Origin of the sequence: Corynebacterium sp. Marseille-P4611 (genome assembly GCF_916618765.1) — a bacterium.
Classification (GTDB): domain Bacteria; phylum Actinomycetota; class Actinomycetes; order Mycobacteriales; family Mycobacteriaceae; genus Corynebacterium; species Corynebacterium marquesiae.
On record NZ_CAKAKD010000001.1, the window covers coordinates 567,592 to 623,269 of the forward strand.

Annotated in this window: 57 protein-coding genes, 2 tRNA genes and 1 pseudogene (2 of these 60 running past the window's edge); 23 read left to right on the forward strand and 37 right to left on the reverse strand. The window is 59.3% G+C overall.

The genetic code is table 11. The features are described 5' to 3' along the window. The 5 genes from LG376_RS02845 to LG376_RS02865 form a co-directional block, all read right to left on the reverse strand. Nucleotides 1-518 carry the 5' portion of a GTP-binding protein gene (locus LG376_RS02845; RefSeq protein WP_225746110.1) on the reverse strand. 556 nt of this gene lie to the left of the window's left edge, so the window shows 518 of its 1,074 coding nt (coding positions 1-518); its start codon is at nt 516-518; its stop codon lies beyond the left edge, outside the window. Between the two features lie 42 nt (nt 519-560). After that, nucleotides 561-2,135, reverse strand: coding sequence for a DASS family sodium-coupled anion symporter (locus tag LG376_RS02850; RefSeq protein WP_049377342.1), 1,575 nt, complete (start codon nt 2,133-2,135; stop codon nt 561-563). Between the two features lie 260 nt (nt 2,136-2,395). After that, nucleotides 2,396-3,760 (reverse strand): magnesium transporter, encoded by a 1,365-nt coding sequence (gene mgtE / locus LG376_RS02855; protein ID WP_225746111.1) that lies wholly within the window; start codon nt 3,758-3,760, stop codon nt 2,396-2,398. 138 nt (nt 3,761-3,898) lie between these two features. Further along, nucleotides 3,899-4,207 carry a DUF202 domain-containing protein gene (locus LG376_RS02860; RefSeq protein ID WP_049377340.1) on the reverse strand — a complete coding sequence of 103 codons (309 nt, stop codon included), beginning with the start codon at nt 4,205-4,207 and terminating at the stop codon, nt 3,899-3,901. Beyond that, entirely contained in the window at nt 4,200-4,562 is a 363-nt protein-coding gene (locus LG376_RS02865; RefSeq protein WP_049377345.1) for a YidH family protein, read from the reverse strand. Before LG376_RS02865 ends, LG376_RS02860 begins: the two co-directional genes overlap by 8 nt. Nucleotides 4,563-4,872: 310 nt before the next feature. Between LG376_RS02865 and LG376_RS02870 the strand changes: the two genes are divergently transcribed. The 3 genes from LG376_RS02870 to LG376_RS02880 all read left to right on the forward strand — a co-directional run bounded on the left by LG376_RS02870 (nt 4,873) and on the right by LG376_RS02880 (nt 6,153). After that, on the forward strand, nt 4,873-5,439 hold the full coding sequence (locus tag LG376_RS02870; protein ID WP_225746112.1) for a hypothetical protein: 567 nt from the start codon (nt 4,873-4,875) through the stop codon (nt 5,437-5,439). A gap of 27 nt (nt 5,440-5,466) precedes the next feature. Then, nucleotides 5,467-5,850, forward strand: a complete 384-nt coding sequence (locus LG376_RS02875; RefSeq protein WP_225746113.1) for an NUDIX domain-containing protein — start codon at nt 5,467-5,469, stop codon at nt 5,848-5,850. Nucleotides 5,851-5,928: 78 nt separating this feature from the next. Further along, entirely contained in the window at nt 5,929-6,153 is a 225-nt protein-coding gene (locus LG376_RS02880) for a hypothetical protein (RefSeq protein ID WP_049377337.1), read from the forward strand. A gap of 79 nt (nt 6,154-6,232) precedes the next feature. On the opposite strand, the gene LG376_RS02885 is transcribed toward LG376_RS02880, so the two are convergent. Then, a tRNA-Ser gene (locus LG376_RS02885) sits at nt 6,233-6,321 on the reverse strand. Between the two features lie 108 nt (nt 6,322-6,429). Between LG376_RS02885 and hisC the strand changes: the two genes are divergently transcribed. Both hisC and LG376_RS02895 read left to right on the forward strand, forming a co-directional pair. Further along, nucleotides 6,430-7,482 carry a histidinol-phosphate transaminase gene (hisC, locus tag LG376_RS02890; protein WP_225746114.1) on the forward strand — a complete coding sequence of 351 codons (1,053 nt, stop codon included), beginning with the start codon at nt 6,430-6,432 and terminating at the stop codon, nt 7,480-7,482. Continuing rightward, a complete protein-coding gene (locus LG376_RS02895) occupies nt 7,483-7,875 on the forward strand; it encodes a phage holin family protein (protein WP_198492366.1) in 393 nt (130 codons plus the stop codon). Here LG376_RS02895 and LG376_RS02900 read toward each other — a convergent pair. After that, the gene (locus LG376_RS02900) at nt 7,872-8,132 is read right to left on the reverse strand and encodes a MoaD/ThiS family protein (protein ID WP_198492365.1); all 261 of its coding nucleotides are present in this window, start codon (nt 8,130-8,132) and stop codon (nt 7,872-7,874) included. The genes LG376_RS02895 and LG376_RS02900 overlap by 4 nt on opposite strands. A 59-nt stretch (nt 8,133-8,191) precedes the next feature. On the opposite strand from LG376_RS02900, the gene LG376_RS02905 reads away from it, so the two are divergent. From LG376_RS02905 to LG376_RS02920, 4 genes are read left to right on the forward strand one after another with little or no spacing between them, the layout of a single operon-like run. Continuing rightward, entirely contained in the window at nt 8,192-9,328 is a 1,137-nt protein-coding gene (locus tag LG376_RS02905; protein WP_225746115.1) for a molybdopterin molybdotransferase MoeA, read from the forward strand. Next, nucleotides 9,325-9,804: a MogA/MoaB family molybdenum cofactor biosynthesis protein gene (locus LG376_RS02910; RefSeq protein ID WP_198492363.1), complete on the forward strand. Its 480-nt coding sequence runs from the start codon at nt 9,325-9,327 to the stop codon at nt 9,802-9,804. The genes LG376_RS02905 and LG376_RS02910 overlap by 4 nt, the downstream gene beginning before the upstream one ends. Beyond that, nucleotides 9,794-10,255 (forward strand): molybdenum cofactor biosynthesis protein MoaE, encoded by a 462-nt coding sequence (locus LG376_RS02915; protein WP_198492362.1) that lies wholly within the window; start codon nt 9,794-9,796, stop codon nt 10,253-10,255. The genes LG376_RS02910 and LG376_RS02915 overlap by 11 nt, the downstream gene beginning before the upstream one ends. Then, entirely contained in the window at nt 10,252-11,250 is a 999-nt protein-coding gene (locus LG376_RS02920; RefSeq protein WP_198492361.1) for a ThiF family adenylyltransferase, read from the forward strand. Before LG376_RS02915 ends, LG376_RS02920 begins: the two co-directional genes overlap by 4 nt. 382 nt (nt 11,251-11,632) lie before the next feature. Here LG376_RS02920 and LG376_RS02925 read toward each other — a convergent pair whose 3' ends face one another. Genes LG376_RS02925 through LG376_RS02945 form a run of 5 tightly spaced genes read right to left on the reverse strand, consistent with a single transcriptional unit; the run spans nt 11,633 to nt 16,465 of the window. Beyond that, nucleotides 11,633-12,484 carry an alkaline phosphatase family protein gene (locus LG376_RS02925; protein ID WP_198492360.1) on the reverse strand — a complete coding sequence of 284 codons (852 nt, stop codon included), beginning with the start codon at nt 12,482-12,484 and terminating at the stop codon, nt 11,633-11,635. Then, on the reverse strand, nt 12,477-13,580 hold the full coding sequence (locus tag LG376_RS02930; protein WP_198492359.1) for an ABC transporter ATP-binding protein: 1,104 nt from the start codon (nt 13,578-13,580) through the stop codon (nt 12,477-12,479). Before LG376_RS02930 ends, LG376_RS02925 begins: the two co-directional genes overlap by 8 nt. Nucleotide 13,581: 1 nt before the next feature. After that, nucleotides 13,582-14,424 (reverse strand): ABC transporter permease, encoded by an 843-nt coding sequence (locus LG376_RS02935; RefSeq protein ID WP_198492358.1) that lies wholly within the window; start codon nt 14,422-14,424, stop codon nt 13,582-13,584. After that, nucleotides 14,409-15,326 carry an ABC transporter permease subunit gene (locus LG376_RS02940; protein WP_198492357.1) on the reverse strand — a complete coding sequence of 306 codons (918 nt, stop codon included), beginning with the start codon at nt 15,324-15,326 and terminating at the stop codon, nt 14,409-14,411. The genes LG376_RS02935 and LG376_RS02940 overlap by 16 nt, the downstream gene beginning before the upstream one ends. Beyond that, the gene (locus LG376_RS02945) at nt 15,326-16,465 is read right to left on the reverse strand and encodes an ABC transporter substrate-binding protein (RefSeq protein WP_225746116.1); all 1,140 of its coding nucleotides are present in this window, start codon (nt 16,463-16,465) and stop codon (nt 15,326-15,328) included. Before LG376_RS02945 ends, LG376_RS02940 begins: the two co-directional genes overlap by 1 nt. 206 nt (nt 16,466-16,671) lie before the next feature. On the opposite strand from LG376_RS02945, the gene LG376_RS02950 reads away from it, so the two are divergent. Continuing rightward, a complete protein-coding gene (locus LG376_RS02950; protein ID WP_198492355.1) occupies nt 16,672-17,337 on the forward strand; it encodes an HAD family phosphatase in 666 nt (221 codons plus the stop codon). On the opposite strand, the gene LG376_RS02955 is transcribed toward LG376_RS02950, so the two are convergent. Both LG376_RS02955 and LG376_RS02960 read right to left on the reverse strand, forming a co-directional pair. Then, entirely contained in the window at nt 17,323-18,063 is a 741-nt protein-coding gene (locus tag LG376_RS02955) for a GntR family transcriptional regulator (protein WP_198492354.1), read from the reverse strand. The two genes, LG376_RS02950 and LG376_RS02955, sit on opposite strands and share 15 nt — an antisense overlap. Nucleotides 18,064-18,304: 241 nt before the next feature. After that, nucleotides 18,305-19,654, reverse strand: coding sequence for an IS256 family transposase (locus LG376_RS02960; RefSeq protein WP_198491812.1), 1,350 nt, complete (start codon nt 19,652-19,654; stop codon nt 18,305-18,307). Nucleotides 19,655-19,985: 331 nt separating this feature from the next. Here LG376_RS02960 and LG376_RS02965 point away from each other — a divergent pair, with 331 nt between their 5' ends. Beyond that, nucleotides 19,986-21,215, forward strand: a complete 1,230-nt coding sequence (locus LG376_RS02965) for an IS110 family transposase (protein ID WP_225746117.1) — start codon at nt 19,986-19,988, stop codon at nt 21,213-21,215. Between the two features lie 935 nt (nt 21,216-22,150). Here the strand turns inward: LG376_RS02965 and LG376_RS02970 are convergent. Continuing rightward, a tRNA-Ser gene (locus LG376_RS02970) sits at nt 22,151-22,234 on the reverse strand. Nucleotides 22,235-22,412: 178 nt separating this feature from the next. Between LG376_RS02970 and LG376_RS02975 the strand changes: the two genes are divergently transcribed. Continuing rightward, nucleotides 22,413-23,369 carry an NAD(P)H-quinone oxidoreductase gene (locus tag LG376_RS02975; RefSeq protein WP_225747352.1) on the forward strand — a complete coding sequence of 319 codons (957 nt, stop codon included), beginning with the start codon at nt 22,413-22,415 and terminating at the stop codon, nt 23,367-23,369. On the opposite strand, the gene LG376_RS02980 is transcribed toward LG376_RS02975, so the two are convergent. Continuing rightward, the gene (locus LG376_RS02980; protein WP_225746118.1) at nt 23,366-24,622 is read right to left on the reverse strand and encodes an aminotransferase class V-fold PLP-dependent enzyme; all 1,257 of its coding nucleotides are present in this window, start codon (nt 24,620-24,622) and stop codon (nt 23,366-23,368) included. The two genes, LG376_RS02975 and LG376_RS02980, sit on opposite strands and share 4 nt — an antisense overlap. Nucleotides 24,623-24,835: 213 nt before the next feature. Here LG376_RS02980 and LG376_RS02985 point away from each other — a divergent pair, with 213 nt between their 5' ends. From LG376_RS02985 to LG376_RS02995, 3 genes are all read left to right on the forward strand, one after another. After that, nucleotides 24,836-25,687 carry an ABC transporter permease gene (locus LG376_RS02985; protein WP_049377093.1) on the forward strand — a complete coding sequence of 284 codons (852 nt, stop codon included), beginning with the start codon at nt 24,836-24,838 and terminating at the stop codon, nt 25,685-25,687. 46 nt (nt 25,688-25,733) lie between these two features. Continuing rightward, nucleotides 25,734-26,537 carry an ABC transporter ATP-binding protein gene (locus LG376_RS02990; RefSeq protein ID WP_049377066.1) on the forward strand — a complete coding sequence of 268 codons (804 nt, stop codon included), beginning with the start codon at nt 25,734-25,736 and terminating at the stop codon, nt 26,535-26,537. 74 nt (nt 26,538-26,611) lie between these two features. Beyond that, nucleotides 26,612-27,535: a glycosyltransferase family 2 protein gene (locus LG376_RS02995; protein ID WP_225746119.1), complete on the forward strand. Its 924-nt coding sequence runs from the start codon at nt 26,612-26,614 to the stop codon at nt 27,533-27,535. Here LG376_RS02995 and LG376_RS03000 read toward each other — a convergent pair. Genes LG376_RS03000 through LG376_RS03015 form a run of 4 tightly spaced genes read right to left on the reverse strand, consistent with a single transcriptional unit; the run spans nt 27,532 to nt 29,861 of the window. Next, complete coding sequence (locus LG376_RS03000) at nt 27,532-28,026, reverse strand: GtrA family protein (protein ID WP_225746120.1); 495 nt, start codon at nt 28,024-28,026, stop codon at nt 27,532-27,534. The two genes, LG376_RS02995 and LG376_RS03000, sit on opposite strands and share 4 nt — an antisense overlap. Continuing rightward, nucleotides 28,027-28,467: a GtrA family protein gene (locus tag LG376_RS03005; protein WP_005323207.1), complete on the reverse strand. Its 441-nt coding sequence runs from the start codon at nt 28,465-28,467 to the stop codon at nt 28,027-28,029. Between the two features lie 11 nt (nt 28,468-28,478). Next, nucleotides 28,479-29,387, reverse strand: a complete 909-nt coding sequence (locus LG376_RS03010) for a hypothetical protein (RefSeq protein WP_080970351.1) — start codon at nt 29,385-29,387, stop codon at nt 28,479-28,481. 9 nt (nt 29,388-29,396) lie between these two features. Then, nucleotides 29,397-29,861 carry a hypothetical protein gene (locus LG376_RS03015; protein WP_049377070.1) on the reverse strand — a complete coding sequence of 155 codons (465 nt, stop codon included), beginning with the start codon at nt 29,859-29,861 and terminating at the stop codon, nt 29,397-29,399. Nucleotides 29,862-29,895: 34 nt separating this feature from the next. On the opposite strand from LG376_RS03015, the gene LG376_RS03020 reads away from it, so the two are divergent. From LG376_RS03020 to LG376_RS03040, 5 genes are all read left to right on the forward strand, one after another. Then, nucleotides 29,896-30,171 carry a hypothetical protein gene (locus LG376_RS03020; protein ID WP_049377094.1) on the forward strand — a complete coding sequence of 92 codons (276 nt, stop codon included), beginning with the start codon at nt 29,896-29,898 and terminating at the stop codon, nt 30,169-30,171. 126 nt (nt 30,172-30,297) lie between these two features. Beyond that, nucleotides 30,298-31,713 (forward strand): FAD-binding oxidoreductase, encoded by a 1,416-nt coding sequence (locus LG376_RS03025; protein WP_225746121.1) that lies wholly within the window; start codon nt 30,298-30,300, stop codon nt 31,711-31,713. Between the two features lie 37 nt (nt 31,714-31,750). After that, nucleotides 31,751-32,509 (forward strand): decaprenylphospho-beta-D-erythro-pentofuranosid-2-ulose 2-reductase, encoded by a 759-nt coding sequence (locus LG376_RS03030; protein ID WP_049377072.1) that lies wholly within the window; start codon nt 31,751-31,753, stop codon nt 32,507-32,509. Between the two features lie 177 nt (nt 32,510-32,686). Further along, complete coding sequence (locus LG376_RS03035; protein ID WP_225746122.1) at nt 32,687-34,663, forward strand: galactan 5-O-arabinofuranosyltransferase; 1,977 nt, start codon at nt 32,687-32,689, stop codon at nt 34,661-34,663. A 74-nt stretch (nt 34,664-34,737) separates the two neighbouring features. Next, nucleotides 34,738-38,205, forward strand: a complete 3,468-nt coding sequence (locus tag LG376_RS03040) for an arabinosyltransferase domain-containing protein (protein ID WP_225746123.1) — start codon at nt 34,738-34,740, stop codon at nt 38,203-38,205. On the opposite strand, the gene LG376_RS03045 is transcribed toward LG376_RS03040, so the two are convergent. The 3 genes from LG376_RS03045 to LG376_RS03055 all read right to left on the reverse strand — a co-directional run bounded on the left by LG376_RS03045 (nt 38,144) and on the right by LG376_RS03055 (nt 42,451). Then, the gene (locus LG376_RS03045) at nt 38,144-39,520 is read right to left on the reverse strand and encodes a PepSY domain-containing protein (protein WP_225746124.1); all 1,377 of its coding nucleotides are present in this window, start codon (nt 39,518-39,520) and stop codon (nt 38,144-38,146) included. The genes LG376_RS03040 and LG376_RS03045 overlap by 62 nt on opposite strands. A gap of 63 nt (nt 39,521-39,583) precedes the next feature. After that, nucleotides 39,584-40,477, reverse strand: a complete 894-nt coding sequence (locus LG376_RS03050) for an alpha/beta hydrolase (protein ID WP_225746125.1) — start codon at nt 40,475-40,477, stop codon at nt 39,584-39,586. Between the two features lie 39 nt (nt 40,478-40,516). Further along, the gene (locus LG376_RS03055) at nt 40,517-42,451 is read right to left on the reverse strand and encodes a M13 family metallopeptidase (RefSeq protein WP_225746126.1); all 1,935 of its coding nucleotides are present in this window, start codon (nt 42,449-42,451) and stop codon (nt 40,517-40,519) included. A 42-nt stretch (nt 42,452-42,493) separates the two neighbouring features. On the opposite strand from LG376_RS03055, the gene LG376_RS03060 reads away from it, so the two are divergent. Beyond that, complete coding sequence (locus tag LG376_RS03060; protein ID WP_225746127.1) at nt 42,494-43,075, forward strand: hypothetical protein; 582 nt, start codon at nt 42,494-42,496, stop codon at nt 43,073-43,075. Next, entirely contained in the window at nt 43,076-43,927 is an 852-nt protein-coding gene (locus LG376_RS03065) for a PrsW family intramembrane metalloprotease (RefSeq protein WP_225746128.1), read from the forward strand. 82 nt (nt 43,928-44,009) lie between these two features. Here LG376_RS03065 and LG376_RS03070 read toward each other — a convergent pair whose 3' ends face one another. From LG376_RS03070 to betA, 14 genes and pseudogenes are all read right to left on the reverse strand, one after another. Beyond that, complete coding sequence (locus LG376_RS03070; RefSeq protein WP_225746129.1) at nt 44,010-44,327, reverse strand: multidrug efflux SMR transporter; 318 nt, start codon at nt 44,325-44,327, stop codon at nt 44,010-44,012. Further along, nucleotides 44,324-44,683, reverse strand: a complete 360-nt coding sequence (locus LG376_RS03075; RefSeq protein WP_225746130.1) for a multidrug efflux SMR transporter — start codon at nt 44,681-44,683, stop codon at nt 44,324-44,326. The genes LG376_RS03070 and LG376_RS03075 overlap by 4 nt, the downstream gene beginning before the upstream one ends. Beyond that, a complete protein-coding gene (locus LG376_RS03080) occupies nt 44,680-44,985 on the reverse strand; it encodes an MGMT family protein (protein WP_225746131.1) in 306 nt (101 codons plus the stop codon). The genes LG376_RS03075 and LG376_RS03080 overlap by 4 nt, the downstream gene beginning before the upstream one ends. 5 nt (nt 44,986-44,990) lie before the next feature. Further along, entirely contained in the window at nt 44,991-45,818 is an 828-nt protein-coding gene (locus LG376_RS03085; protein WP_225746132.1) for a VOC family protein, read from the reverse strand. Then, complete coding sequence (locus LG376_RS03090; protein ID WP_005323225.1) at nt 45,819-46,103, reverse strand: RNA-binding S4 domain-containing protein; 285 nt, start codon at nt 46,101-46,103, stop codon at nt 45,819-45,821. Between the two features lie 35 nt (nt 46,104-46,138). After that, entirely contained in the window at nt 46,139-47,074 is a 936-nt protein-coding gene (locus LG376_RS03095; protein WP_225746133.1) for a PHB depolymerase family esterase, read from the reverse strand. After that, on the reverse strand, nt 47,067-47,396 hold the full coding sequence (locus tag LG376_RS03100) for a YbjQ family protein (protein WP_005323228.1): 330 nt from the start codon (nt 47,394-47,396) through the stop codon (nt 47,067-47,069). Before LG376_RS03100 ends, LG376_RS03095 begins: the two co-directional genes overlap by 8 nt. Before the next feature lie 9 nt (nt 47,397-47,405). Next, entirely contained in the window at nt 47,406-48,080 is a 675-nt protein-coding gene (locus tag LG376_RS03105; RefSeq protein WP_225746134.1) for a LysE family translocator, read from the reverse strand. Between the two features lie 136 nt (nt 48,081-48,216). After that, nucleotides 48,217-48,420 carry a hypothetical protein gene (locus LG376_RS03110; RefSeq protein WP_198492332.1) on the reverse strand — a complete coding sequence of 68 codons (204 nt, stop codon included), beginning with the start codon at nt 48,418-48,420 and terminating at the stop codon, nt 48,217-48,219. A gap of 497 nt (nt 48,421-48,917) precedes the next feature. Continuing rightward, the gene (locus tag LG376_RS03115; protein WP_225746135.1) at nt 48,918-50,810 is read right to left on the reverse strand and encodes a cation-translocating P-type ATPase; all 1,893 of its coding nucleotides are present in this window, start codon (nt 50,808-50,810) and stop codon (nt 48,918-48,920) included. Beyond that, entirely contained in the window at nt 50,807-51,166 is a 360-nt protein-coding gene (locus tag LG376_RS03120) for a helix-turn-helix transcriptional regulator (RefSeq protein WP_225746136.1), read from the reverse strand. The genes LG376_RS03115 and LG376_RS03120 overlap by 4 nt, the downstream gene beginning before the upstream one ends. Nucleotides 51,167-51,248: 82 nt before the next feature. After that, nucleotides 51,249-51,443 (reverse strand): annotated as a pseudogene (locus tag LG376_RS03125) (alkane 1-monooxygenase); the annotation flags it as partial. 302 nt (nt 51,444-51,745) lie between these two features. Then, nucleotides 51,746-51,874, reverse strand: coding sequence for a hypothetical protein (locus LG376_RS03130; RefSeq protein WP_049358964.1), 129 nt, complete (start codon nt 51,872-51,874; stop codon nt 51,746-51,748). 180 nt (nt 51,875-52,054) lie between these two features. Further along, complete coding sequence (gene betA, locus LG376_RS03135; protein ID WP_225746137.1) at nt 52,055-53,830, reverse strand: choline dehydrogenase; 1,776 nt, start codon at nt 53,828-53,830, stop codon at nt 52,055-52,057. Between the two features lie 333 nt (nt 53,831-54,163). Between betA and betT the strand changes: the two genes are divergently transcribed. Beyond that, nucleotides 54,164-55,678, forward strand: the 5' portion of a protein-coding gene (betT, locus tag LG376_RS03140; protein WP_225746138.1) for a choline BCCT transporter BetT. It continues 735 nt past the right edge of the window; the window shows 1,515 of its 2,250 coding nt (coding positions 1-1,515); it begins with the start codon at nt 54,164-54,166; its stop codon lies off the right edge, out of view.

Sequence of the window (55,678 nt, forward strand, 5' to 3'; positions counted from 1 at the left end):
TCGACTTGGTCCACTAGGAGGTCGGCCACGGTGCGATCATCGCTGGGTGTGGCCTCAATATTCTCAGACGCGAGGCTCTTGCCGCGACGCAGGCAATCAAGAAAAGCGGAAGCATCCACGAGAGAGACCATGGTGTCAATAGGGGCGACGTCGGCAAGCGTGGTGCCGTCCGCAAACTCCCACTCAAAGGTGGCGGCAACGGGCATGGGTTCAGAGATGCCCGTCGACTCAATGACAATCTGGTCGAAGCGGCCGGAGCGGGCGAGCTTGCCCACGGAATCGGTGAGATCCTCGCGCAGGGTGCAGCAGATGCAGCCATTGGATAGCTCGACAAAGCGATCCTCGCCACGCTCGAGGTGACCTTCGCCGGCAACGAGGGCAGCATCAATATTGACCTCAGAGAAGTCGTTGACAATGACCGCAAGCTTGCGCCCTTCGCGGTTGGCAAGCAGGTGGTTCAAGAGCGTGGTTTTTCCGCTGCCTAAAAATCCGGACAGCACGGTAACGGGAGTAGCCATTCCCTAATGATAATGTTTTTCATTAGGGAATGGCTACGTCACCTAGATTGAAAGGCCGAAGATAGGCACTGCCAGCAAGTACACCGTCAGGGTGATGAGGAAGATGCCGATGATATTGAGGCCAAGGCCACCCTTGATCATCTCGCCGATCTTGACGTAGCCAGAGCCATAAGCAATGGCGTTCGGCGGGGTGGCAACTGGGAGCATGAATGCGCAGGTTGCCGCGAGGGCCACCGGAATGGTCAGGAGAAGGACGTTGATATCGCCATCGGCAGTAAGCCCCACGCCCACGGCGACGCCACCCATAATCGGAATGAACGTAGCCGCCGTAGCCGTATTGGAGGTGATCTCCGTCAGGAAGAGCACCAGCGCAGCCACGGCAGAGACGATGAGGACAACGGGCAGGACGCTAAGACCCTTGGCCATCTCACCAATCCACAGGGACAGGCCGGAGGAATTAAAGACCGAGGACAGCGACAGGCCGCCGCCGAAGAGCAGGAGGACGTCCCACGGCATTTCATTGGCCGTCTTCCAGTCCAGCAAACGGATGCGGCGCTGGTTATCCGCGGGCAGGATAAAGAGCAAGATGCCAGCGGCAATGCCCACGATGGCATCGTCATAGTTCTCAAATTCTTTGAGGACCAACGGCAGGGTAACCCAGGCTGCGGCGGCGAGGACGAAGATGATGCCGGTCATGATCTGGGGGCTGGTCCAGGGGCCGAGGGCTTCAATTTCGTCGTTAATAAGCTCGCGGCCGCCTGGAATATCCTTCATCTCCGGCTTGAAAACGGTGATGAGCAGTGCCCAGGCAATCAGCAAGAAGATTGCTGCAAGCGGCACACCAACTGCCATCCACCGGCCGAAACCAAGGGTAACGCCCCAGGTATCGGCCATATATGCGTTAAGGAAGGCATTCGGCGGGGTGCCGATGAGCGTACCCAGCGAACCGATGGAGGCGGAATATGCGATGCCCAGCATCAGTGCCGTGGCAAACTTCTTCTGTTTATCCCAGCCGCCTACGGTTTCCGCGGTCAGTGCCAGCACCGAGGTGCCGATCGGGAGCATCACCACGGCCGTGGCGGTATTAGATACCCACATGGACAAAAAGCCGGTGGCCAGCATGAATCCCAAGATCAGGCGCTTGGGCGAGGTGCCGATGATCTTCACCACGTACAGCGCTAGGCGGCGATGCAAGTTCCAGCGCTGCAGAGCAAGCGCGATAAGGAAGCCACCCATGAACAAGAAAATGGTGGCGGACGCGTATGGGGCACCCACCTCTTTAATCGTTCCCACACCGGCGAGCGGGAAGATGACCAGCGGAAGCAGCGCGGTGGCGGCGAGCGGAATGGCCTCGGTCATCCACCACACGCCCATCAAGATGGTTACGGCAGCGACGGTGCGGATGGCGCTGAGCGTGTACTCGGCTTCCGGATCTGCACCTGCGGAGCCCTGTACGGTCTCGATCGCATTCGAGGGGAAGAAAAAGAAGACCAGTACGGCCAAACCCAAGCCGATGAAAAGGCCGATGAACTGGCGGCGCCACTCGCTACGCGGCGCTCCGGGGGCTTCGTCACCTTCGGTGTGGGCAGTAGATTCGTGAGTATGCGGGGTGGTCATACCGCGCGCTCCTTCACTTAGAGAGGATTGTGCTGTGGGATATGCTCCGTATTTCCCAGTTTATTAGCTAGGCCGAGGCAGCAGACCGAAAGTTATCCAGTTCACTGCGAAGCATGCACTGACCATACAAAACATGTGACGCAGAAACCATATCCCGCCACATAGAACTACCCCCGCACCCCCACAGAGCACACACTGCACCTGCCCGAAACCAGAAATGAGTCCACCACTTCCTTACCCCCGAGCTAAGGAACGGCGAGTTAGATTCCCAGTACGGTCTTGGCAATCAGGAAGTAGATAATCAGGCCCGTGGCATCGCAGAAGGTAGAGATAAACGGGTTGGAGAATACTGCTGGATCGGCGCCGATGGTCTTAGCCACGATGGGCATAAGCCCGCCGACGGTCGCGGATATGGAACAGATCAAAAACAGCGTCGAGCCGATGACGAGGCCGATGCTTAGGCCATAGACCAAGGTGGCCAGTCCCAAGCCAGCTAGTCCCAGCACCGCGCCGAGCAGCATGCCGACGCGCAGCTCGCGCCACATGACGGCGAGGAGATCGCGCGTGCGGACGTCGCCCAGCGCCAAGGCACGCGTCACCGTGGTCGCTGCCTGGTTGCCGGTATTGCCGCCGGTGCCGGTCAGCAGCGGGATAAAGAGCGAGAGGACTACGGCCTTGGCCAATGTGTCTTCAAAAGAATCGAGCACCTGCACCGTCAGTAGCGCAGAGACGGCCAATACGAGCAGCCATACGATGCGCGAGCGCACCAACTTGAGCAAAGGCGTGGATAGGTACGGTTGCTGAAGTGCCTCGGTGCCGCCAGCACGAGCGGAGTCCTCACTATCTTCTTCTTCCACGATGTCCGTAGCATCGTCCCACGTCAGCAGGCCAACTAAGCGGTGAGAATCATCCACAATGGGCAACGCAAGGATATCCAATGGGAGGAACCAACGCGCGGTTTCTTCCGCGTCAGCACTAGCACGGGCAAAGATGGGGTCGTGCATAATATCGGCCATGGTCAGCGTGGCATCAGCGGTGAAGATTTCGCGCAGGCTGACCACGCCCACAAGACGCCTATCCTCGCGGGTAATGGGCACGGTGTAGATGGTTTCTAGCTCATTCGCCGTCTCCCGCAGTTTAAATAGCGCGTCCTTAACGCTCATCTCTGGGTGGATGACGGGCACCTCGGGCGACATGCGGCGGCCCACCGATCCCTTGTCATAGCCCAGCACCACGCCCGTGACATCACGCTTGGATTGCGTCAGCGAGCGCAGCAGGCGGTCCGCGATTTCCGCGGGCAGCTCATCCAGCAAAGCCACGCGGTCTTCCGGATCAAGCTCATCAAAGAACTCATAGACATCGGCATTGCCCAGCTCATCGATGATATCGGCCTGGTGCTTTGCATCGAGGGCGTCAAAGACGACGATTGATTTCTGGCGCGGCAGCAAGCGCAGGGCCAAGGCTGAGCGGACGGCATTTTGTCGCTCGACGACGGCGATGAGTTCCTGCAGGGGCACCTTCTCCAGGAGTTCCTGGAGGCGTGGGGCCTTGGTGGGGCTAATGGCGTCTTCTTGTTTTAGCCATGCCTCGACAATATCGCTAGCCCGCTCGGTGGTCTCCGCCATGGCCTACCCGCCTTTCCAGCCCCAGGTTATTGACTTCAGCCTTCTTAGACTACGCCATTTGCCCAGAAAATCCGCCAGATATCATCTCTGGCCGCATGAGGACGTCCAAAAGCCACCTCGATGATGACATCGGAACGACTACAGGAATAGACCCCACAGGGCGAAGGCTGCTAGCAAAGAAACCAGACCGGCAGTACTGGCCAAAATGATTGCATGCGGAAGGGGAGTCTGGGAAGAAAGCGCGACGTCAACAAGCGAGGCACGTTGCCACACCGCCAAGACCAGCGCCAGCACCCCGGCGGCAAGGAGGACGAGCGGCAAGAAGACGCGCACACTCACCGCCCGCATCGCACCTAGCAACACTAAGGAAAGGGCCAAAAGGGTGCGCTGCCACGACAGGCGCGTACGCTCTGGTTGCAGGCCGGGATCAAAGGGCCGGTTAGACAAGGAACTCGCCTACCAAAAGCGCACCGGCCACCACCACGATCACAGCAACAAGGACCGGAAGGCCGAAACTAAACGGAAGCGATCGATTCTCTCGCATCGCGCGCTCTGATTGCTTCCAATGCCCCCACGCCACCACGGGCAAGATTATGGCGACTATCAGCATGAAGACCGACACCGCAGCACGCAGGGCGCTTGGAAGGGGAACATCAAAGGCCTCAAGTGCTACTCCGCCAGCAATCAACGCTAGGGAAGTGCGAATCCACGCCAGGAACGTGCGCTCATTAGCGAGCGTGAAACGCGGATCAGGGTCGGTGCCGACTGCAAACACCGAGCGGGGAAACCTCGAGTCACTCATGGGCACCACTTTATATTCATTTATCTCCTACGTCGCGACAAGCCCACGCAAAACTTCGCCTTCCCGTAGCCTCATAGGCACTGGCCAGCCCTCTGAGCAAAGGAGCATCCGCCCCTATGTACCAGCCCGTGTGCAAATTCAGAGTGACCTCCCCAAACGAAGAAAGTTCTTCAGCGAAGAGAACATCGAGCGCGTTAGCACCCCAAATCCGCGCCCCGATCCCACCGTCTTGCGCGCGGCCGTTGTGAGCAACGGCCCTTGCCCCACCAAGAACCATACGAGATTCGACTTCCTCTTACAGCTCTTCCATATGGGTTCCATCGTAATTCTCGGGCTCTTCCCTTTTGCTCTTACGGGACTCGATTTCCGCATCGCTGTGCTCATCAACTTGCCTATCATTGCATTCGGCATTTCCAAGCCCGTTCGCTGGCTGGCCTCGACCCACAATGAGCGCGCTCTACTCCGCAAAGCGTGGGCCAATAATTGGCTCGAGTTTTATCCGATACTGATGGGAAACTTCTACCACTTTGATTCCAAGGAAGAAAAGAACCCTATAGGCGATGACCACTATTACTTCCACCGGGCGCGCATCATGGTGTTCTTTCCTGATGGCTCCACGGAAGTACTACCAGAGCTCGCAACCGTGAAGGCTGTCGACTATCCGCCTGAATTGATGAGGTCAGATGGCACCATCTTTGCGAAACGCCCGGCTGATCTGCGTGTGAGCCCCACCATTAATAATGGCTGGGCGCTACTGACCGTGCTCACCGGTGACCCCGTATCCGCCGGCACTCCCGATATCGGCTTGAATGAGCAGCAGATAGAAGCAGCGCTTGCCCAAGTGGAGCGCGAGTGGGCACCCGGCATTCTGAATTAACCCGCCGCAGCGAGTTATAGTCGGTCCATGATTGAAGTTGCCGCCGTAGTTTTCCGTAATTCCTTTGGCCATGTCCTCACCGTGCGCAAAGATTCTTCCACCAAGTTCCAACTGCCCGGCGGCAAGCTTGAGGCTGGCGAAACCCCCGCACAGGCCGCAGCCCGCGAGGTTGCAGAAGAAATCGGCGTTGACGTCCGCCTCCCAGAGCTTTCCCCGCTCGGCATCTTCGACGCACCGGCCGCCAATGAACCCGGTGAAACCGTACGCGGGCATATCTTTACTTATCCACGCCCCATCCTTGCCCGCGCGGCTGCCGAGATTGCCGAAGCCGCGTGGGTAGACCCCACTAATCCCGATCGCGAGCTCGCCCACCTGCTGCGTGACGAGGTTTTTCCCGCCCTGCATTCCTAGACCCCGGCCGTATCTAAGGCGCTTCCTATTGCGCCTGCTAGGAGGGCAACCTAGAGTTATTTTCATCAGAATTGAGCGATGAAAGGACTGTCCTCCGTGCCGCAGCAATCCACACCCGGACCTATCGTGACGATTACTTTCCTCGTCCTAGGAATCATTAGCTCTATTATCGCGATTCTCATGGTGCTTGCCCTCTTCCACGAGGTCACTTCCCTGCGCGCTGCGGCGTTTACCGGAAGCTTTATTTTCGGCACCGGCACGCTCACACTTTTCCGCCGCTGCGCCAAGTACCAGCACAAATAGCAGATTTCTCCGCTGCATAGAGCCGACGAGAATAGAAAGCGCGAATTAAAAATCCCGAGCGCGCACGCTCGGGATTAGATGGCGGAGATGAGAGGATTCGAACCTCCGGACCCCAGAAGGGTCAACTCCTTAGCAGGGAGCCCCATTCGGCCGCTCTGGCACATCTCCACGGTTCACAAGGAACCTCGTTTGAGAATACCTGCCTGCCCCGCCGCTGCCAAACTAGCCCCCTGCTTTCGCTCCCGCAGCAAAGGCGCAGGCCCTAAAGTGGTATCCATGATTCGCCCCGACCTGAAAGCCATCCCTGCCTACGTCGCTGGTGCGCGCAATGATGACGCACTCAAGCTTTCCTCCAATGAGGCCGCGCACCCGCCCCTGCCAGAGGCAGCCGCGGCCATGGCAGAGGCCGTGACGAAGGCTAATCGCTACCCGGATTTTGCGGCCACCGCGCTGCGCGAGGATCTCGCCGCTCACCTGGGAGTAGATGGGGCGCAGGTGGCGGTGGGCACCGGATCGTCCGCACTGTGCCAACAGTTGGTAGAAATTGCCGCCACTCCGGGCGATGAAATTCTCTTCCCATGGCGCTCCTTCGAGGCCTACCCCATCTTCGCCCAGGTGGTGGGAGCCCACCCCATCCCGGTTCCGCTCCGCACAGACCAGCGCGTGGATCTGCCGGCCATAACGGACAAGATTACGGACAAGACCCGGCTTATCTTCGTGTGCAACCCCAATAACCCTTCCGGCACCACAGTGACCAAGGACGAGTTCGCCGCATTCATGGATGCTGTGCCTGCCGATGTCCTCGTAGCCCTCGACGAGGCCTATATCGAATACAACCGCGCCACCGACACCCCGCTGGGCACGGAGCTAGTGGGCACCTATCCCAACCTGGTGTGCCTGCGCACCTTCTCTAAGGCCTATGGGCTGGCCGGAGTACGCATCGGTTATGCATTTGGCCCGGAAAATATTATCGAGGCCCTCAATAAAGTGGCCATCCCCTTCTCCGCCAGCACCGTGGCGCAGGTTGGTGCCCGCACGGCACTGGCGGCGCAGGATTCGCTGCGGGAGCGCACCGATGAGGTCGTCGGCCAGCGCGAGCGCTTAGAAGAAGCCTTGCAGGAGTGGGGCGTGCCGCATTCCGAGGCGAATCATGTCTGGCTGCCGGCCGCGAATCTGGCCCACCTTGGTACCCCGCAGGAGGTAGCCGCTCGCCTGGCCAAACGCGGCGTGCTCGTGCGCGCCTTTAGCGAGGGCATACGTATTACAGTTACCACCAGGGAAGAAACCGACGCCTTGTTGCAGGCGTGGAACGCAATCATAGGAGGCTAAATGCGATCGCTCATTAACTTCGCCCTGAACGTCTTTGCCATCACGGTGGCGCTGTGGGCGGTGGTCACCGTCATTCCCGGAATCTCCATCAGTCCGGCCGAAACCGGAAACTTCATCGCCATTGCCATCGTCTTCATCATCATTAATGAAGTGGTCATGCCGGTTCTGCGAGTCCTTGGCGCGCCGCTGACCTGCCTGACGCTCGGACTGTTCTCCCTCGTCATCAACGGCGCCGCGCTCATCATCGTGGAGTGGGCGCTCAATACGCTTGACCTCGGAATTGGCCACCTTGTCATCGACTCTTGGGGCGCCGCGATCATCGGCGCCATCGTGCTGTCCATCGTCAGCAGCGTCATCAACTTCTTTACCAGCCCGCTGCGGCAGCGCGATTAGCCGCCCGCAAATGGCGGCAGGACGTCCACCCGGGTGACGCCAGCCAGTGGGGAATCCATGGCGGTGTTCCCGGCGCCGTCGATAAGAAAGCTACAGCGCCCCAATACCTCTTTCAGGCTCATGCCGGCCTCGGTGGTTCCGGCATGTTTCCTGCCCAGCTGCGCCACCAGATCACCCAAGGTGGCGGGGGCTTCTACCTGCTCAGAAGCCACGCCCGCAGCGGCACGGGCGGCGGCGAAATAGTGAACGGTCAACATGCCCTCTACTATGCCCCGCACGCCCGTGCCATGTCGAGACCGCGGGTAAACTAGCCGCCATGCGCACACCCGAGACTCACGCGTGCGAAGTCGCCGCGGCCCTGCCCGCACGCCAAGCCACCACCGTGCCCCTCACCCAGGCGCTCGATATGGTTCTGGCTGCGGATGTCCACGCCGGCTTCCCCTCCCCTCGCTTTGATAACTCCCAGATGGATGGCTACGCCCTCCCGCAGTGCACGGCCGGAACCTACCCGGTGGGCCCCACCATCGCGGCCGGCACTGAGCCCGCCCAGGTACTCGGCAGCCCACTTTCCAGCGCCTGCCCCATCATGACCGGCGCCAAGGTACCGGAAGGAACTGCAGCCATCGTGCCCATCGAGCGCTGCGAACCACAAGAATTCCTCGCTCCGGGTGACCGCATTACCGTGCCAGAGACCTCGCCAGGCCAATTCATCCGCCGCACCGGCTCCGACCTGGAAGAAGGCGCCCTCCTCGCCGCCCGCGGCGATAAGCTCACGCCGGTGCGCTTGGCCGCCCTCGCTTCCCAAGGAATCGACGAGGCAGAGGTCTACCGCTCCGCCCGCATCCTCATCTGCACTGGCGGCGCTGAAATAGGCCACGGCAGCGCCGCCATTCCGGATGCCAATGCACCACTCTTAACGGCAATGGCCGGCCGCGCCGGCATCGACGTCGCGGGCTATATCACTACCGACGATGACCCACAGGCCCTAGAGCGCGCTTTCACGGAAGCCATCGCGCAACACCACCCGGACGCCATCATTACCTCAGGCGGAATTTCCGCCGGGAAATTTGAAGTAGTCCGCCAGGTGCTCGATGGCTGGTTCGGCCACGTGGACCAGCAACCCGGCGGCCCGCAGGGCATCGCCACTTTTCACGACACCCCAGTGATCTGCTTGCCTGGAAACCCCATTTCCACGTTGGTGAGTTTCCGCCTCTTCGTTGCTCCTACGCTCGGTTGGGCTCCGCAGCCTTTCCGCGTCCCCCTGGCCGCGAGCATCGACGGTCTCCCGCACAAGGACCAATTTCGCCGCGGGCGCGTCGATTCCCGCGCCCATATCCTCGGTGGTGCCAGCTCCCACCTGCTCGCCCAAGCGGCAGACGCCACCCATCTCATCCGCATCCCTGCCGATCAACGCCTCGAAGCAGGCGAGGAAGTAGAGGTCTACCCACTATGAGCCCACAGCGCACCGCCCTCGTCATCGTCGCCTCTACGCGCGCCGCCGCGGGCATCTACGAAGATCGCTCCGGCCCCATCGCGGTGGACTTCTTGCGCCGCAAGGGCTTTGACTGCCCCGACGCACGCATCGTCCCCGATGCCGATATTGCCGCAGCTGTTGACGCCGCGTTCGCCGAAAAACCCGCAGTCATCCTGACCTCCGGCGGCACTGGGCTCACCCAAGATGACCAGACGGTAGAAGCCGTAGCACCACATATCACCCGCGAGCTGCCCGGCATTGCGGTGGCCTTCTGGCAGAAGGGATTGGAAACCGTGCCCACCGCGGTGGCTTCTCGCGCCGTTGCCGGCGTCAATGATTCCACCTTTGCCATGACTCTTCCCGGTTCTACCGGCGGGGTAAAAGACGGCTGCGCGGTTTTGGAAGAATTAATCGTTCCGATCGTCGATATGTTAGAAGGAAAACATGAGCACTGATCCCTCCTATGTGGCCGAGCAAACCGGCTGCACCATTAGCACGCTGCTGAGCGATCAACCCCTAGAATCCCTCCTTGCCGCTGCCAAGGAAGAGTCCGTCACGGCCGCCATGGGTGCCGTTGTCACCTTTGAAGGCATTGTCCGCGATCACAATGGCGGCCGGCCGAATGTCACCCTACTTTCCTATAGCGCCCACCCATCCGCGCCAGAGAAGCTGCAAGAGGTCACCGATTCCGTCGCGGCCAACCACCCAGTGCGCCTGTGGGCCGCCCACCGTACAGGTGATCTCAAGGTCGGTGACCTAGCCTTTGCCGTAGTAGCGGCCGCCGCGCACCGCGGCGATGCCTTCCGTGCCGCCGAGGAATGCGCCGATCGCGTCAAGGCGGAGGTCCCCATCTGGAAGGAACAAAGCCACGGCGATGGCTCCACCAATTGGGTGGGCCTGGAATGAGCACCCGCTATGCCCGCCAGGAAGCGCTCTGGGGCGAGGAGGGACAGCGCAAACTCAGCGAAGCCCACGTAGCGGTTATTGGTGCCGGCGGCCTGGGCTCCCCGGCCCTGCTTTACCTAGCCGGGGCGGGCGTGGGCCGCATTTCGCTTTTTGACGACGACGTGGTCTCCCCCTCCAACCTGCACCGCCAAGTCATCCACACCACCGCCGCCATCGGCACGCCGAAGACGGATTCCGCCGCGGCCGCCGTCCGCGCGCTCAATCCAGAGGTGGACATCACCTGTCACGGCCGCCTCGAATCAGCGACGGCACTAAAACAATTGCGCGGCTGCGATCTCATCCTCGACGGCACCGATAACTTCAACGCCCGCTACCTCAGCTCTTGGGCTGCCCACGAGCTCGGCATCCCACACGTATGGGCCTCCATCCTCGGCTTTGATGCCCAGCTCAGCGTTTTCTGGTCCGGCCACGGCCCCGTCTACGAGGATGTCTTTCCCACCGCTCCCGCACCCGGTGAGGTTCCTTCCTGCTCGCAGGCCGGAGTCTTAGGCCCGGTGGTCGGCGTTGTCGGCTCGGCCATGGCGCTCGAAGCCCTCAAGCTCGTCACCGGCGTGGGCACTCCACTCATCGGCACGCTCGGCTACTTCGATGCCCTTTCCGGTACCTGGGAATACATCCCGCTCCAGTCCACCGGCGCGCAACCAACCCAACCTGCCGACGCCCCCGAGGTCCGCGAGATTCCCCCGCGCGCCCCGCTTATCGACGTCCGCACCTCCCCCGAGCGTGCCCAATCCGCGATCCCCAATTCCACGCACTTTGAGCTCGACCGCATCCTCGGCGGCGAAAACCCCGACATCGAACCGGATGCTCCGGCCATTATCTACTGCGCCAGCGGCATGCGTTCCGCACAAGCCGTAGACGTGCTCCGCCAGCGAGGTTTCACCAACGTCGTCTCCCTGCGCGGCGGCATCAATTCCTGGCTCGAGCAGCCTTAATCCGCAGCAAGAGGATAGTCGCTCTGAGTATCGAACGCTCAATTGAGAGTGTCTCAGAAACAACAAAAGGCGAATGTCTTAGGAAAAATTGCATAGCTTGTCTCTGTGCCAGCATCGGCCCTAAAATCTAAGTCTGTGATTAGAGTAGTCGAATCTGACTAGTCCGTTTTTGAGAATGTCAGGGAGTTTATGTGTGAAGCACATTCTAGATCAGAACCACACACAAACTCCCTGACGCTCTCTTAGAGCACACGCAGCAGTAAGTACCAGAACGGAAAAGTAGGTGACCTACTCTCCCAATTAGTTGCGGTACTACGAGATTTAGAGAGAAGGGCTCCTTCATTGGGTTTGGCACCTTCTGAAGAAGCCCCTGTGGAGAGTTCTAGGATTTCCGTTCAGCAAGAATGTGAGAAGCGAGTCTGTATGGTTCAATCTGGGAGGGCCAGGCTGGCAGATCCCCTGTCGGGGACCATGCAACAACCCATGATTCGCGTTCGCGTTCTGAGCTTCCGCCGTGACCGCCCTCATCGATGTGGCCGTGGTCGGTAGTGACGACAACGAGCCAATCTTCACCACGTTCTGTGGCACGTTTAGTTACAGCATCCACGAGCCGTTCGACATGCTGATCAACGGATCTAATAGCATCACGATATTCATCTCCTGTTAAGCCATAAACATGTCCGGCATCATCAACACTGCAGCAATACGTAAAACCAACATCGAAGCTCCCACCATGGATTGCGGCGAGAGTGAAATCCGTAATTTCAGCATCGATCCGTTCGTAGCCGTAGGTCTCACCGTCGCGGACTATGACACGGTGAAGCCCGGCGTATTGTTGCTCGATTCGAGGATGAATAATGGGGCCAAGCCCACTGGGGTCTACGAGGACAGGCCAGCCTGCTGCAGCGAAAGTCCGAGTCGACTGGTCGTGGTAGAAGGCTTGCGAAAGGAAGTCAGGACGGCTCCATGTTCTTCCACCTACGCAGCTATTGTCCCTAAGCCCGTGCTGTTCATGGGTGGATCCGGTCAGAATGCTTGCCCAGCCCGGCGCGGATATCGTCGGGACCTCCATCTGCATGGAATGCCAGCTTCCTTCGTCAGCGAGTTTCTGAAGTGTTGAGCCAACTTCAGGTTCGGCAGCAATATCCCAGCGAACGCCGTCCAAACCAATAAGTAGGATCCGACGATCCGAATCTACGGATTCGGGTGTTGCCGTGTTGCCCGGGTTACGCATTAGCGCTCCTTTGCTTATTGAAGGATTGCGCCTCAGATACCTCGTCAGTGGTTGCGCTATCGACTACGGCATCGTGACGCAAAGTTTCCAGCCTGACCTGGCTTCCAGTGGGGAATTCGCTTGCTTCGCGGTCGGACATATCGACACGAATCACAGTGCTGCCAGGGCCTGTAAGCATAACCGAGGTGAAAATTCCGCGGAGCTGCTTGTTAAGGACTCGATACTGGCCTTTGGGATCGGAGGTGATGCGAAGGTCTTCGGGACGAATGAGACAGGCCAAGATATTTCCGTCCTGCGGATCTATCTCTGAATTGACAACATCGACGCGGGTGCCAAGTACATCGACAGAACCCGCATTATACACCCCACAGATACGATTAACGACGCCGACGAATTGAGAAATAAACGGCGAACGAGGATGGTGGTAAAGCTCTGAGGGCGAGCCAATCTGCTCAATCACGCCGTTATTCATGACACCAATGCGATCCGCCATCACGAGGGCTTCCTCCTGGTCGTGAGTAACCAAGAGGGTAGAAATGCCCTCTGAAAGCTGGATACGCCGAATTTCATCACGCAATTGGGTTCGCACCTTCGCATCGAGAGCCGAAAGAGGCTCGTCGAGGAGCAGAAGCTGCGGTTCGATTGCTAAGGCTCGGGCAAGAGCAACACGCTGTTGCTGACCCCCTGACATTTGACCCGGAAACTTGGTCGTATGCTCCGACAACCCAACGAGCTCCAATAGTTCACCGGCACGGTTGCGGCGATCGATCTTGTTTCGCCCTTTAATCTTGAGGCCATAAGCGACATTGTCAATTGCATCGAGGTGTGGAAACAACGAATAAGCCTGGAAAACAATGCCCATGTTGCGCCGGCGAGTAGGCAAATAGGAAATATCATCGCCATCAATGCACACGGACCCTTCGTTAGCATGCTCAAGGCCGGCGAGAATCTTCAGTGTAGTGGATTTACCACAACCGGAAGGGCCTAGGAGAGCTACGAGCTCAGCCTTACCGATTTCCAAATTCAGGTTATCGAGTACGGTTTTGGAACCGTAACGTTTGGTGATGTTCTTGAGTTCTACGTGAGAAGAATTCACGCTAGTTTTCCTTTCGCGAGGAATCGAATTTTGCAATTGCTGAGATGGATGCCATCAAAGCCCAAGTAATGAGAATCGTGATGAAGGAAAGAGCCGCAATACCACGCGGATTCCCTCGGGATACCTCAACGATGAAGACTGGGAAGGTGTAATGCAGGAGCAGCGATGCGATTGCGAACTCACCCAAAGTCATCGCGATGGACAGAAGGGAAGCCGAAAGCATGGATACCCGAAGGTTGGGCAACACGACGTTAAACAAGGTCTGCATTGATGTAGCGCCGAGTGAAGAGGATGCTGCAAACATGGTCTTGAGGTCCAAAGCTTTAACTCCAGCATCGATTGCCCGATAGCAAAGCGGAAGAGCCACTATGACGTAAAGGGGCACCAGTGACCATTTCGATACGAGAAACGACGGCGCGACTACCTGATAGAACTCGGATACGCCGGAAACCAACGCAACGGCGGGAATAACCAGCGGAAGTACAGAAAGTAGTTCAGCAATTCTTGCAAGCTTCGAGGACGTAAGGTTCAAGAAGACGATGGTCGGTACTAGAAGAACGAGCATCATTAGGGTGGTTGCGAGTGCAAGCAACAAGGTGTCGATAACAGCCGACATCGCGCGCGGATTTTCAAAAGCCGATAGCAGAGGTTCGAATGTGAAACCGTCACCGGGACGAGTGAAACCGAAGACTGCGGCAGCAACCCAAGGGCCAAAGAAGAAAATGAGTGCAATGACAAAAATTGTCGTCACAACCCAGTTTGTTTTACCCCCTTTAGATCGTGAATTCTTAGGAACTGAGGAGGTAATGGGGGATGATGGCAAGCTAGCTAGTTGCTGAGCCATTTGTCACTCCTTCGGGTAAGCACAAGGCGCAGGCCCATTGCTACGAGAATGATGATCATCATCCACGTCACGAGGGCAGCAGCAAGTCCTGGATTGAGCAACACATTTCCGCTGATGAGGAATCCGACGACGATTGGAATGAGGTTGAGTGAACCACCTGAAAGCGCATATGCCGTCGCGTAAGCAGCGAAGGCGTTCGCAAAAAGTAGAAGCAGCGAGCCGACAATCGGAGGCCACAGCACTGGCAAGGCCACATCGCGGAGATATTGGGTCTTGGTGGCTCCCAGCGATGAGGCTGCGTCGAACCATTCTTTCTTCAAAGCGCTCATGGACGGCAGCATGAGAACCGTCATCAAAGGAATCTGGAAGTAGAGGTACACCAGAGTTACGCCGGCGAAGTCCGTGATAGAAAAGATTTCACCAAAGGCCGGGAAAATTTTCTGAATGAAACCAGTGAGTAGGCCTTGAGCGCCGAGCAGAGCTGTGAAAGCATACGCTAATTGAACGCCACCTGATTGCGCAGCTAAACCGGAAAAGCTATTCACTAGGTTCGAAAGCCAACGCGGACCGGACTTTCTCGCAGTCAATGCCCAAGCGATAATAAGACCGAACAACCCGCCAACAATAGTGGTAAGAAGAGAAAGATTCAGAGTTAGCAGGAAAGCTCCCCTGTAGGTAGGACCAATTGCTTCAACCATTGTTTCCGTTGAAGGGTTTCCCGTGGCATCTTTGAAGGCGGTAAAGAGATTCGCAATGAGAGGGACGATTAGAAACGCTGCGACAAAGACGAAGTAGGGGAGGGCACCAGCAATAGATGACAATGTAACTCCGCTAGCACGAGATTTCATAGACTTCGGCTTTCCTTTTTGGGGTTCTTTGGAATCAGGTATCGTCAGCGTCATTAGTACTTGACCTTCTGAGCCCATTGCGTAGCGATTACGGAATTGCCCTTGTCTCCTTGAGCTGAATTCGGGACCTTGACCTTCTCAACGACTTTTGGATCCGGAAGAGTGGACAGGGCTTTATCGGAAAGCTTCCCTGCCTGGGACAGTTCGGTAAACCGGGCAGGCACAGCACCGCCCAGCGCGTATTGTTCGGATCCCTGGTCTGATGTGAGCCAATCGATCCATAGGCGGGCAGCGTTCGGATGCGGAGAATCAATGGTGCAAGGCTGAGCGTAGTAATTGCCGAATACACCGTCTTCTGGAACATGCATCTCGAAATCCACCCCGTCCTTCACCAACTGATCCTGCACTCCAATCCAGTTGTAGTTCCAGTCGAAGATAACTGAAGCTTCTCCTGTAGTCATTCCTGGAGCCGGATCCAAGATGGGAACGAGGTGTCCCATGTCTGCAAGTTCAGCGAAGAAGTCAATACCGGGCTGAATGTCGTCCAGAGAACCTCCATTAGCAAGTGCTGCGGCAAAGACAGTGGCGATGGATGATGCTCCCTGACGTGGATCACCAGGTAGCGCAATCTTGCCCTTGTACTGGGGATCCTTGAGATCCTGGAAAGCCGTAGGAACATCGACATTTTTCTTGTTGACACCGAAAGTAAGGACACCGTAGTAGGCGCCCACCCACATGCCGTCCTTATCCTTAAGATCCTCCGGGATTGCATCCCAATTAGACGGCTTGTATGGCTCAATGAGCTTCTGGTTGATCGCCGGAGTGGTGAACGAGTATCCAATGTCGAGAATGTCAGGCTGCGTTTCTTGGCCACGAAGGTTCTTAACCGCCTCAAGTTCTTCAGCGGATGACGCATCTGGTGAGTCAACCTTGATCTTCACCCCGTACTTTTCTTCGAACTTTTGGAAATGCCCCTTGTAGTTTGCCCAGGTCTCGGGGTAAGCAATGAGGCGAACTTCGCCCTCTTCCTTGGCAAGCTTGATTATTTCGTCGATGTTTTGACCGACATTACGGTTAGCGGAGGATGTGGAGCCATTTCCACCGCAAGCAGCAAGGGTTGTACCTGTCGCGACAAACCCCGCGCCGAGACCGAGTGCTTGGAGGATAGTGCGCCGGGACAAAGTATTGGACATCTGGGAATCCTTTCGAGTCCGGATCAAAAAGAGGATCGTTTTCTGGACAGTGGAGATTTTGGCACCTCATTATTTCCCCTAGGTTCCGTCAAGGTTAACTTTGGTAGAAGATAATTTAATACCTTTAAGCTAGTGTTCCTGTCCTTTAAAAGACTTGCTTAAGATGATTTTTCAAGTAGCAAGACTAATGAACGACAGGAGACAATATGGCCTTTGAAGAGCGGGTACGGAGTGTCTCAGCGGTAATTTTCGATTTCAACGGAACCATGAGCAATGACGAGGTGGTTCTGGAAAAGTCCTATGACATTGCTCTGAGGAGCTTGAATCTTGAACCATTGAGGGAAGGCGAATACGAAGCCCTCCTCGGTCTTAGCGACTTGGATATCTCACACAACTTGTTGGTTATTCGCCGCTCATCTCACAGTGTTGAGGATCTGCTCGAAGAGCTGATCGAGGCGTACTTAACCTTAAGTCATGGGGCAGGTTTAATTGGGAGCAATACGATAAAGCTTGTAAATGAACTGCAGAACCTAGGCAAGAAGGTAGGAGTAGTTACCGGCACCTTCAGAAAGCTTCTAGAACCTGTTCTGAAGGAAAATGGCCTCGATAGTCTACTTCCCTACACCGTGACCGTTGAAGATGTCAGCAGAGGTAAGCCATCTCCCGAAGGGTTTTTCCAGGGGGCTGGAACTCTGGGGGTGGCACCAAATGATGTGTTAGTTTTCGAGGATTCCGGAGCCGGTATAAAAGCAGCACGTGCTGCGGGTATGGGGACAGTTGCTGTAGGTCCGAATGAAAAGGCGAAATGCTTAGCGGAATACTCATTCGCGTCGATGGAAAAGGCGGCTCATGCAGCCCTACGCGCCTGGTGAAGGGGCTGTAACAATTTCCACTTGCGCTAGGTCGCACCGTAGAACGTCACGTGAAAATTCAATAGGAGCGTCGGTCTCTTCGAAGGTGGTCCTTTTTACCCTAAGGATCGGTTGATTGGGACGTAATTGAAGCTTCTTCTGTTCCCACGAAGTGGGAACTTCAGGAGTAATAGTTTCTTTTTTGTGCGCAGGCTTTACGTTGTAGCGCTCAGCGAGGAGCTCGTAGAGCGATCCGGTGAGGTCTTGGTCCAGCAAATCTGGTGCGGCGCTAATGGGAAAGTATGAGTCTTCAATGAGCATCGGTACTCCGCTGACTTTGCGTAGTCTTACGAGTCGAAAGACTTGGGACCGTGGTTCAAGCTGTAATTCATCGGCAATTTCGTTCTGTGCAGAGACCAAATCTGTTGCCAAAACCTGAGATTCAACAGTCCGGCCTCGAGCCCTAAGCTGTGGAAGAAAGCCCTCAATCCTGTTTATCTCAACAGTTGGAGGCGTGGATTTGATGAAGGTCCCGCCACCTCGGCCTCGTCGGCGTTCAATGAGATCCTCTGCTCCGAGAATATCGAGGGCCCGCCGAACCGTAATTCGCGATGCTTCAAATTGTTCCGACAGCGTGCGTTCCGATGGAAGCGCGTTTCCTGGCCGCAATTCGCCGTTAGTAATCCGGGAACGCAGTTCATCGGCAATATGGAGATAAAGATGCGTCTGGCGATCAAGGCTGTACACGGGCACCACCTTACTAGTTGGCTGAACACAGATCCGGGCGACCAGAGGGGCGCTATTGTGTATGGAATCTGGATGTGCTGGCTGTCATCCATCACCTTCTTTAATGTTTTCGGCCCGCGCACGATACCCGAAGCAGGAAGCATTAAGCGAAAAATTAATAAAATCTTAGATGAATTACTGGATTGAGCTGCAGTATTGCAATAATTGAGAGTGTCCGATTCTTTGTGTGCGGGGGCTTGGTTTACAAGTAGTCCGCGAATCGGTTGGGGTAAGCCACGGCTAGTTGGTTGATGGCTTGTTTCCACCCGGTGGCTTTCGCTCCTTCAATATAGCCGTTGCACTCAACGTCGCGCTTTGCTTTCTTCGCTCGCTGCGCAGCGCGCTTGTCTTCGATGTTGCAGATCATCAGCCAAAGCGTCTTCAGCGCTGCGGTATCGTTCGGGAACTGGCCCCTGTTACGGGTAGCTTTACGCAGTTCAGCATTCAGCGACTCGATCGAATTGGTGGTGTAGAGCACCCGGCGTGCCGCCGGCGGAAACTGTAGAAACGGCACGAACCGCTCCCAAGCGTCGCGCCAGACTTTGACCGACTGCGGGTATTTCCGGCCCAGTTCACTGGCTTCGAACGCATCCAAGGCGGCACGTGCGGTGTCCTCGTTTGCGGCCGTGTAGACCTCACGCAGCGCCCGGGAGACACCTTTGCGGTCCTGATACGACACCCACCTGTTGGCCGCCCGAATCAGGTGCACGATACAGGTTTGCACCATGGAATTCGGCCAGGTTGCCTCAACTGCTTCAGGCAGGCCTTTGAGCCCGTCGCAGCACACGATGAACACGTCCTGGACACCGCGGTTGGCTAGATCCGCACACACCGATGCCCAGAATGCGGCACCTTCATTGTCGGCGATCCACAATCCCAGGATGTGCTTGATGCCGTCCATATCGACACCAACCGCCATGTAGCAAGCCTTGTTGACCACGCGGTGGCCGTCACGGATCTTCACGCGCAGCGCGTCGAGGAAGATCACCGGGTAAAACTCGTCGAGCTGGCGGTTTTGCCAGATCATGACCTCGTCCAAGACCGCATCGGTAATGGTGCTGATCGTATCCGGACTCATATCCACCCCAAGCGTGGTTGCGAGATGGTGCTGAATATCGCGCACGGTCATCCCGCCGGCGTAGAGCGAGATAATCATGTCGTCGAGCTCTGTGAGCCTGCGTGCACCCTTGGGCACCATCCGGGGAGTAAACGTGCCAGCACGATCCCTAGGCACGGTCACCTCAACTGCGCCGTAGCCAGAATTGACGGTCTTGGTGTACGACCCGTTACGGTGATTATTCTCCTGTGCGGTTTCGACCTGGGATTTCGCTTTGCGGTCGCAATGGCCGTAGCCCAAGTGCGCATCCATCTCCGCCTTAAGGCCAGCGTTGATCGATGCCTGTAGCAGGCCTTTGACCAGCTCGCTTGCATCATCAGCGGAGCTCGACAACTCGCTAATCAAGCTGGCGATTTCAGAATTTTCCATCAGCTTCTCGCTGATCTCGTTGACCCTCGCCGGGTCATGGTTCTTCTTCGGTGACACCGTAGTCATTATCGGTGAAACTCCTTCTAGATCAGAGCCTCACACACAAACTTCCTGACGCTGATAATGGGAATACAGGATCGGAACCACGTGGAATGACCCACTTCTTGACTGGCCATGATCTCCTCATGTGCCTTCAGCGTGATCTGTCTTCCATGTTAGTTCCGACCCTGTACCGCAATCTGGTGAATCCGCCCATGACCTTATAGGAGCGTGACGTCTCCACCGTGACCACCCCGGCAGGTGTCTAGTGTAGTCGTCCCATCAGCGTCTTGTCTGCCCGGAAACCCCGGATCGCGGGTCACCCGCACGTTTGCTCACAGACAGGACCTGATCCCCAATGTCTACCACTTTCGACTGCCCCACCGGCCCCGTTGCCGGAATCGACACCCACACCGATACCCACACTGTTGCCGTTATTTCGGACACCGGCCGGCACATCGCCACCGACACCTTCCCCGCCACCAACCCTGGCTACGTGGCGATTTCAGAGTTCATGGCAACCTACGGTGTCACCACCGTCGGTGTGGAAGGAACCAGCTCCTATGGAGCAGGCCTGACACGCCACCTTCGCACCCAGAAATACTCAGTCGTAGAAGTCTTACGCCCTACCCGGGCCTTTCGACGCCGGGACGGCAAATCAGACCCCGTTGATGCTGTCGCTGCCGCCCGCCAGGTGCTCACCGGGGAAGCCTTAAGCATCCCGAAAGACACTTCCGGGCCAGTGGAATCCCTCCGTGGGTTGCAGATCACCCGCCGTCAGCTCGTGATGACAGCAGCGAAACTGATGACAACGATCAAATCGTTGCTGGTCACAGCACCCGATGAGATTCGACGCCGCTATAGTGCGATGTCCACATTGGTCATGGTGGAGGCCTTGTCCCGGTGCCGACCATCAGCTGACCTGGCCGACCCCAGAAATGGGGTGCTCCTCGCGTTGAAGACATTAGCCACCACCTATCGTGATTTACAGAAACAGGGTACGCAGCTGGAAAAACACATCAGTATCCTGGTTGAGATGATCAATCCGCATGTGACCTCGATATTTGGGTGTGGTTCCGTGGTGGCTGCTGATCTGATTGTCAGTGTGGGGGATAATCCAGGCCGGATTCACTCCGAGGCAGCATTAGCTCATCTGTGCGGGGCCGCACCGATTCCGGCTAGTTCTGGACGGACTCATCGGCACCGTCTCAACCGGGGTGGTGATCGTCGGGCGAATTCTGCGTTGCATCGGATCGCGTTGGTGCGGATGCATCATGACCAACGCACCAGGGACTACGTAGCCAAACGCACCAAGGAAGGATTGTCGAAAAAGGAGATCTTACGGTGTCTGAAACGCGCCATTGTCAGGGAGGTCTACCGGGTGTTGTGCTTGGGTCAGGCCGTTCTTCCAACGGGCCAGGTAGAGGTTGATGAACTCAAAGCTCGACGGATCGAGAGGCAGTTATCGCAAGCCCAGGTTGCTGAAAAACTCGGGTGTGCCCCGGCGAGAATCAGTGATATCGAAACCGGCAAGCGCCCTTTGCCGGAGTTGAGGTTGGCTTATGAAGAACTTCTCAAATCAGCTTGACACAACATAGGAGCATCACCCTCCAATAATTCCCCCCTCGAAATACGCAACCGTTGACACATCATTCAACTCTCTGAAATTTACACGACTGAGCACTATAGACCCCTCATAAAAAAGTGATTAGAACTGCGTAAATGTAGAAAAGCACCCCAATTCATCCACCCCACAAGAAGTAAAACCAAGTACTATCGCACCCGACCCATCAACACAGGGTCGTAAAAGAAGCGGAACTAAACCCAGGACGTTTCACTCTAAGTAAGCAGGAAAATCATAAGCTCGTTAGTTTCCACGATTCCAGCTCTGTTCTCCTTTTACCGTAGTAGAACACAATGCAAACGGCGCGCTATCCCCTATTTTGGCGCCAAATTTACAAAACGCGCAGAATAAAGTCATCAGAATGAAACTTCGAAAGCGAATGAAGTCGCGCGACACCGAAAGGAACGATCCCACACGACTTCAAATATTGCGGAGACAGCGGTGACTGAGTTCATGACATATTTGACAGTCGGTGCCTGAGGGAATCGTCGTGACGCTTGACAGATCAGCCGCGACATATTTGACGCTTAGGGCTACCTAACCGTGTTGGGTGAAGCTTGACTGGTGAGTCGCGACATGTTTGACACTATGAACAGTCCTAACCGTACTATGACCATCGTCAAAGCTATATGTCACCAAGGCCGCAGCCCAATGGCGTCGATACAGAGTGCGGCCACTTAGAACCTATGGCGCCTTCTAAAGTGCACGAGGGAAATGACTCCGACCGCAAGACTCAAGTGTTCTTTACGGCGCCTTGGTACTGCTGCTTGGAACGGTGACCCCTTGCACTGCTCGCTCGATAGAAGAATCCGGCACCCCAGAACAAAAAGCGACTGAGATGCCGGTTTGTCAACGATGTCGTGACTCATCTGTCAAACATGTCGCGACTCATGACCTTGCGGAGACGGCGGGATTTGAACCCGCGGAGGTATTACCTCGCCGGTTTTCAAGACCGGTGCATTCGGCCGCTCTGCCACGTCTCCACGTTGCATATGGAAAGCGAACTTCTCGCCCACGAAGCAACTTGGTCAGTGTACTAAAAAGTTAGGCCGGTTTCCCAAACCGCCACCTTCAACGCTGGAACTAATAAGACGATACTGGAGCCTTCGTGGCATAGACCACACTAGTTTCGTTAGATTGGGCCCTATGACTACAACAAAAATGAAGGCAATTGTGCAGACCAATTCCCAGGAACGCCGGTCCTTAGAGCTCCGCGAAGTCGATGTCCCGCAGCTGCGCCCCGGCGAAGTGCTCGTCAAGGTGCAGGCAGCCGGCGTTAACCGGGGCGATATCCTGCAGACGATGGGTGCCTATCCGCCACCACCGGGGGCGTCGAAAATCTTGGGCTTAGAAGCAGCAGGCACCATCGCCGATGCCGGGGATACGAACTGGGAGGTAGGCACCGAGGTGGGCTGCCTGCTCGCGGGTGGTGGCTACGCCGAATACGTTGCGGTTCCGCAGGGCCAGCTGCTTCCCGTGCCCAAGGGGTTGAGCGTCGAGGAAACTGCAGCGGTGGTTGAGGTCGGATGCACCGTGTGGTCCAACCTGGGCATTGAGGCAGGCCTTCACGAGGGCCAGCGCGTCCTCATCCATGGCGGGGGCGGCGGCATTGGTACTTTTGCCATTCAGGTAGCCAAGGCGCTCGGCGCAGAGGTAGCGGTGACGGCCGGGTCACAGGAGAAGTTGGAGCGTTGCCGCGAGCTGGGCGCCGATATTCTCATCAACTATAAGGAGCACGACTTCCTAGAAGAGTTGAAGGGAAGCTGCGATGTCATTTTGGACATCATCGGCGCGAAATATCTGGAAAAGAATATGAAGTGCCTAGCTAAGGACGGCAAGCTCATCATCATTGGCATGCAGGGCGGCACCAAGGCGGAAATCAACTTGGGCGCCATGCTTCCCAAGCGCCTGACCATCCAGGGCACTACGCTGCGCGCCCGCGATCTGGAGGATAAGGCACAGATCGTGGCGGGCACGGTAGAAAACGTGTGGCCCATGTTGGAGGACGGCCGCGTAAAACACGCACTGCACGCCACTTACCCGCTTGCCGACGCCGCCCAAGCCCACACTGCCCTAGACAGTGGCGAGGTCACCGGCACCTTGGTGCTTACCGTTTAAGCCAGTGAGGCTACAACGCGGATGAGATGCTCGACGTCGTGATAGGTGTTGAAGGGGCCGAGCGCAACGGTAACGGCACCGCCAATTTCTTCCACGCCCATCTCCGTGAGCAACGGAGTCTGCGGGGCAAGCGTGGTAACAAGGCCGTTATCAAAGAGGCGCTTATAAACCGTCTCGGCCGGAACACCCTTTACCGCGAAGGTGAGGCGCGGCAGGCGATCGTCGGATGCGCCGGCGGCCGCTTCCCCGGTCACGCCAAGAATATGCACGGCGGGCAGGGTGCTCAAGAAGGAATACAGGTCCGCGCGCAACTCCTCCAAATAGGCGCTGAGCGCATCCATGGAGGTACGCAAGCGCTTGCGGCGCGAGCCGCTCTCCCCACCGGCCAGGGCAGCAAGGTGGTCCACGAGCGGGCCGACACCGCCGGCCAGGCCAGAGGAAATGGGTGTTTCCAGCTTGCGGGCGCCCTTGCCGGTATGCACCGGATCGAGGGCATCGAGGCGGCGGAACATGCGGGTATCGCGGAAGACCAAAGCCGCTAGCTGCGGTCCGCCCAGCAATCCCAGGTCGAGGCCCAAGATATCGGCGCCGAAATCATCAAAGTTGATGGGGCGATAGGGGGCGATCGCAGAGACGTCGAGAAGCGTCCAGGCACGGGAGCGCTCATGGACGGTGTCAATGATCTCGGCGGCCGGGGAGACCGTGCCCAAAAGTTCGTGCGCGGCGGAAAAAGCGACGAGGCGCGTGGAGCCGTCGACAAGCTCTGCAAATTGGAAACCTGGCAGCTCACCCGTGCCCAAGTCTGGCTGGGCCCAGCGGGTCTCTGCCTTGACCTCAGAAAATGCCGAGTACAAAGACGGCGGATCCAGCTTGGAGAGCACCACCGAGGAATTGCTGCCCAACAGCGGACGGGCCGCGTGCGCCAAGGACTGGTACAACACGGACAAGGACGGGCCAAGCACCACGCGGTCTGCCTTGGACCCGGTCAGATCCGCTACAGCCATGCGTGCGGCGGTGTAATTGCCATCGCCTTCCAAACGGCCCGGCGCGGGCGTGGCAGAGTGGGCACCGCCTGGACCCTCCTGGGTGGCCACCGCAGTGGACATCCGGAAGGAGCGCGCCACGCCGGAGGCGACGCGCTCAGAAATTTGGGGCACCGCGTGCGCGTTGAGGTAGGTCCAACCATCAGATAGCCCGGTGTATAAACCGCGCACACTGAATACGTCGTAGTGTGCCGAAGCTCCTGCTGGCATTACGGTCCCCTTCTTTATCGCACTAGGCATCGCCACACAGTGGCGGTCGGTTCCCTACTGTATACGCGTTTGCCCCAAGTTTCCCAAATCTGGATTTTCGCTGTATATCGCTGTTTTCGCAGGCTGGCGGCGTGTAGTTCCCGTTTGCCCAGCCCGCACGCTAGGGTGTTGAGCGTGCAAGATAACAATCAACTGCGCGCTGATATCGCCCGCATGACCTCCCAGCCAGACAGCGAGGCCACCCCAGCGTCCCAGTCCGAGACCCTCAAGGCCGCCTTCGCGGACCTGGTGCAGGGTGCACAGCAGCGCGAGCTGTGGTTCAAACTGGGCATTCAAGATATTAAGCAGCGCTACCGCCGCTCTGTCCTGGGCCCGTTTTGGATCACCATCGCCACCGGCGTGATGGCCCTTGCCTTGGGCCTGTTGTATTCCATGCTCTTCCAGATTCCCGTCGCGGAGTTCCTCCCCCACGTCACCGTGGGCCTTATTATGTGGACCTTCATCTCGGGTTGCATCAAGGAAGGCTCCACCGTCTTCATTGACAACGAGGGCTTGATTAAACAGCTCCCCGCCCCACTGTCGGTGCACGTTTACCGCTTAGTGTGGCGCCAGACACTGTTTTTGGGCCATAACCTCATCATCTGGTTGCTGCTTATCCTTATCTTCCCGCGCAGCCTAGGCTGGGAGTTCTTCCTGTTTATCCCTGGTTTGGCATTGCTGTTGGTCAACGGCGTATGGGTCACGATGTTCTTTGGCATCATCGCTACCCGCTTCCGTGACGTCGCTCCGCTGCTAGAAGCACTGACCCAGCTGCTGTTCTACGTCACCCCCATTGTGTGGATGACCAATACCTTGAAGGACCAGGGCGGTGCGGTGGCCGGCCGCGCCCGCATCGCGGAAATCAACCCGCTCTACCACTACCTGGAAATCGTCCGTGCGCCCATGATCGGCGAGCCGGTGGCCGCCTACCACTGGTGGATCGTCATCGGCTGCACCGTTCTCGGCCTGCTCATCGCCGGCTTGGTCATGCGCAAGTGGCGCTTCCGCGTCAGTTACTGGGTTTAAGCCCACGCCCTGCACTTCCTGAGATTCCTCGAAAGGATACAGACTGATGGTCTCGATTGATACGTATAACGCGTGCGTGGACTTTCCCATCTTTGATGCCAAATCCCGCTCGCTAAAGAAGGCCATGCTTTCTTCGGCCGGCGGCGCCATTGGCAAAAATGCCCAGAACACCGTCGTGGTGGAGGCGCTAAAGGATATTAACCTGCACCTGCGCGAGGGCGACCGCGTGGGTTTGGTGGGCCATAACGGCGCCGGCAAGTCCACCCTGCTGCGCCTTTTGTCTGGCATTTACGAGCCCACCCGTGGTTCTGCCGATGTGCGCGGCCGCGTGGCCCCCGTCTTTGATTTGGGCGTGGGCATGGACCCAGAGGTCTCTGGCTACGATAACATCATTATCCGTGGCCTCTTTTTGGGCCAGTCCATCAAGCAGATGAAGAAAAAGATGGATGAGATTGCGGAGTTTTCTGAACTCGGCGATTATCTCTCCATGCCGCTGCGCACCTATTCCACCGGTATGCGCGTGCGCTTGGCGCTCGGCGTGGTGACATCCATTGAGCCGGAAATCCTGCTGTTGGATGAGGGCATCGGCGCCGTGGACGCCGCTTTCATGGCCAAGGCCCGTGTGCGCCTGCAAGAGCTGGTGAAGCGCTCCGGTATCCTGGTCTTTGCCTCCCACTCCAATGACTTTTTGGCGCAGCTGTGTAATACCGCGCTGTGGATCGACCATGGCGAGATCCGCTCGGTGGGTGAGGTTTCCGAGGTCGTCGGTGAATACGAAGGCCCTGAGGTGGGCGAGTATGTACGCGACCTGCGCGAGCGTTTTGAAAATGAGGATACGAGCGACAATTAGCAGCGCTCTTTTTCGCATCTCGCTTCCGCTGCGCGGAGTGTTTCTGCGCTAACCCGCGCCAGCCCGGTGGCAAGATGGAGCCCATGACTGCCACCCTGACTTCCACCGGTTCCACCGCCGCCGTCATTGTTACCCATCAGCGCGCCGAACTATTGCGAGCCTCGCTTGAACAGGTAGTCCACCAAACCCACCCTGTGCAGTGGGTAGTCGTGGTGGATAATGGCGCGGAAGATGCGGTGCGCGAACTCGTCGAATCCATGGCGGGTGACCGGGGCGTCTACGTACCTTCGGAAACCAACCTGGGCGGCGCTGGCGGCTTTGCACTGGGCTTTCTCACCGCCCTTTCCTTGGGCGTCGATGCCGTGTGGTGCGCTGATGATGATGGCCGCCCCGCCGATCACGCGGTACTAGCGGAGCTGTATCGAGTGGCCGAAGTCAACCGCCTGCATGAGGTATCCCCGGCGGTATGCAATATTGACGATCCCGGCCGCCTCGCCTTCCCCCTGCGCCAGGGGCTGGTATGGCGCCGCCGAATGGACGAACTGGAAGGCGATTTCCTGCCCGGCATCGCCTCGCTTTTTAACGGTGCGCTGATTTCCGCCGCGGCCATGGAGATCATTGGCGTGCCGGACTACCGGCTATTTATCCGCGGCGATGAGGTGGAATATCACCGCCGGCTGGCCAACTCCGGACTCTCCTTCGGCACGGCGCTGACCACCAGCTACCTACATCCGGACGGATCGGATGAGTTCAAACCCATCCTGGGCGGCAAGATGCATACCCAGTACCCAGAAGGTGAGTTCAAGCGCTTTTTCACCTACCGCAATCGCGGTTACCTGCTGTGGCAGCGTGGTATGCGCAAGCTACTGCCGCAGGAATTTGCCCGCTTTGGCTGGTTCTTCTTGGTCCAGCGCCACGACCCAGCCGGCTTTATCGAATGGCTCAAGCTCCACAACCGCGGGCGCCAAGAAGATTTCCGCCGCCCTAACCAGGGCTAGGACGGATCCTGCTTGGCGACGACCCTGACCCCCGCCTTCCTAAAAATAATCCAGCGTTGCGCCGCAAAGTTCACCACGGTCGCGGTGCCCTGCGAGATAGCAAAGGCCACCACGAGGGAAAGGGTCGAGTTCCACTCCCAGTGGACGGCGAAAAGCTCAAAAAGGAACTTATAGGCCACCATATTGACCACGAAGGTCACGCCGTAGGTGGCAAGGACACCGGCGAAGCGCACCGCGGTGGCTTCGGCCTGGAAGGTCCAGCGGCGATTGAGTAGATAGGCCGCCCAGCTACCGATAATAAAGCCCACCGCACGGGCGGGGTCGGCGCTAAGCAGACCGAAGCCGATCTGCAGGAGCCAGGTTAAGGAGACGTCGATAAGCGCGGCAAGCGCCCCCGTCACAGCGAACTTGGCGCTTTGCGCGCGCAGGCTGGTCGAGCGCGAAGCCCGCTGAGCCGCGCCGCACCACGTCCGTGAGGAGGCTGCTGCCATCTATTTTTCCTTAAAGATAAAGGCCCTTTGAATGGCAAAGTTGGTCACCGTGGCCACGCCTTGGGCGATGACGAAGGCGATGGTGTCTTTTACCGCGCCCTCAAAGCCGAGAGCCATAAGCGGCTCATTGAGTACCCAGTACAGGAAGTTTTGGACCGCAAAGGTAGAGGCGTACAAAATGCCCACGGTCGCGGCTGTGCGGCCAGACACCTTGGCCCCAAAGGTCCACCGCGCATTGGCCAAGTAGGCGGCGATGGTGCCAAAAACCCAACCGATGGCCTTGGCGGCGGAACGGTGCAGCCCCAGATAGGTCAATAAAAGCGTGAGACCATAGTCAATGGCGGCGGTAAATACGCCCACGGAAATAAAACGCACCAGCTGGGTGTGCAGCGAGGTGGATGAGGGCTTTACTTCTACGGCGTCGTCAGCGGAATTAGTCACGAGTGAGTAGCCTACCCGCGCAAGAGCGCTCGGTACATGTCCAACCGATCCACCGGCGCGGCGGATTCGGTGCCATAAGCGCCGATCTCGGCCAATTGCTGTAACGACGCCGCGCAAAGCTGCCGCACGTCGGCCCCGGAGAGTGCCGTGCCATCGTCATTGACCCAGCCGAGCGCATCCATGGTGGTCTCCACGACGGAATCGGTCAGCTCCGCGCCGCCCATACAGGAAAGGGCAAGCGCCATGGACCAAAAGGCGTCTTTGCCTTCATGGGTCACCTCGCGTGGCAAGCTGGCGAGCACGCGGGAAGCATGCGGTGATAGGTCGGTTTCCCTGCCTAGGTCCATCGCTTGCAGCAGCGGGACGAAGTCATAGAGTTTGGTGCGCTCAATTAAATCGCGCACGGGGGACGATACCGCGGAAAAGACCTCATCGGTAACTTCCTGTCCGGTCAATTCACGGTTCACGCTGGTCAGCTCAAAGGGCTGAAAGAGTGATCCGGAGCCGCCCACGCACAGCGCCTCTGGGGTGCCATTATCGCGGGGATAAATCTCGGCTACTACCAGCTCGAAGTCCCACAGTCCCCAGGCGAAGTCGACTTGATCGCCTTCGCGCCACAGGAATTCGGAGACCTGGCGCTCGGGATCGATGCGCGGGCCACGGGCTTCGGTGTGTTCATAAAAGTGCCAGGGAGATTCCTCCTCCGGCAGGCCAAAGCAGATACGCAGAACGCGGTGTAGCTCGGTAAAGGTCAGGGCATCGCTAAAACCAATCTGGCGGTGCACCTCGCCATCGGCGCGAATATTCGCGGCTTGGCAAATGATGGTGAGGGGCTCGCGTTTAAGGGATACCACGCCATCGGCGCGTTTGGCCCGCGCCTGTGCGATATCGGTGACCCCTGCATTCATGAGCCCCACCATACGCAAGTTTTAGGAAGCTAGTTTTGCAATATCCCGAGCTTCCAGCTCACTAATGAGGAACGTCAGCGCCGCCCCAATGGCGCCCAAGAGGGTCCACGGCCGCTTGGCACCGCGCTTGCGCAGGAACTTCACCATCCGGCGCGAAAGGGCAACGTTCATCCAGCCGCCCAGGATGAGCAGCAGCACCACTGCGGCAAAAATAGCCCAGGGCTTGAGGCCTTGATCGGCACTATCCTGCGGCGAGCGCGGCTCATCACCGTCCTGCTCAGCGTGCGCATTGGTATAGGCCACCAGGGCGCCAAAGCCAAAGAAAGACAAGGTATACGCGGTGATCAAGCCGCCCTTGGACGTGATCCAATCCGGATAGGAGGTCGCAATGCCTACGGCGGCGGCCTGGGTGATACGGCCAGCCAGAGTGTCATCGAGGGCGTAGTTGTCTTGGCGCTGATCGTGCGTCTCACGGTTGTTGGTCATAGCGACTACTTTAAGCGGCGGTAAGCTAATGCGCATGTACTCGGAAAAGACAGAGCATATGACGCCGGCGCAGCAGGCGGCACAGGATGTGCGTGCGGAGGACGATAAGCGCAACGGCCACTTCGAGGCCACGGAACATACCGATGTGCCGTTGAGTCCTTTCATGACTCGCCTGATGGCAGAGGAATTGCCCATGCTGGATTCCTCCTCACGGGCTCGCGTCTATGAACTTTTGCGGGAGTATGACGGCCCGATTATTGAATCCCAAGAGGAACTGCCGGAGGAGATCCGCGCGCTTATGGATCTATAAACGGGCGCATTCGGGCAGTACAAGCGTCCGTTTTGTTCTGAATATCACTCGCGTCACTCCGCCTGCCCTTGTGTGAGCTAGGTAGGCTAGAGAACCGACATACATCCGTCGAGCAAAGAGTAAGAGATGGAATTACATACTACTGAAAAGTCCCTGCACGGCTGGGGCCGCACCGCCCCGACGACCGCCCACGTGCTCTCCACCGAAGACGTGGACGTGATCAAAAAGGCCGTGGCTCAGGTTGCAGAAGATAACTCGGATAAGCCCGCCCACCTGCGCCGCGGCGTCATCGCCCGCGGTATGGGCCGCTCCTACGGTGACCCCGCCCAAAACGGCGGCGGCTTGGTCATCGACATGCAAAAGCTCAATAGGATCCACTCCATCGACCCAGAGTCCGCTCTGGTGGACGTCGATGGTGGTGTCACCCTAGACCAGCTGATGAAGGCTGCCCTGCCTTATGGTCTGTGGGTTCCGGTTCTGCCGGGTACCCGCCAGGTCACCATCGGTGGCGCAATCGGCCCAGATATTCACGGTAAGAACCACCACTCCGCCGGCTCCTTTGGTGACCACGTGGTCTCCATGGAGCTGCTCGTGGCCGATGGCCGCGTGCTGCACCTGACCCCGGAAGGCTCCGAGGATGACCCGAGCGGCGACCTCTTCTGGGCCACCGTTGGCGGCATGGGCCTGACCGGCATCATTCTGCGCGCCACCATCCGCATGACCAAGACGGAAACCGCCTACTTCATCGCGGATACGGACCGCACCGATAACTTGGATGAAACCATCGCCTTCCACTCCGATGGCTCCGAGCACAACTACACCTATTCTTCCGCCTGGTTCGATGTCATCTCACCAGAACCAAAGCTGGGCCGCTCCACCATTTCCCGCGGTTCGCTGGCCACCCTGGCGCAGCTGGAAGAGCTAGCCCCGAAGCTGGCCAAGGACCCACTGAAGTTCAATGCGCCGCAGCTGATGACGGTGCCGGATATCTTCCCGTCCTGGACCATGAATAAGCTCTCCCTCTCCGCCGTGGGCTTGGCGTACTACACCATGGGTGCACCGGCGAAGAACCAGGTCAAGAACCTGACGCAGTTCTACCAGCCGCTGGATCTCATTGGCGAGTGGAACCGCGGATACGGTTCCAAGGGCTTCCTGCAGTACCAGTTCGTGGTACCGACCGAGGCTGTGGAGCCGTTCAAGGAGATCATCCGCGATATGCAGCGCTCCGGCCACTACTCCGCCCTCAACGTGTTCAAGCTCTTCGGTGAAGGCAACCGCGCGCCGCTGTCCTACCCGATGCCGGGCTGGAACGTCTGCGTGGACTTCCCCATCCGTCCGGGCCTGGGCAAGTTCCTGGATGACCTGGACCGCCGCGTGATGGAATTCGGCGGCCGCCTCTACCTGGCCAAGGAATCCCGCACCTCCGCCGAAAACTTCCACAAGATGTACCCGGGCATGGAAGGCTGGCTGAAGACCCGCAACGAGATCGACCCGACCGGCGTCTTTGCCTCCGATATGTCCCGCCGCCTCGAGCTGCACTAATCACTGGAAATAACACCTTTAAGGAGATTTACTGACCATGCTTAATGCAGTAGGCCAAGCACAACACATCCTGCTTCTGGGCGGCACCTCTGAGATCGGCCTCGGCGTCGTCTCCGAGTTCCTGCAGCGCGGCCCGGCCAAGGTCACCCTGGCCGCCCGCCCGGAGTCCCCGCGCATCGCCCAGGCCAAGGCTGACCTGGAATCCCGCGGCGCTGACGTCGAGGTCTTGGACTTCGACGCCACCGACTTCGACTCCCACCCAGACGTTATTAATAAGGCCTGGGAAAGCGGCGACGTCGACGTAGCCATCGTTGCCTTCGGCACCCTGGGTGACCAGGAAGAACTGTGGCAAAACCACGACAAGGCTGTCGCCTCCGCACAGACCAACTACACCGCACCGGTGTCCGTAGGCGTGCTCTTGGGCGAGAAGTTCAAGCACCAGGGCCACGGCACCATCATCGCTATGTCCTCCGTGGCAGGCATGCGCGTGCGCCGTTCCAACTTTGTCTACGGCGCCTCCAAGGCCGGCGTGGACGGCTTCTACATCAACTTGGGCGAGGCCCTGCGCGGCACCGGAGCCAACGTGCTGGTTGTACGCCCAGGCCAGGTGCGCACCAAGATGTCCGCCGAGGCTGGCGACGCCCCACTGACCGTCAACGTTTCCGACGTTGCCGAGGCCACCGTCAAGGCCGTGCTCGAGGGCAAGCAGTCCATCTTCGTACACCCACTTTTTGAGTACGTGTCTTTGGCATTCAAGTTCATCCCGCAGGCCATCTTCCGCAAGCTGCCGTTCTAAACGCCGCGGCTTTCCGCGTAGGCGTAGCCGCCCCGCCCCCGTCACCTCCCTCGCCGCACGCCGGCGGCGAGGGAGGTGACGGGGGCGGTGGTGTATCAGGGGGATGCCGCCAAGCAAGTGCTGTCCTGCCCGCGCCAAATCTGGGCTGTGGGGCTTGGGTATGCGAAACTAATGGGCATGACAAGCACCGCTGTACCCGCCCAGTCAACGCCCGTAAGCGAGGATAACCGCACCGAGGCCTACCGCGCCGATGCGCTGACCCCTCGCGCGACCTTGCTGGGTATTGTGCTGGCCGCCCTAGCCGGTGGCGTGGTAACGCTGCTGGGCTGGTTTGCCTTCAAGACGGTCTCGCTGCCGTCCTTTAATACCTCCATGGTCACCCGCGCGTTGACCACGGTGGGGGTGGTGCTCACGCTGGCCCTGGCCGGCGGGCTGTGCGTGTGGTGGCTCTATGACCACTACAAGGATTCCTTTACCCGACCGCGCTGGCGGGCCTGGCTGACCTACGGGATCACCTACCTCTCCCCGGCCCTGTTGACCCTGGCCGCCGTGGGCCTGCCGCTGTCCGCCTCCCGCTTGTGGCTCGATGGCGTGCAGGTGGACCAGGCCTTCCGCACCCAGTTCCTCACCCGTTCGGTGGATGAGATGGGCTACGCGGACATGAACTACCAGGACATGCCGTCCTTCTATCCGATTGGCTGGTTCTGGTTGGGTGGCCGCTTGGGTGCGCTCATGGGAATTCCGGGCTGGGAGGTCTACCAGCCCTGGGCGCTCATCTCCATTGCCGTGGCCGGATGTATTTTGGTGCCCATCTGGCCGCGCCTGACCAGTTCCCTGCCGGTCGCCACCGCCATCGCCCTGGTGACCACCGCGATTACGCTCACCATTGCGGCCGAGGAACCCTATTCCGCGGTCATTGCCATGGGCCTGCCCGCCGTTGCAGTACTTAGCGCCCGGGCCTTCCGCGGCTCCTGGCTGGCCACCCTGGGAGTGACGCTCTACCTGGGCATTTCCGCTACGTTCTATACCCTTTTCACCGCTGCGGCCGCACTTACCGTAGTCAGCCTCATCGCGCTGTTTACCGCGCTCTATGAGCATACGTGGCGCCCCATCCTGCGCCTAGCGATCATGGCGGTAGGCTCCATTGCCATCGCGCTCATCGCCTGGGGACCCTACGTATGGTCAGTCATGCACTCACCGGTGCCGCTGCAAACCACCGCGCAGCACTACCTGCCGGAGGAAGGCACGCAAATTCCAGTGCCTTTCTTGTCCTTGAGCATTGTGGGTTTCCTCTGCCTCATGGGGCTCATTTACATCGTCATCCGCCTCAATGACGTGGAGGTACGCGCGCTGGGCATCTCCCTCCTTGGCACCTACCTGTGGACCGTGGCGTCTATGGTGGCAACCCTGGCCGGCACCACGCTGCTCAGCTTCCGCCTCGAGGTCATCGTGGTGCTCCTCTTTGCCACCGCCGGCGTCCTGGCCTTGGCAGAGATTCGTCTACTCGGCGTGCACCGCCTCTACCCGGCGCGTTTCTCCCACACCACCAATAAGCAGATCACCGCGGTCTTTGGCATCATCTTGGCCTTGGCCGGCGTCTTCTATGCGCAGCAGATCCCAGAGGCTAACGAGGACGCCATCGATCACGCCTATAGCGATACCGATGGCTACGGCGAACGCGCGGACCGCTTCACCAGCGATTCCGCCCACTACTACCTAGATATCCACAACTTCATTCAAGACCAGGGCTATACACCGGATGAGACGGTGGTGCTCACGGATGAAAAGACCTTCATGTCTTATTACCCCTACTGGGGCTTTAACGCCTTTACCAGCCACTACGCCAATCCCTTGGGCGAGTTCAGCACCCGCAACGAGCAGATTGAAACTTGGGCCAATGATTCCTGGGATATGCAGCCGGAGGAGTTCCGCAAGGCTTTGGATTCTGCTCCCTGGCGCGGTCCGGATGTCATGATGTTCCGCGGCGACCTGGAAAATAAGGACGATGGTTTCAAGTTCCACCTGGCAGAAGATATCTATCCCAACCAGCCGAATATTCGCTACCGCGCGGTCTTCTTCAACGCCGATGTCTTTGACAAGGGCTGGAAGCTACAGCAAACCGGCCCCTTTGTAACAGCCGTTCGCACCAAGTAAGTTCACCCACACTTCCCGCCTGCGGCAGGGTGTGCCCGCGGGCCGAAGGGGTTATCTGACGTAAACTAATCGCCGTGTCAGATAGCCTCACTACGAATACCACCCAAGCGCGACCTGCCGCTGCCGGCTCCCGCTTCACCGCCGCCCCCGCGGGCCTGCGGTGGACCGCAATCATTGCCGGGCTGATTGGTTTCCTGTGTTTTGTAGCGACCCCGCTACTGCCGGTGACCCAAACCCAATCCTCTTATGATTGGCCGCAGCATGATTCCGTGCAGTCCATCAACGCGCCGCTCATTTCCGTCGCCCCAGAGGACCTGAAGGCCACCATCCCCATCTCCGCAGTCGATGAACTGCGCGAGGGCCAATCCATGGTTTACGGCACCGTCCCGCCGGAATCCAAGAAGGCCTCCAACCGCGGCCTTTTCGTCCGCGCGAATGACGAGGGCCTGTCCGTTGTGTCCTTGGATGAGGTGCTGCTTACCCTCAACGCCCAAGAGGTAGCCAAGCTCCCCAAGGACGCCAGGATTGAAATTTCCGCTACGGGCGATGGCACCTCCGTGAGCGTGGGCGAGCATGAAAAGACCACCGAGGAGGATCTGCGCCCGCAGGTCACCGGCGTTTATACCGAAATCGACGATAAGGCTGACGTGCAAGCCCTGCTTGACGACGGCCTCAATGTCCACGTCGATATCAACTCCCGCTTTACCTCGTCCCCGACGTTGCTCAAGACCATTGCCATGTGGCTGGGCATCGCCATGGTGGCCGTGTCCCTGTTCTGCCTATGGCGCATCGACCGCCTCGATGGACGCCGCTTCGGTTTCATGCCTGAGACGTGGAAGAAGGTGCGCCCGCTCGATGGCGTGGTGGCCGCAATTTTGGGATTCTGGTACATCCTCGGCGCCAATACCTCGGATGATGGCTTCATCTTCTCCATGAGCCGCGTCTTCGATCACGCGACCTACATGGCCAACTACTACCGCTGGTACGGCGTGCCGGAGGCGCCCTTTGGCTCCCCCTATTACGACCTAGTTGCCGTACTCTCCCAGATTTCTACCGCCTCGGTCTTCGTGCGCCTGCCGGGCCTGATTTCCGGGCTCATCATCTGGTTTATCCTTTCCCGCGAGATGCTGCCGCGCTTTGGCCAGCTTGTCGACGGCCGCCGGGTCGCCCACTGGACCGCAGCACTGATGTTCCTGGCCTTCTGGCTGCCGTATAACAACGGCACCCGCCCAGAGCCCATCGTGGCGCTCGGCGTGATGTTTACCTGGGCTTCCTTCGAGCGCGCCATTGCCACCCGCCGCCTGCTTCCGGCGGCCGTGGGCACCATTGCCGCAACCATCACATTGGCCGCTGGGCCGACCGGCCTTTTTGCCGTGGGCGTCTTCCTGGTTAGCCTGCCGCACCTCTTCCGTGCCATGGCTGAGCGCGTGCCGTCCATGGGCGGTGGCGCCCTCGGCTGGCTTTCGCTCATTGCGCCGTTCCTGAGCGCTGGCACCGCCATCATGGTCGCCGCCTTTGGTGACCAGACGCTGTCTACCGTGCTGGAGTCCACCCGCGTGCGCTCCGAGGTCGGCCCCTCCCTACCGTGGTACGCCGAGTACGCGCGCTACTCCACCCTCTTCCAGGAATCGGTGGACGGCTCGCTCACCCGCCGCTTCGCGGTCTTCACCATGCTCTTTTGCCTGGTTCTTATCGTGGCGGCCTTTATCAAGGACCGTCGCGTCGTTGGTGCTGCCGTCGGCCCGACCCAGCGCCTGCTCATCATCGTGGCGCTGTCCATGTTCTTCCTCATGTTCACCCCCACCAAGTGGACCCACCACTTTGGCATCTACGCCGGCGTGGCCGGTGTCATCGCCGCCCTCGGTGCCGTGGTGCTCTCCCAGTTCGCGCTGCGCTCGCCGCGCGCTCGCACCTTCGCCATCGCCGCGGTGGTCTTCTTGCTGGCTATATCCTTCGCCGGCTGGAACGCTTGGTGGTACGTATCCTCCTTTGGCATTCCGTGGTGGGATCGCACGGTGCAATTCAAGGCCATCGAGGCCAATAAGGTGCTCCTCGCCATCGCCCTCATTATCTTCGCCATCGGCGTGGTGCAGTCCCTGCGCCATAGCTACCGCAAGTCCCAGGCGGAAGAAGCCGGAACCCTGGCGGAATTTGAGAAGAATGCCGCCGCCAAGGTCTCGCGTTCGGCCGGAATCATGTCCGCGCCTATCGCCCTTGCCTGCGCCATCGTGGTTGCCCTTTCTTGTGCTTCCTTTGCCAAGGCCACCGTCTCCCAGGCGGATTCCTACTCCGTGGGCAAGGGCAACTTGGCTTCCCTGCGCGGCAATACCTGCGCGCTGGCGGATCAGACCATGGTGGAGACCAATACCAATGACTCCTTCCTGACCCCGGTCGAAGGCGACTTGGGCGATTCCCTGGTGGACCAGGACGAGACCCACAAGGGCTTCGATCCAAACTTCATCCCCGAATCCATCGAGCCGGAAAACCAGAATTCCGCCTCCGTGGGTGCCATCGCGGATGGCTCCAGCGATTCCTCCTCCGATAGCGCGGAGACCGCTACCTCGGGCGCGGATGCTGAATCCGGCGGCGCGAGCGAGTCTTCCGACTCCCAGGAGTCGAAGGATAAGAAGGAAAAGAAGGACAAGAAGTCCAAGGAAACCACCAATACCTCTGAGGGCGGCGTGCGCGGCACCCAGGGCGTCAATGGATCCACCATGCACCTGCCGTTCAACCTGGATTACACCAAGGTGCCGGTGCTCGGTTCCTATAACGAAGACCAAGACTCCACCTCTGAGGTAACCACCAAGTGGTACAACCTGCCAGAGGCCAAGGACAATACCCCGGTTCTCGCCGTATCTGCAGCCGGCAATATCTACCACCACGATGTCAACGGGGTGGAGCAGGAAGGCATGGAGCTTAGCCTCGAGTACGGCACCATCGATGACTCCGGAAAGGTCACCAATACCGGCGAGGAAGAACTCGCCGCCGTTGGTGCCACGCCAAAGTGGCGCAACCTGCGCCTGCCGCTGGATAAGTTGCCAAAGGATGCCAACGTGGTGCGCCTGGTAGCAACGGATGACTCCACCGATGAGGATGACTGGCTGGCCTTTACTCCGCCGCGCGTCCCAGAGCTGGATACCATCAATAACCAGTTCTCCAAGGACACCCCGGCGCTGCTGGACTGGGCCGTAGCCCTGCAGTTCCCGTGCCAGCGCACCTTTGACCACTTCGCCGGCGTCACGGAAATTCCGGAATACCGCATCTTGCCGGATTCCTCAGCACAGACCTCCCTGACGGATTTCCAGTCCTTCTCCGGCGGTGGCGCCATGTCCACCGCGGAGGCGGTCAACTACTCCTATGAGATCCCGAGCTACCTCAATAATGACTGGGCCCGCGATTGGGGTGCCATTGAAAAGTACGAGCTGCGTACCGATTCACAGGGCAATGCCCCAGTCCCCGCCGAGATCGATTATGAGGACGTTACCCGTTCCGGACTGTGGAAAGACTCCGAGATGAAAATTCGCCCCGAGGGCGAAGAGTAGTCTCACTTGCGGCCGCGCCCCGACCTCGCTTCGGGGCGCGCAGGCACCGCACAATCCAATCGCCTAGGAAAAAGAGCAACAGCGAAGCACCAAAGAGAGGCGCGATGATCGAGTAGGCCACCACCCCCGCCAGCACGGCGGGGGTAATTTTTAGCTCGGGCAGGCTGCGGCGCGGTTTTATCCACCACATCCACAGGCCTGCAATGCTCACCACGAGCAAGCCCAGAGCGAGTACCGCCAATGCAACCTGGCTATAGATGCCAAAAAGAGTACCCATGTGCAGCTGGATGAGCCACGAGGTTAGCTGTGCGGCAAGCGGCCAGTCAGCAGAATTGATGCGGTCGATGACCTCCCCGTTCGGGGTCACTGCTACGGCATCGCTGCGCAGCTTGAAGGCTGCACGACCCTCGCGCACACCCCACGCATCATCTAGCTTTTCCGGTGGGGTCATTTCCAGAACCCCGGTTAAACCTTGGCTACGAGCTGCCGATAATGCGGTTTGGGCCCCGGCAAGTTTCGCAGCACTCTCGTCTCCCGCATGACCCGCATGGCCCTTGTGACCAGCGTGGCCGGAATGCTCCCTCGCCGCAGTGCTAGCGCCCGCGTCTGCAACAGAGGTCGCCACGGACGGTTCCTTCCAATTGAGTTCCTCTCGCACCTTGCCAATACTTGTGCCCGCCACCAGCGACCATGTCAGGCCAGTAACGGTCAAGAAGAGGAAGCCCGGCAGCAACCAGGCACCCACGCGGGCGTGCAGCGCCGGCACCTTGAAGGGCTGCTTCTTATTCCTTTGCTTACGCTTGAGCCATAGGTACAAACCGAGGATGCTCAGCGCGCCGAGCCACGAGGCCGCAAGTTCGGCATAGAGGCGGCCCGGCTCACCTAGCCACAAAGTGCGGTGACCATTAGAGGCCCACGTGCGGAAAGGTAGCGCCCGCGAGCCGCCATATTGTTGTAGTTCGCCAGTGATGTGTAGGTCCACCGGGTCTACAAAGACGGCGTGGGTATAGCTGGAGTTGGGGGCGGTGGGGTCGCCGAAAAGCACGCGAGTGGTTTCTTGCGGATCCTCGGAAGGCTCGACCTGAACCACATGCCCATTTGGGTGCTCGCGCTGGGCGGCGGCAATCTGTTCATCGAGGCTGCGCGGGCTGCCTTGCGCGGTGGCAGTTACCTCATCGTGGTAAATCCACGGTTCAAAGGTGGGTGCCAAGGCATAGAGAAAGCCGCTTAATGCTGCGACTATGAGAAAGGGCGCAATGATGACGCCGGCGAATTTATGCAGGCGCGATAGCGCGCCATGAGTGGATATGGTCATGCGGAACTAGTCGCGCTCCTATTGAAACTAGTTCCCTTTTAGCATGGAACCGCCAGGAACCTGTTATTTTTCTAGCTCGCCTGCCAGGAACGCGGCCGCATCTCGCACGCGCTGCCGCGCCACAGCCGGGGTGGACACGCGGTGGGTGGAAACATAATCGCGCGCCGCAGCACCGGGCACGTAAACACGCGCGGCAATCTCATCCTCGGTTGCGGTTTGCACGAAGGTGTGCGGACTTAGCTCAGATAGGTCCGCCGGGATGTCATATCCGGCGCGCAGCTCCTCCGGCAGATGTGCAAGGGCGCCGAAATCGGGGAAGGTGAGCAGGAGGGCGTCGGCAGGCACGAGCGCCGCCAGCGCCCCGCCGGAAGAATACCCCCAGGTAGTAACGCTGGAAGCGCCCTGCGCGCGGGCATAGTCGATGGCCTGCTGCACTGCACTGACCATCTCTGCCACGGTGTGCTCGGGAGCGAGCGGATAATCCACGTCAATGATGGTGGTGCCGGATAGCTGCGCGGCGGCGGCTACCTCGGGGCGCCACTGCATCTCCAGCGCTTGACCATCGCCACGCCACCAGCCGCCCGAATGGAGCGAGACCGCCCACCGGCCGGTTGGCTTTGAGGGCTGGAAGATGGCGCCCACCTCAGACTCTTCTACGCTAATACCCTCCGTGTACGCAGTGCCCGGTAGCGCATGGTCTACCGCAGTACCGAGCACCATCATTGCCGCATGGGTAATGCGATCCGGCAAGAGCGCGCAATATTGGTCCGCCTCAGGGGATCCGCCCCCGGCCCACGGCGGGCGGAAATCCGGGGTGTCATAGTGGGCATCGATATAGGCAACGAGCTGCTCGAGCTGTTCCTTCTCCTCCATCTGACGGTCCTGACCGCCGATGTGCCACTCCTGGCCGGGCTCCAGCGGGCGGTGCGGGTCCTGGTTAGCGTCTGCGTTAGTCATGCCACCGAGCCTACGCGCACCGCCTACCGGCGGAAAGGGCTACCAAATGGTGACGCGATCCTCCGGCGCAATATACATGGCAGAATCCTCGGCAATCTCAAAGGCCTCGTAGAACTCCGCAATGTTAGCCGCAATGAGGTTGCAGCGGAACTCCGCCGGCGAGTGCGGGTCAATGGCGAGGTACTGGGTGGCCATCTCCGGACGGATGGCGGTGCGCCAAACGCGGGCCCAGGCGAGGAAGAAACGTTGTAGTCCGTTGTAGGTGTGCTCGGCCAGCTCTGGCTCGGCTCCATCTACTTCGAACTTCTCCTCCTTGCCCTGCAGGTCAATGCCCTTATCAGCGCAGTATTCCTTGAAAGCCACCACAGCGATACCCAAACCGCCTAGGTCACCGATATTTTCACCCAGGGTGAAGCTGCCATTTACACCGGTGGATTCGATGCCGGCTTCCTTGAGCACCGTCGGCACTTGGCCGTTGAATTGCTCCACCAGCTTGGCGGTGAGCTTTTCAAAGGCGGCGCGGTCCTCATCGGACCACCAGGAATTCAGGTTGCCCTGGCCATCAAACTGCGAGCCCTGATCATCAAAGCCATGGCCAATCTCGTGGCCGATGACGGCACCGATGGCGCCGAAGTTTTCTGCGGCATCGGCCTCTGGGTTATAGAACGGCGGGCGCAGGATTGCTGCCGGGAAGGTGATGTCATTGACCACCGGGTTATAAAAGGCGTTGACCGTCTGCGGGGTGGTCACCCACTCATTACGGTCAGCTGGCTTGCCAATCTTGGCCAGCTCAAAGTCATGGGAGAAAGCGGAGCCGGCGCGGGCATTAGCCAGCAGGTCCCCACCCTTAGCGGAGACCTCGAGGCCAGAGTAATCACGCCAGGAATCCGGGAAGCCAATCTTGGCCTTGAACTGGGAGAGCTTTTCCAGCGCGCGCTCGCGGGTGGCCGGCGTCATCCACTCCAGCTGAGAGATGCGCTCGCGGTAGGCGGCGATGAGGTAGTCCACCAGCTCATCCATCTCACGCTTGGAGGAGGCCGGGAAGTACTTTTCCACAAATACTTGGCCAATCTCTTCGCCCACTAGGGATTCGGCCAAGCCCACGGCGCGCTTCCAGCGGTCGCGCTGCTCGGTGGCACCGGAGAGCTTGGTGCCATAGAACTCGAAGTTCTTCGCGCCTACTTCCTCGGGCAGCATAGCCGCGCGGGAGCGCAGGATGTGCCAGGTGGCCCACAGCTGCCAATCGGCCATGCGCTCGGAGGTAAAGAGGCTCTCGAAGTGCTCGAGATAAGACGGCATCATATTGACCACGCGGTGCTCTGGCAGGTTGCCGCCGGAGAGCAAAGCGCGGGTCATGGTGGGCAGCTCGCTAAACTCGCACGGGTTATAGGTCTTGACCGCATCGCGGGTGGAGACCACGTCCCAATGGCCAGCGGCCAGCTCCTTTTCCAAGTTGACGATGCGGTGGGCTGCTACCTCGGCGCCCAGGCCAAAGAGGCGGGCTGGGTCGAGGAACTCCAGCATTTCGGCCACGTGCTTTTCATAAGCGTTCAGCGTTTCCGCGTGGGCTTCCTCGCGGTAATAAGCCTCATCCGGCAGACCCAGGCCGGATTGAATGACATAAGCAATGGCGTCCTCGGAACCTGAGTCCTTGGATACCCAGAAGGTCACCGGGGAGCCAACTCCGGTGCGCTCAAGTTCACCCAGGCGCTGTGCCAGTTCCTCTGGGTCGGCCGCGCTTAGGCGGTCCAGATCCGCGTCCAATGGAGCCATGCCGGCCGCGTTGACTCCCTCGGTATCCATAAAGGAGGCATAGAGCTTGCCCGGGCGGCCGGTGTCCTTTTCCACGATCTCGTGCACGAGTTCCTCCGCCTCATCGCGCAGCGCGTGGAAGGTGCCATCCACGCCGCGATCATCGGGAATGACGTGGCTTTCCAACCAGGGTCCATTGACTAGTTGATAAAGATCTTTCATGCCTGCCACTCTAGGTCAAAGCAGCAAGATAAGGTGTGGGCTATGGAATTTTATCGCTTTCCTCCAGCGCATCCGCGGCGCCTTTTCCTCGCCGTCATTGCGTTCGTGGCGGTGGTTCTCGCTTTGCCCACAATTGTGCAGGCGGCGCTGGCGGATTCCTCCGCGGACGTCGAGCAGGTCACCCTGACCGAGCCCAGCCAGGATTGGGAGATTGACGTTGCCGATCTCTACTGCGAGCGCGACTATGAATCCCTCGCCAGCATCGGCTGGACCTGCGGTGATGTCAGCGTACAGGCCACCCTCACCGAGGATGCCAAGGACGATGCCACCACCTTGCGCCGCATGGTTCGCGCCCTAGCCATGGCTTCCCTGCCGGCCGACGCCCCCACCTTTGACGGCACCAACGGAGCACTCCTGCTTGCCGACGCCCCCTCCTCCACCGCCGCCCTCTCCCTCGACGGCACCGGCGAGGATGAAAACAAGGATTGGGTGGTCACCGTGACCGGCAAGGGCGATCAGGCCCGGGCCACCACCTCCCGCATCTGGCATGCCTTCGGCCAAGAGGATCTGCCCGCTGCGGCCGATGCCGAATTCGCTGACTTCTCCGGGGAGTTGATGTACTAGATGTCCAAGCTCTTTCGCACCACGCTGTGGATCCTGTCCGGCATTGGCCTCATCGCGTTCTTGGTCCAGACGCTGAGCACATTTTTGATCTCTCCCCTGATGGGCCTGCTCAGCCTGCTCATCGCCGCCGTTCTCGTGGCGCTGGTCATCTTCCTGCTGCAGCGCAGCCCCATGTGGGCCCGCCCGGCGCGGTTGTGGGCCGCGCTGGCTTTCCTTTGGGGCGGCGGGGTGGCCGTTGCCTTGGCGCTTATCAGCTCCGGTCCTGTCATGCAGCTTGCCATCGGCACCGGCTGGGTGGATGCCATGATGTCCTGGAGCGGCGCCTACCCAGAGGAAATCTCCAAGGCTACCGGCGTTGTCTTCGTGCTCATGTCCTTCCGTCAGCTCAACCGCCCATGGCATGGCTGGATGGTGGGCGCAGTGGTGGGCCTAGGCTTCGAGGCCTGCGAAAACATCCTCTACGGCGCCATGGGCGCCACCATGCACCCCGATAGCGATATTCAGGGCCTATTTGAGATGTGGGGTCTGCGCCTTGTAGCCGGCCCTGGCCTACACGTCTTGCTCACCGCACTGGCTGGTTGGGGCATCGGCTGGGCGCTCTATGCCGCCGCCAAGCCGCTGTGGTGGCGCCTCGGCGTCTTTCTCGGCTGCCTAGCCGCCGCTTTTCTCCTCCACTTTTGCTGGAACTACCTGCACGATTCCGAGGTGGCCGCCATTATCCAGGCCGTCACGGTAGCGCTTATCCTCTACCCGCTGAGCATGTGGCTGGTACTGCGCGGGAATAAGCTCGCCAAGACCGATGAGAGCTACAGCCACAGCACTGCCGACGACGCCCTCGCCTTCATCCGCTAAAGCCACCGACCACTCTGCACAACAAGCACGTTTCGCCCTTTTCACACCACGTGAGAGACGAAACGTGCTTGTTTTGTCAGTGCTACGCCCCGGCTTCTACGAGCAGCACTCCCCCGACAATGAGCACCACGCCCAGAGATTTTAACCAAGTAAACGGCTCCTTGAACAGGAGATACGAGGCAATGGCGGTAAGCGCAACGCCAGTGGCAGCCCAGATACCGTAGGCCACGCCCAAATCCATGCCGGCCTTGAGCACGAGCGCCAAGAAGCCGTAGGCAGAGACATAACACAGGGCGACGAGCACCACCCAGAAGCGACGTCCGGTCACCGCGGACATGCGCAGGCACAGCGTGCCGGAAACCTCGATGGCGGTGGCGAGGAAAAGCAAAACCCAGATCATTGCGGCGCGACCTCCACCGTGCGGTCTTCATCCTCGTGCGGTTTAGCGCCCATTTCCACGCAGAATACGCCGCCCATAATGAGCGCGATTCCGGCGAGTTTTACCGCGCCGAGCGGCTCGCCAAATAGCGCGGCGGACAGCAATGCGGTGGAAATGACCCCGCCGGATGCCCAGAGTCCATAAGCCACACCCACGTTGACGCCTTCTTGCATCACGCGGTGCAGGAGCACAAAAGCAAGGATGAAGCAGAAGGCGGCCACGCCGTAGATCCAGACATGCTCTACGGCGTACTTCAGCGCAACGGTGCCCGCGACTTCGCTGGCAATCGCGAGAAAGAGAATGACCCAGGCCCTCACTCCATCAACTCCTGTAATTCGCGGGCGTCGATTCCGTGCTCGTGCATTTTAACGCGGCCGTTGGCGTGCGCGATGGCCTCGCGATCCCAGAACTCCGCGGCGCGGGCGGGATCGTGGGAGGCACCATCGGCGCGGACCACGCGCCACCATGCAGCACCGCCGCCGTGGCGCTTTAACACGGTGCCGACGTTGCGCGCACCGCAGCCGGCCACTTTGGCCACCTCACCATAGGAAGTGACGTTGCTGGGCGGAATCACGGCAACAACCGCCAATACGCGTTTGACCAGTGGCGATTCACTCATCGCAATTATTGCGGGTCGAGGCCCAGCACATCATCCGACTCGGTGGGCTCTTCTTCGGGGGCGTCTTCGACCTCGGTGAGGGTGATGGTTGCACCGGTGGAATCGGCCAAAAGGCACATGCGGCCGAAGGGCGAATCCCATGGTTCGCGGATGACCTCGCCGCCTAATTCCACGGCCTTCTTCGCAGCGGCGTCGATATCGCGCACGCCCAAATAGGTCTGCCAGAAACTCGGGACCTGCGGCGGGAACTGCCCCTCGGCGTTCCACAGGCCGGCAAACGGCGCACCATCTTCTTCGGCCGTGGCGTAAATGAAGCTCTCATCCTCGGACTGCATGGAGCGGATTTCCCAGTTGAATAGCTCGCCATAAAAATCCATCGCGCTCTGGAAGCCCGAGGTAGCGGTGAGCTCGTGCCAGACTGGGGTGCCGGGCTCGCCGGCGGCCACGAAGTGCTCCGGGCCGGCGGGCTGGATGAGGCCAAACATGCCGCCAGCGGCGTCGACAAGCAGGGCCATGTGCCCCAGCTGCACCTGCTGCGGCTCCACAAGGATGCGCCCGCCCAAGTTCTGCGCGCGCTGGCAATCGCCCGCGATATCCTTGGACAGGAAGTAGGTCACCCACGTATCCGGCATGGGGGCCTCCTCCGGCTGCGGGATCAGCCCGGCGATGGGCAGGCCCTGCAGGCGCGCCATCTGGTACGGATTATCTTCGCCGGACTCGGCGGAAATTTCCCAGCCCAGCACCTGTTCGTAAAAGTGTGCGGACTTGCGCGGGTCCGAGGTGGTCAGGTCAATCCAGTAGGGCATGCCCACTTCAGCTTCGAATGCTGGCATCTACATATTCCTCCACTTTTCCGGATCAAAGTCATCGTCGGCCGTGGCTTCATCAAAGTAGTCATCGTCATCATCCGGCTCGCCCACGCGCGCGCAAGCATCCTCGATGCACACCTCGTCGCCTGGGTGGAGCATGGCGCCCCGGCGCGTCTCGGGCTCGCCATTGACCGTGACCACGCCTTCTGCGATGAGCTCTTTAGCCTCGCCGCCGGTAGCCACCAAGCTGGCCAGCTTGATGAACTGGCCCAATTTGATGGAGTCGCCGTTGATAGGAATGTCTAGCATGCCGCCCAGCTTACCCAGCCCGCGCGCGGCTATAGCTACGGGTGGGCGATATGGAAGAAATCCAGGACCGTATCGGTGGTCCACTCCGCCCTCACCAGACCGGAATGGTCCGTGGCCCCGCCATTCCACGTGTGCGCGCCACCGTGGATGGTGTACTGCTCGGTGCGCGCATCACATACCCGCCAGGTAAAGTGCTCCACCGCTTCTTTCCGACGCCTCTTTGGAAACGGATTGCACCCATTCTCTTTCGCAATCCCGCGCAGCGATTGCTTTACCGAGTGGTAATGCGCACCGTGCTGGCGCCCACCGCCATATTTCATCAGCACGTCTTCGGTGCCGTGGATATCCAGGTAATCGGTGGGTTCGCTGGCGCAGTCTTTTTCCACGCGGTCATATTTTGCCGCCGAAACCGTGGCCACCGCATCGAATAGGCCCGGCCGCTTGCAGGTCACCGCACGGGCGAACCCGCCGCCATTAGAGAAGCCCACGCCATAGGTGGTCTCAGAAGCCGGATAGTGGCGGCGAACGAAATCGATCGTGTCATCGACGTATTTGAGGTCATCCTCCAAGCTAGTCACCGCGTACGGTGCCGGCGCCCACGCCTTCCCCGCGCCTTGGACGAAGACGGTGATGGCATCGCCCTGGGAGAGATCGGTGCCTTTGAACATATTGCCGGCATCCATCTCATAGCCGTGCATCGCCACGACCACGGGCAGGCGGTGGTGCTTATCCGCATTAAACGGCACGTGCACCACAAAACTGCGATGATTTTGCAGGTTAATGATCTGGTAGCGGCCATTAGCCGTTGTGCCCTGATCCGGCAGCGTGGTGATATAGCCATCGGCCGCGCCTTGCGATTCATTCGGCACGCTGCCCGGCCGCGGCGGTTCTTCCTCGCACCCTGCCATGAGCCCGGCGGCCGCGCATAACCCAGCGCATAGGGCCAGTGCTTTCTTGCCTACCTTAATCACGGGCGCGCAGCTTCACCGCAGTGCCGGTCGCTGTGACCATCAACATGTCATTCGAGGTGCCCATGGGCGAATAATCGAAGGCGATGCCCACCACGCCATCGGCCCCGAGCTCCTGCCCGCGTCGCCACAGCTCATCGAGTGCTGCCTCGCGCGCCTTGATGGCCTCGCTCTCATACCCGGCGGAGCGTCCACCGGTGATATTGCGGAGGGATGCCCCGAAATCCTTCAGCATATTAATACCGATGACGGTTTCCCCGGCGATGATGCGGATATAATCCGTAATCTCGTAGCCATCAACGGTATTAGTAGTGGTAAAAATCATGGACCCAGATTACATGGCTATAAGCCCACGCACTCCTTCAAAAAGGATGATGATGCCCAGCAGCAGGAAGACCACGCCACTGACAATATCCACCCACGCGGAATTCCTGGCCATCCACTTCGATACCGCGCGGGTACTCAAAGCCACGCCCACGAAGAGCACGAGGCTTTCCAGAATCAATACGGCACCCACCATGAGATTGGCCCCAATGCCCATGCTGGGATCAATGAAATTGGCAAAGATGGCGCCGAAGAAAATGACCACCTTGGGGTTCGAGAGATCGCAGATGAATCCCATGCGATAGGCGGTGGCCGCCTTGATAATGCCGTCCGGCGTAAACCCGCGCGGCTGTGGGGCGCGGGTTTCGGTGCCCACTACGGTTGCGGGCGCGCGGCGCTCCTTGATGCCACCGGTAATGGCGGTATAGGCCATCCACAGCAGGTAACAGCCACCGAGAACCTGTAGCGCCACGAGGATGCCAGGGTGCGCGGAAATCAGCGCGGATAGCCCCGCCAAGGAGGCCACGGTCCAAATGGTAAGGCCGGTGGTACTACCAAGCGCCGCCCATACGGCTGCGCGCGTAGAGCGCGCACCTAAGCGAATGATTTGCACTACGTCTGGGCCCGGCGAGGCCATCGCCGCGAACCACACGCCCATTAAGGTCACCAGGGCGCTAATAGCCACCTAACACCTCCATACTCGCATGCGATTGGATTAACACATGCCACTATAAGAACCCTCTCACCTGCAGCGAAACAGGTAAGTTCTGTGATGTAGGTAGCTCCTATATCAACTCTTTTATAGAAATCCGCCACCTGTACTAACCGAAGAGCTCGATAGCGCCCTCCACGGCCATAACGAGTCCCAGCACCGCAAAGATAAGACCGGAAACGATATCGATGGCCGCGGAGTGGTGCGCAATCCAGCGCGATGCCGCGCGCACAATGAGTGCAGAGGTAGAAAACCAGGTCACGGACATCGCCACGCGGATTGCCGCTACCGCAACGGTCCAAGTGGGCGACATATCGGGGCGAATAAACTGCGCGAAAACCGCGGTGAAGAATCTGCATCTAGTCGGTTACGGCAACTGGAACGGCGAGGGGCTCGGCAACGCTGATGAGGGTGGGGGCCTTTGTCAAACACACTGCCCAGATAGTCGCGGGCTGTGTCGACGAGACTCGGCAGCACTCCGAATGGATGTCCGTGGTATCAAGGCCGCTGAACTATTCAAGTTGCGGGACGAAAAGAACCTCGCAGTGACGCTTGGTCCCTGAGCAAGTTCGATCCTTCCACGATCTGCACTGGAGACGCCGAGCGCTCGGGGGCTCTTGACCGGCTGGGGCACGTGCCGGGTGGTGGCTCGCCCACAGCCCCCGTGCCCACCCGCACCGAGAAGGGACAGATCACCGAGTACGATCCCGATTCCACGGAGACGAACCGTGAACTCGAATGACGTGCCTGGCCCAAGGTGAGTCCGCTCGGCGTGTGGTTTAACCCTTATGAGACTTGCCGGTCACAGCCTCAGCGCTTCGCTTGCGCAGCCCGCAGGCCGTTCAAGATCACGATCACTTCGGCAACCTCGTGAACCAACACGACGGCGGCCAGGCCCAGCACGCCGCTGATCGCCAGTGGCATCAACACGATGATGATGGCCAGAGACAGCACGATGTTCTGGTTGATGATCCTGCTTCCTCGGCGGGCGTGCTGCAGCGCCTTCGGGATTAGCCGGAGGTCGTGGCCGGTGAAGGCGACGTCAGCGGACTCGATCGCGGCGTCAGAGCCGGTCGCTCCCATCGCTATGCCCACCGTCGCACCCGCCAGTGCCGGCGCGTCGTTGATGCCGTCGCCGATCATCGCCGTCGGCGTCTTGGAGGAGAATTCGGCGACGATGCTTGCCTTGTCCTCAGGGCGCAGCTCGGCGCGCACGTCGTCGATTCCGGCGATTCCAGCCAGCGCCCGGGCGGTGCGAGTGTTGTCGCCGGTGAGCATGCTTACTTCCACGTCGTTGGCGTGCAGGGCCTGCACGGCTTCGGGCACCTCGGGCCGCAACTCGTCGCGGACCCCGATCGCCCCGGCGAGAGCGTCATCAACGGTGACCAGGACGCAGGTCTGGCCCTCGGACTCCATGCGCTCAACGTCTGCTTTCAGTGGCCCGGCGTCGATCCATCGGGGGCTGCCCACCAGCACCCGTCGGCCTTCGACGGTGCCGCCAATGCCATGCCCAGCTTCCTCGCTGATGTCCGAGGCGGTGGGCGCTTCGGGCCCCGCTGCCGCGATCGCCGCGGCGAGGGGGTGCGTCGATTGCTGCTCAACTGCCGCCGCGAAGGAAAGCACCTGCGTCCGATCGAATCCGTCTGCCGGGACCACTCCGGTAACCTCAGGCTGGTTACGGGTAAGGGTTCCGGTTTTGTCCACTGCCAGGTGACGGATGCCGCCGAGTCGCTCGAACGCCGCGCCGGACTTGATGACCACTCCGAACTGGCTGGCCGCGCCGATCGCGGCCACGACCGTCAGCGGCACGGAGATTGCCAGCGCGCACGGCGACGCTGCGACCAGGACTACCAGCGCACGGGTGATCCACGTCTCAGGGTCGCCCAGCAGTGAGCCGATAACGCCGACCAGCACCGCCAGGATCATCACCCCGGGCACTAGGGGTTGGGCAATCCGGTCGGCGATCCGGGCGCGGTCGCCCTTTTCCGCCTGCGCTTGCTCGACTAGGTCCACGAGTGTGGTCAGCGAGTTGTCCGTTCCAGCTGCGGTCGTCTCGACCTCCAGCACCCCGGCGGAGTTGATCGCTCCCGCAGGCACTTCGTCGCCGGGCGCAACCTCCTCCGGAATGGATTCTCCGGTGATCGCTGAGGTGTCAAGGCTGGAGCGCCCGGATCGAATGATGCCGTCCGTGGCGATCCGCTCCCCGGGGCGCACGAGCATTAGCTCGCCAACCTCGAGGTCCTTCGCTTCGACCTCGGCCGCTGTGCCGTCGCGCAGCACCGTCGCGGTCTGCGGTACCAGCTTCAACAGCGCCCGCAGTCCGCCTTGGGCCCGGTCCATCGCCTTGTCTTCCAGTGCCTCGGCGATCGAATACAGGAACGCTAGCGCCGCGGCCTCTCCGACGAATCCGAGGATCACCGCACCGACCGCGCTGATCGTCATTAGCAAGCCAATGCCGAGCTTGCGCTTCGTGACAAGGTTCCGGATCGCTCCAGGCGCGAACGTGTAAGCGCCCAACAGCAGCCCAACCCAATACAGTACCGTCGCGGGCGTCTCCAAGTCGGACCAGTCCAGCGCCAGCCCTGTTATGAGGGCTACGCCGGAGAAGATCGGCAGCAGTAGCTCAGGGTCCTTCCACCATGGCCGATCGAGCTCGTCGATCTCCGTGGCGGGTTTGTGTTCGCATCCACATGCTGAACTCATGCGTTCGTTCCTTTCTCGCCGCAGTCGGGCACCGAGCACTCAGTGTCGATACAGGAGGCATTCTCGTCGACGGCCAGCGTCGCGTGGACCAGCGCTTCGAGCGCTGCCGCGAGGTGGGGATCGGCGATTTCGTAGCGGGTCTTGCGGCCCTCCGGCTCAGCTACGACAATGCCACAATCGCGCAGGCAGGATAGGTGATTCGAGACGTTCGAGCGGGTCAGATCCAAGCTTTGCGCGAGCACGGCCGGGTAGCTCGGACCGTCTAGTAGGGTTAGCAGGATTCGGGAGCGCGTCGGATCAGCCATGGCCCGGCCGAGCCGGTTCATGACGTCGAGACGCGAAGCAATAGTCAGCATGCGCTGAATTATACAGCATGCGATGAACTATTTAAAATGGGCTGAACTAACAGTCACGCGAAAGTCCTGCCACCTGCAAGAATTAGTCGATGGGATAGCCGATGACTGGTCCTTCGCGGTTCGGCTGCCAACTCAACGCGGGGGCGACATGAGCGGCGAAATTCTCCAGAATCTTCACGTGGATGTCCACACCCACCCCTGTGGGGATGGTGATGAACAGGGTGTCGGCGGACATGACGGCGGCGTAGGTGCGGCCAGCGACACTGACACCAGGTTCTCCATCAAGGGCTAGACACTCACGAACATTGCGTACGGGTCGAACCACACGTAGCGAAGCTTTCTAATAGCCAAATGACTAACTCTTTTCGCTGGTATCCGGGAATGATACTTCCTTGAAGTCCGCAGTGTTGGCTACCCCGCGTACGAAGTACTGGCACTGCTGCTTGGAAACCACTTTGGTCTACGAAGACATAGCCCTTCAAGCTACATCGCAGGAAAATTCCATTTCACGGTCGGTATGGGCCTTTTGCAGTTGGTTAATTCGAAATTCGTTCACCATCTCCTTAGCCACCCGCACGATTAACGCGGTGTTTCGCCATCTTCGCGCGAGGCGAGTAGCTCCTTTAAGTGCGCATCGATGTCATCGAGCCTTTTAATAACGGCAACGGCGAAAACGATACTAATGACTAGAGCGATAATGCTGAGCATTAATGCCTTCCTTTACTCTGGTGCCCCATTACAGTGGACCTGGTTCCTTGCGAGGCGATTAAATCATGGTTCTGGTCAGGCGGAGGGGTACGCGGTGGGAAAGGGGGACGTCGGCAAGCAAAAGCGCCGCGCCCCCAGGAAAAGGGAACGCGGCGCTACAGCCATCCGGCGGGAGGGCGCTTAGTGGTCAGCGCCCTGGATGGAGTGCTTGTGATCGCGGACTGCTTCGCCCTCAGCGTAGAGCGGCATATCCTGCTTGGCCTTGTACCACTCAGCGTGGTTTGGCTCCAGCGGGGTGCGGCCAGCAATGAGGTCGGCAGCCTTCTCGCCCACCATCATGGTTGGGGAGTAGATATTGCCGTTGGTCACGGACGGGAAGACGGAGGCATCCGCAATGTAGAGGCCCTCAACGCCCCACACGCCCATGGTGTCCGGGTTAACCACGGCCATCGGATCGGACTCCGCGCCCATCTTGGCGGTACAGGATGGGTGCAGCGCGGTCTCGCCATCGTTGCGGACCCACTCCAGGATCTCTTCATCGGTCTGGACATCCGGGCCCGGGCTGAACTCGCGGGCGCCGACCTCTTCCATGGCCTTGGTATCCAGCAGGGAGCGGGCAACGCGTACGGCCTCTACCCACTCGCGGCGGTCCTGGTCGGTCTTCAGGTAGTTGAAGAGGATGGACGGCTTGTCGTGGATATCGGCGCTCTTGATGTGAACGTGGCCCTTAGTATCGGAGAACATCGGGCCCACGTGCCACTGGAAGCCGTGCTTGACGTCCGCCTTCTGGCCGTCGTAACGCACGGCCATCGGCAGGAAGTGGAACATGAGGTTCGGGTAATCCTCGTTCTCATTGGAGCGCACGAAGCCGCCGCCCTCAAAGTGGGAGGTAGCAACCGGGCCCTTGTGGGTCAGCAGCCACTGCAGGCCCATGAAGGGCCAGCGCCACTTATCCAGGTAAGGCTGGGAGGAAGCGGTGGACTTGGTGGTCTCATACTGAATGTAGACCTCGAGGTGGTCCTGCAGGTTCTCGCCCACACCCGGCAGGTGCTTGACGACGTCGATGCCATGCTTCTCCAGAATCTCACGGTCACCAATGCCGGAGATTTCCAGCAGCTGCGGGGTATTGATGGCACCGGCGGACAGGACGATCTTCTCGGCATAGACGCGGTGAACGCCGCCCTGCCACTCGTACTCGACGCCGACGGCCTTCTGGCCCTCGAAGAGGATCTTGGTGGTGAAAGCGCGGGTGCGGATCTCGAGGTTCTCGCGATCCATGTTGGGGTAGAGGTATGCGCGAGCAGCGGACCAACGCTTGCCGTTCTTAATATTGCGGTCGAACGGAGCGAAGCCTTCCTGGCGGTAACCGTTGACGTCATTGGTCAGGTTGTAGCCGGCCTCCTGCACGGACTTGAACAGGGCCTGGAAGAGCTCGGAGGTAGCCGGACCACGGGAGAGGTAGAGCGGGCCATCGTGGCCACGGCGCGGATCGTTCGGCTCAGCCGCAGCGGCGGTTTCCATGCGGTTGAAGTACGGCAGGCAGTGGGCAAAGTCCCAGTTCTCCATGCCCGGGTTCTGGCCCCACTTCTCATAGTCCATCGGGTTACCGCGCTGGTAGATCATGCCGTTGATGGAAGAAGATCCGCCGAGAACCTTGCCGCGGGCATGGTAAACGCGGCGGCCGTTCATCTCCGGCTCCGGATCGGACTCGTACATCCAGTCATAGTTCTTTGCACCGATTGGGAAAGAGAAACCGGATGGCATGTGAATGAACAGATCCCACAGGGAATCTGGGCGGCCAGCCTCAAGGACCAGCACGCGGGTGTTCTTGTCTTCGGTCAGGCGTGCGGCGATGACGGAGCCTGCGGAGCCACCGCCAACGACGACGACGTCGCTTACTTCATCGGTGACCTTTTTAGCGGAACGCTTCTTGGTCAGCTTGTCCATAAAACCCATAAATCCCCTTCTTTCTGTGAAATATTTCACATGTCAAGATTGCCCCACCGGAAGTGAAAATATTGTAATTTATACAAAAGTCTGTATTTATTCACACCGCCTTATGTGCGGGCACTACCTCCAGAGTACACATCCCTCTAGAAGTTTGCCCATCTTAATGTATATTTACCTTGTCCGGATGGATGTCTCTGGAGATGAAATCCGAAGTCTTTGCGCATAGTTCGCCCGAATATGATTCATTTCACTCACCTATCTCTCCCTGCGATCTTGTGAGCATTTCGGGGCACCCGTGCGAAAGATTCGGCCCAAACCAACCAACAATAGGAGAAGTAGATGGCTAACTTTGACCCTCACGATCCTGAGGAGTCTCACACTTCAAGTAAAGACCCCCAACAAGGGGGTAAAAACACCTCTCTCGCAGCCCCATCTGGAGAGCCCAAGAAGCGCAGCCCGCGCTACCAAGTTCGTGCCCTCGTCGGCAGCTACAAGGCTGAAACCGGCGATGCCGTAGGCGCGGATCAGGTCCCTGCTCCCAAGACAAACTGGCCGGTATTTATCATCTCCGGCGTCCTCATTATTGCCATGGCGCTCTATGCCGGGCTCGGCCGCGATTCCGCGGCAGAGACCCTCGCCAGCGTCACCGGCTGGATCGGCCACAACCTCGGCTGGTTCTATGTCCTCACCGCCACCATCGCCGTGGTCTTCGTGCTCTATATTGCCTTCTCCAATGCCGGCAATATTCGCCTCGGACCGGACCACTCGCGGCCGAAATTCAATACTTTCTCCTGGGCATCCATGCTCTTTGCCGCCGGCATCGGCGTGGACCTCATGTTCTTCGCCGTGGCCGAGCCGGTCACCATGTACATGCAACCACCGGTTGGTGACGGCGAGACCATGGAGGCCGCCAAGGAGGCCGTGGTCTATGCCATGTTCCACTATGGCCTGACCGGCTGGGCTCTTTACGCCCTGATGGGCATGGCCTTCGGTTATTTTGCCTACCGCCTCAATATGCCGCTAGCTATCCGCTCCGCGCTCTACCCGCTCATCGGCAAGCGCGTGCACGGCCCTATCGGCTCCGCGGTAGACATCGCCGCCATGCTAGGCACCGTCTTCGGTGTGACCGCCTCCCTGGGTATCGGTGTGGTGCAGCTGTCCTATGGTTTCCACCTCATCTTCGGCATTGAGCAGGGCTTCGGTCTGCAGTCCGCCCTCATTATCATCGCCGTGGCCATTGCAACGTTGTCGGCCGTATCCGGCGTCGATAAGGGCATTCGCTTCCTCTCCGAGCTGAACGTCTACCTGGCCATTGCGCTGATGATCTACGTCGTGGTCTTTGGCAAGACCGCCTACCTCTTCGATGCCATCGTGACCAATATCGGCGACTACGTTGCAAAGTTCCCGTCCTGGACCATGGAGACCTTCGCCTTTGCCGATGACCAGGCCACCGTAGATACCTGGATGCAGTCCTGGACCCTCTTCTTCTGGGCATGGTGGATTGCCTGGGCTACCTTCGTCGGCCTCTTCCTGGCCCGCATCTCCCGCGGCCGCACCCTGCGCCAGTTCATCTTTGGCACCCTGACCTTCCCGTTCCTGTTCATCCTGATGTGGATGTCCTTCTTCGGTAACACCGCCCTGGACATGGTCCGCTCCGGTGACTACCCCGAATTCGCCGAAAATGCGATCAACGTGCCGGAGCAGGGCTTCTACGACATGCTGCACGAGTTCCCAGGCTCTGGCATCGTCATCTTCTTGACCACCTTCATCGGCCTGCTGCTCTACATCACCTCGGCCGACTCCGGCGCGCTGGTGATGTCCAACTTCACCTCCCGCATTACCGATAACCGCCAG

What these genes read in the sequence shown, in the direction of transcription:
- LG376_RS02880 (WP_049377337.1), top strand. Translation starts at nt 5,929, where the DNA reads ATGAAAGGACTGTCCTCCGTGCCGCAGCAATCCACACCCGGACCTATC.
- LG376_RS02965 (WP_225746117.1), top strand. Translation starts at nt 19,986, where the DNA reads ATGTCTACCACTTTCGACTGCCCCACCGGCCCCGTTGCCGGAATCGAC.
- LG376_RS03130 (WP_049358964.1), bottom strand. Translation starts at nt 51,874, where the DNA reads ATGCTCAGCATTATCGCTCTAGTCATTAGTATCGTTTTCGCCGTTGCC.
- LG376_RS02960 (WP_198491812.1), bottom strand. Translation starts at nt 19,654, where the DNA reads ATGACTACGGTGTCACCGAAGAAGAACCATGACCCGGCGAGGGTCAAC.
- LG376_RS02850 (WP_049377342.1), bottom strand. Translation starts at nt 2,135, where the DNA reads ATGACCACCCCGCATACTCACGAATCTACTGCCCACACCGAAGGTGAC.
- LG376_RS03030 (WP_049377072.1), top strand. Translation starts at nt 31,751, where the DNA reads ATGCTTAATGCAGTAGGCCAAGCACAACACATCCTGCTTCTGGGCGGC.
- LG376_RS02940 (WP_198492357.1), bottom strand. Translation starts at nt 15,326, where the DNA reads ATGACGCTGACGATACCTGATTCCAAAGAACCCCAAAAAGGAAAGCCG.
- LG376_RS03045 (WP_225746124.1), bottom strand. Translation starts at nt 39,520, where the DNA reads ATGACCATATCCACTCATGGCGCGCTATCGCGCCTGCATAAATTCGCC.
- LG376_RS02895 (WP_198492366.1), top strand. Translation starts at nt 7,483, where the DNA reads ATGCGATCGCTCATTAACTTCGCCCTGAACGTCTTTGCCATCACGGTG.
- LG376_RS02990 (WP_049377066.1), top strand. Translation starts at nt 25,734, where the DNA reads ATGGTCTCGATTGATACGTATAACGCGTGCGTGGACTTTCCCATCTTT.
- LG376_RS03025 (WP_225746121.1), top strand. Translation starts at nt 30,298, where the DNA reads ATGGAATTACATACTACTGAAAAGTCCCTGCACGGCTGGGGCCGCACC.
- LG376_RS02980 (WP_225746118.1), bottom strand. Translation starts at nt 24,622, where the DNA reads ATGCCAGCAGGAGCTTCGGCACACTACGACGTATTCAGTGTGCGCGGT.
- betA (WP_225746137.1), bottom strand. Translation starts at nt 53,830, where the DNA reads ATGGGTTTTATGGACAAGCTGACCAAGAAGCGTTCCGCTAAAAAGGTC.
- LG376_RS02995 (WP_225746119.1), top strand. Translation starts at nt 26,612, where the DNA reads ATGGAGCCCATGACTGCCACCCTGACTTCCACCGGTTCCACCGCCGCC.
- LG376_RS02870 (WP_225746112.1), top strand. Translation starts at nt 4,873, where the DNA reads ATGGGTTCCATCGTAATTCTCGGGCTCTTCCCTTTTGCTCTTACGGGA.
- LG376_RS03090 (WP_005323225.1), bottom strand. Translation starts at nt 46,103, where the DNA reads ATGCTAGACATTCCTATCAACGGCGACTCCATCAAATTGGGCCAGTTC.
- LG376_RS03015 (WP_049377070.1), bottom strand. Translation starts at nt 29,861, where the DNA reads ATGACCAACAACCGTGAGACGCACGATCAGCGCCAAGACAACTACGCC.
- LG376_RS03110 (WP_198492332.1), bottom strand. Translation starts at nt 48,420, where the DNA reads ATGTCGCCCACTTGGACCGTTGCGGTAGCGGCAATCCGCGTGGCGATG.
- LG376_RS02935 (WP_198492358.1), bottom strand. Translation starts at nt 14,424, where the DNA reads ATGGCTCAGCAACTAGCTAGCTTGCCATCATCCCCCATTACCTCCTCA.
- LG376_RS03085 (WP_225746132.1), bottom strand. Translation starts at nt 45,818, where the DNA reads ATGCCAGCATTCGAAGCTGAAGTGGGCATGCCCTACTGGATTGACCTG.
- LG376_RS02910 (WP_198492363.1), top strand. Translation starts at nt 9,325, where the DNA reads ATGAGCCCACAGCGCACCGCCCTCGTCATCGTCGCCTCTACGCGCGCC.
- LG376_RS03065 (WP_225746128.1), top strand. Translation starts at nt 43,076, where the DNA reads ATGTCCAAGCTCTTTCGCACCACGCTGTGGATCCTGTCCGGCATTGGC.
- LG376_RS03050 (WP_225746125.1), bottom strand. Translation starts at nt 40,477, where the DNA reads ATGACTAACGCAGACGCTAACCAGGACCCGCACCGCCCGCTGGAGCCC.
- LG376_RS03070 (WP_225746129.1), bottom strand. Translation starts at nt 44,327, where the DNA reads ATGATCTGGGTTTTGCTTTTCCTCGCCACCGCCATCGAGGTTTCCGGC.
- LG376_RS02975 (WP_225747352.1), top strand. Translation starts at nt 22,413, where the DNA reads ATGAAGGCAATTGTGCAGACCAATTCCCAGGAACGCCGGTCCTTAGAG.
- LG376_RS02950 (WP_198492355.1), top strand. Translation starts at nt 16,672, where the DNA reads ATGGCCTTTGAAGAGCGGGTACGGAGTGTCTCAGCGGTAATTTTCGAT.
- LG376_RS03000 (WP_225746120.1), bottom strand. Translation starts at nt 28,026, where the DNA reads ATGGCAGCAGCCTCCTCACGGACGTGGTGCGGCGCGGCTCAGCGGGCT.
- LG376_RS03020 (WP_049377094.1), top strand. Translation starts at nt 29,896, where the DNA reads ATGTACTCGGAAAAGACAGAGCATATGACGCCGGCGCAGCAGGCGGCA.
- LG376_RS02875 (WP_225746113.1), top strand. Translation starts at nt 5,467, where the DNA reads ATGATTGAAGTTGCCGCCGTAGTTTTCCGTAATTCCTTTGGCCATGTC.
- LG376_RS02865 (WP_049377345.1), bottom strand. Translation starts at nt 4,562, where the DNA reads ATGAGTGACTCGAGGTTTCCCCGCTCGGTGTTTGCAGTCGGCACCGAC.
- LG376_RS03060 (WP_225746127.1), top strand. Translation starts at nt 42,494, where the DNA reads ATGGAATTTTATCGCTTTCCTCCAGCGCATCCGCGGCGCCTTTTCCTC.
- LG376_RS03010 (WP_080970351.1), bottom strand. Translation starts at nt 29,387, where the DNA reads ATGGTGGGGCTCATGAATGCAGGGGTCACCGATATCGCACAGGCGCGG.
- LG376_RS03055 (WP_225746126.1), bottom strand. Translation starts at nt 42,451, where the DNA reads ATGAAAGATCTTTATCAACTAGTCAATGGACCCTGGTTGGAAAGCCAC.
- LG376_RS03080 (WP_225746131.1), bottom strand. Translation starts at nt 44,985, where the DNA reads ATGAGTGAATCGCCACTGGTCAAACGCGTATTGGCGGTTGTTGCCGTG.
- LG376_RS02945 (WP_225746116.1), bottom strand. Translation starts at nt 16,465, where the DNA reads ATGTCCAATACTTTGTCCCGGCGCACTATCCTCCAAGCACTCGGTCTC.
- LG376_RS03035 (WP_225746122.1), top strand. Translation starts at nt 32,687, where the DNA reads ATGACAAGCACCGCTGTACCCGCCCAGTCAACGCCCGTAAGCGAGGAT.
- mgtE (WP_225746111.1), bottom strand. Translation starts at nt 3,760, where the DNA reads ATGGCGGAGACCACCGAGCGGGCTAGCGATATTGTCGAGGCATGGCTA.
- LG376_RS03100 (WP_005323228.1), bottom strand. Translation starts at nt 47,396, where the DNA reads ATGATTTTTACCACTACTAATACCGTTGATGGCTACGAGATTACGGAT.
- LG376_RS03120 (WP_225746136.1), bottom strand. Translation starts at nt 51,166, where the DNA reads ATGCTGACTATTGCTTCGCGTCTCGACGTCATGAACCGGCTCGGCCGG.
- LG376_RS02925 (WP_198492360.1), bottom strand. Translation starts at nt 12,484, where the DNA reads ATGCGTAACCCGGGCAACACGGCAACACCCGAATCCGTAGATTCGGAT.
- LG376_RS02900 (WP_198492365.1), bottom strand. Translation starts at nt 8,132, where the DNA reads ATGTTGACCGTTCACTATTTCGCCGCCGCCCGTGCCGCTGCGGGCGTG.
- LG376_RS02905 (WP_225746115.1), top strand. Translation starts at nt 8,192, where the DNA reads ATGCGCACACCCGAGACTCACGCGTGCGAAGTCGCCGCGGCCCTGCCC.
- LG376_RS02920 (WP_198492361.1), top strand. Translation starts at nt 10,252, where the DNA reads ATGAGCACCCGCTATGCCCGCCAGGAAGCGCTCTGGGGCGAGGAGGGA.
- LG376_RS03115 (WP_225746135.1), bottom strand. Translation starts at nt 50,810, where the DNA reads ATGAGTTCAGCATGTGGATGCGAACACAAACCCGCCACGGAGATCGAC.
- LG376_RS02985 (WP_049377093.1), top strand. Translation starts at nt 24,836, where the DNA reads ATGACCTCCCAGCCAGACAGCGAGGCCACCCCAGCGTCCCAGTCCGAG.
- hisC (WP_225746114.1), top strand. Translation starts at nt 6,430, where the DNA reads ATGATTCGCCCCGACCTGAAAGCCATCCCTGCCTACGTCGCTGGTGCG.
- LG376_RS02915 (WP_198492362.1), top strand. Translation starts at nt 9,794, where the DNA reads ATGAGCACTGATCCCTCCTATGTGGCCGAGCAAACCGGCTGCACCATT.